This is a genomic window from Scytonema sp. PCC 10023, assembly GCF_963920835.1.
In the GTDB taxonomy this organism is placed as follows: Bacteria; Cyanobacteriota; Cyanobacteriia; order Cyanobacteriales; family Nostocaceae; genus Kalymmatonema.
The window spans coordinates 1-57671 of the sequence record NZ_CAWUDP010000021.1; the positions used below are offsets into that span (position 1 = coordinate 1).

The 57671-nt window shown below is 42.2% G+C and carries 53 protein-coding genes and 2 pseudogenes (1 of these 55 running past the window's edge); 20 read left to right on the forward strand and 35 right to left on the reverse strand.

Going from position 1 to position 57671, the window contains the following annotated elements:
- Positions 1–223: 223 nt before the first annotated feature.
- Both ACM0OZ_RS14670 and ACM0OZ_RS14675 read right to left on the reverse strand, forming a co-directional pair.
- A complete protein-coding gene (locus tag ACM0OZ_RS14670; protein ID WP_414583555.1) occupies positions 224–1048 on the reverse strand; it encodes a D-alanyl-D-alanine carboxypeptidase family protein in 825 nt (274 codons plus the stop codon).
- Positions 1049–1102: 54 nt separating this feature from the next.
- Positions 1103–2317 (reverse strand): RNA-guided endonuclease InsQ/TnpB family protein, encoded by a 1215-nt coding sequence (locus ACM0OZ_RS14675; protein WP_414583556.1) that lies wholly within the window; start codon positions 2315–2317, stop codon positions 1103–1105.
- Between the two features lie 144 nt (positions 2318–2461).
- On the opposite strand from ACM0OZ_RS14675, the gene ACM0OZ_RS14680 reads away from it, so the two are divergent.
- Positions 2462–3379 carry an AEC family transporter gene (locus ACM0OZ_RS14680; protein WP_414583557.1) on the forward strand — a complete coding sequence of 306 codons (918 nt, stop codon included), beginning with the start codon at positions 2462–2464 and terminating at the stop codon, positions 3377–3379.
- Between the two features lie 2 nt (positions 3380–3381).
- On the opposite strand, the gene ACM0OZ_RS14685 is transcribed toward ACM0OZ_RS14680, so the two are convergent.
- Positions 3382–3942 carry a Uma2 family endonuclease gene (locus tag ACM0OZ_RS14685; protein ID WP_414583558.1) on the reverse strand — a complete coding sequence of 187 codons (561 nt, stop codon included), beginning with the start codon at positions 3940–3942 and terminating at the stop codon, positions 3382–3384.
- A 63-nt stretch (positions 3943–4005) separates the two neighbouring features.
- Complete coding sequence (locus ACM0OZ_RS14690; RefSeq protein ID WP_414583559.1) at positions 4006–4524, reverse strand: phosphoribosyltransferase; 519 nt, start codon at positions 4522–4524, stop codon at positions 4006–4008.
- A gap of 68 nt (positions 4525–4592) precedes the next feature.
- Between ACM0OZ_RS14690 and ACM0OZ_RS14695 the strand changes: the two genes are divergently transcribed.
- A complete protein-coding gene (locus tag ACM0OZ_RS14695; protein ID WP_414583560.1) occupies positions 4593–6032 on the forward strand; it encodes an MFS transporter in 1440 nt (479 codons plus the stop codon).
- Between the two features lie 114 nt (positions 6033–6146).
- Here ACM0OZ_RS14695 and ACM0OZ_RS14700 read toward each other — a convergent pair whose 3' ends face one another.
- Positions 6147–6716 carry a fasciclin domain-containing protein gene (locus ACM0OZ_RS14700; protein WP_414583561.1) on the reverse strand — a complete coding sequence of 190 codons (570 nt, stop codon included), beginning with the start codon at positions 6714–6716 and terminating at the stop codon, positions 6147–6149.
- Between the two features lie 422 nt (positions 6717–7138).
- On the opposite strand from ACM0OZ_RS14700, the gene ACM0OZ_RS14705 reads away from it, so the two are divergent.
- Both ACM0OZ_RS14705 and ACM0OZ_RS14710 read left to right on the forward strand, forming a co-directional pair.
- Complete coding sequence (locus ACM0OZ_RS14705) at positions 7139–7819, forward strand: HEAT repeat domain-containing protein (protein ID WP_414583562.1); 681 nt, start codon at positions 7139–7141, stop codon at positions 7817–7819.
- Between the two features lie 129 nt (positions 7820–7948).
- The gene (locus ACM0OZ_RS14710) at positions 7949–8515 is read left to right on the forward strand and encodes a phycobiliprotein lyase (protein ID WP_414583563.1); all 567 of its coding nucleotides are present in this window, start codon (positions 7949–7951) and stop codon (positions 8513–8515) included.
- A 95-nt stretch (positions 8516–8610) separates the two neighbouring features.
- On the opposite strand, the gene ACM0OZ_RS14715 is transcribed toward ACM0OZ_RS14710, so the two are convergent.
- On the reverse strand, positions 8611–8766 hold the full coding sequence (locus tag ACM0OZ_RS14715) for a ribbon-helix-helix protein, CopG family (RefSeq protein ID WP_414583564.1): 156 nt from the start codon (positions 8764–8766) through the stop codon (positions 8611–8613).
- A gap of 1499 nt (positions 8767–10265) precedes the next feature.
- Here ACM0OZ_RS14715 and ACM0OZ_RS14720 point away from each other — a divergent pair.
- Entirely contained in the window at positions 10266–13247 is a 2982-nt protein-coding gene (locus tag ACM0OZ_RS14720) for a type I secretion system permease/ATPase (protein WP_414583565.1), read from the forward strand.
- 326 nt (positions 13248–13573) lie between these two features.
- Positions 13574–15118, forward strand: a complete 1545-nt coding sequence (locus ACM0OZ_RS14725; protein ID WP_414583566.1) for an HlyD family efflux transporter periplasmic adaptor subunit — start codon at positions 13574–13576, stop codon at positions 15116–15118.
- Positions 15119–15810: 692 nt separating this feature from the next.
- Here ACM0OZ_RS14725 and ACM0OZ_RS14730 read toward each other — a convergent pair.
- A complete protein-coding gene (locus ACM0OZ_RS14730; protein WP_414583567.1) occupies positions 15811–17304 on the reverse strand; it encodes a site-2 protease family protein in 1494 nt (497 codons plus the stop codon).
- Between the two features lie 194 nt (positions 17305–17498).
- On the opposite strand from ACM0OZ_RS14730, the gene ACM0OZ_RS14735 reads away from it, so the two are divergent.
- On the forward strand, positions 17499–18203 hold the full coding sequence (locus ACM0OZ_RS14735; protein ID WP_414583568.1) for an MBL fold metallo-hydrolase: 705 nt from the start codon (positions 17499–17501) through the stop codon (positions 18201–18203).
- A gap of 73 nt (positions 18204–18276) precedes the next feature.
- Here ACM0OZ_RS14735 and ctpA read toward each other — a convergent pair whose 3' ends face one another.
- Positions 18277–19521 carry a carboxyl-terminal processing protease CtpA gene (gene ctpA / locus ACM0OZ_RS14740; RefSeq protein ID WP_414583569.1) on the reverse strand — a complete coding sequence of 415 codons (1245 nt, stop codon included), beginning with the start codon at positions 19519–19521 and terminating at the stop codon, positions 18277–18279.
- A gap of 367 nt (positions 19522–19888) precedes the next feature.
- Between ctpA and petB the strand changes: the two genes are divergently transcribed.
- The 6 genes from petB (at position 19889) to ACM0OZ_RS14770 (ending at position 24487) form a co-directional block, all read left to right on the forward strand.
- Complete coding sequence (petB, locus tag ACM0OZ_RS14745; RefSeq protein WP_041034082.1) at positions 19889–20536, forward strand: cytochrome b6; 648 nt, start codon at positions 19889–19891, stop codon at positions 20534–20536.
- Positions 20537–20734: 198 nt separating this feature from the next.
- Positions 20735–21217: a cytochrome b6-f complex subunit IV gene (petD, locus tag ACM0OZ_RS14750; RefSeq protein WP_414583570.1), complete on the forward strand. Its 483-nt coding sequence runs from the start codon at positions 20735–20737 to the stop codon at positions 21215–21217.
- Between the two features lie 205 nt (positions 21218–21422).
- Complete coding sequence (locus ACM0OZ_RS14755) at positions 21423–21860, forward strand: ATP-binding protein (RefSeq protein ID WP_096565094.1); 438 nt, start codon at positions 21423–21425, stop codon at positions 21858–21860.
- Positions 21861–22633: 773 nt separating this feature from the next.
- Positions 22634–22780, forward strand: a complete 147-nt coding sequence (locus ACM0OZ_RS14760; RefSeq protein WP_414583571.1) for a hypothetical protein — start codon at positions 22634–22636, stop codon at positions 22778–22780.
- Positions 22781–22843: 63 nt separating this feature from the next.
- A complete protein-coding gene (locus tag ACM0OZ_RS14765) occupies positions 22844–24028 on the forward strand; it encodes a glycosyltransferase (protein WP_414583572.1) in 1185 nt (394 codons plus the stop codon).
- Positions 24029–24115: 87 nt separating this feature from the next.
- Positions 24116–24487, forward strand: a complete 372-nt coding sequence (locus tag ACM0OZ_RS14770) for a hypothetical protein (RefSeq protein WP_414583573.1) — start codon at positions 24116–24118, stop codon at positions 24485–24487.
- 245 nt (positions 24488–24732) lie between these two features.
- Here the strand turns inward: ACM0OZ_RS14770 and ACM0OZ_RS14775 are convergent, their stop codons facing one another.
- Complete coding sequence (locus tag ACM0OZ_RS14775) at positions 24733–25110, reverse strand: DUF1823 family protein (RefSeq protein WP_096565100.1); 378 nt, start codon at positions 25108–25110, stop codon at positions 24733–24735.
- 80 nt (positions 25111–25190) lie between these two features.
- Between ACM0OZ_RS14775 and ACM0OZ_RS14780 the strand changes: the two genes are divergently transcribed.
- On the forward strand, positions 25191–25493 hold the full coding sequence (locus ACM0OZ_RS14780; protein WP_332991537.1) for an acylphosphatase: 303 nt from the start codon (positions 25191–25193) through the stop codon (positions 25491–25493).
- Between the two features lie 13 nt (positions 25494–25506).
- Here the strand turns inward: ACM0OZ_RS14780 and ACM0OZ_RS14785 are convergent, their stop codons facing one another.
- The 7 genes from ACM0OZ_RS14785 to ACM0OZ_RS14815 form a co-directional block, all read right to left on the reverse strand.
- Entirely contained in the window at positions 25507–26325 is an 819-nt protein-coding gene (locus ACM0OZ_RS14785; RefSeq protein ID WP_414583575.1) for a GNAT family N-acetyltransferase, read from the reverse strand.
- Between the two features lie 110 nt (positions 26326–26435).
- Complete coding sequence (locus ACM0OZ_RS14790) at positions 26436–27422, reverse strand: zinc-dependent alcohol dehydrogenase family protein (RefSeq protein WP_414583651.1); 987 nt, start codon at positions 27420–27422, stop codon at positions 26436–26438.
- Positions 27423–27429: 7 nt separating this feature from the next.
- Entirely contained in the window at positions 27430–28725 is a 1296-nt protein-coding gene (locus ACM0OZ_RS14795) for a proton extrusion protein PcxA (protein WP_414583576.1), read from the reverse strand.
- Positions 28726–28854: 129 nt separating this feature from the next.
- Positions 28855–29529 (reverse strand): carbonic anhydrase, encoded by a 675-nt coding sequence (locus tag ACM0OZ_RS14800; protein ID WP_414583577.1) that lies wholly within the window; start codon positions 29527–29529, stop codon positions 28855–28857.
- Between the two features lie 432 nt (positions 29530–29961).
- Positions 29962–30933, reverse strand: a complete 972-nt coding sequence (locus ACM0OZ_RS14805) for a sodium-dependent bicarbonate transport family permease (RefSeq protein ID WP_414583578.1) — start codon at positions 30931–30933, stop codon at positions 29962–29964.
- Positions 30934–31310: 377 nt separating this feature from the next.
- On the reverse strand, positions 31311–31508 hold the full coding sequence (locus ACM0OZ_RS14810) for a type I restriction enzyme endonuclease domain-containing protein (protein ID WP_414583652.1): 198 nt from the start codon (positions 31506–31508) through the stop codon (positions 31311–31313).
- Positions 31509–31958: 450 nt separating this feature from the next.
- Complete coding sequence (locus ACM0OZ_RS14815; RefSeq protein WP_414583579.1) at positions 31959–32888, reverse strand: CBS domain-containing protein; 930 nt, start codon at positions 32886–32888, stop codon at positions 31959–31961.
- Between the two features lie 346 nt (positions 32889–33234).
- Between ACM0OZ_RS14815 and ACM0OZ_RS14820 the strand changes: the two genes are divergently transcribed.
- The 5 genes and pseudogenes from ACM0OZ_RS14820 (at position 33235) to ACM0OZ_RS14840 (ending at position 37860) form a co-directional block, all read left to right on the forward strand.
- Positions 33235–34224: an aspartate carbamoyltransferase catalytic subunit gene (locus ACM0OZ_RS14820; RefSeq protein ID WP_414583580.1), complete on the forward strand. Its 990-nt coding sequence runs from the start codon at positions 33235–33237 to the stop codon at positions 34222–34224.
- 146 nt (positions 34225–34370) lie between these two features.
- Positions 34371–34586 (forward strand): annotated as a pseudogene (locus ACM0OZ_RS14825) (ArsR/SmtB family transcription factor); the annotation flags it as partial.
- A gap of 114 nt (positions 34587–34700) precedes the next feature.
- Positions 34701–35189 (forward strand): annotated as a pseudogene (locus ACM0OZ_RS14830) (Clp protease N-terminal domain-containing protein); the annotation flags it as partial.
- Between the two features lie 440 nt (positions 35190–35629).
- Complete coding sequence (locus tag ACM0OZ_RS14835) at positions 35630–36031, forward strand: pentapeptide repeat-containing protein (protein ID WP_414583581.1); 402 nt, start codon at positions 35630–35632, stop codon at positions 36029–36031.
- A 458-nt stretch (positions 36032–36489) separates the two neighbouring features.
- Positions 36490–37860 carry an RNA-guided endonuclease InsQ/TnpB family protein gene (locus ACM0OZ_RS14840; RefSeq protein ID WP_414583582.1) on the forward strand — a complete coding sequence of 457 codons (1371 nt, stop codon included), beginning with the start codon at positions 36490–36492 and terminating at the stop codon, positions 37858–37860.
- Between the two features lie 12 nt (positions 37861–37872).
- On the opposite strand, the gene ACM0OZ_RS14845 is transcribed toward ACM0OZ_RS14840, so the two are convergent.
- Together ACM0OZ_RS14845 and ACM0OZ_RS14850 are read right to left on the reverse strand one after the other, a co-directional pair.
- Complete coding sequence (locus ACM0OZ_RS14845; protein WP_414583583.1) at positions 37873–39213, reverse strand: TldD/PmbA family protein; 1341 nt, start codon at positions 39211–39213, stop codon at positions 37873–37875.
- Positions 39214–39366: 153 nt separating this feature from the next.
- A complete protein-coding gene (locus ACM0OZ_RS14850; RefSeq protein WP_414583584.1) occupies positions 39367–40839 on the reverse strand; it encodes a TldD/PmbA family protein in 1473 nt (490 codons plus the stop codon).
- Between the two features lie 279 nt (positions 40840–41118).
- Here ACM0OZ_RS14850 and ACM0OZ_RS14855 point away from each other — a divergent pair, with 279 nt between their 5' ends.
- Positions 41119–41247 carry a DUF2281 domain-containing protein gene (locus ACM0OZ_RS14855; protein WP_414583653.1) on the forward strand — a complete coding sequence of 43 codons (129 nt, stop codon included), beginning with the start codon at positions 41119–41121 and terminating at the stop codon, positions 41245–41247.
- Positions 41248–41376: 129 nt separating this feature from the next.
- Here ACM0OZ_RS14855 and ACM0OZ_RS14860 read toward each other — a convergent pair whose 3' ends face one another.
- From ACM0OZ_RS14860 to ACM0OZ_RS14940, 17 genes are all read right to left on the reverse strand, one after another.
- The gene (locus ACM0OZ_RS14860) at positions 41377–41586 is read right to left on the reverse strand and encodes a hypothetical protein (RefSeq protein WP_414583585.1); all 210 of its coding nucleotides are present in this window, start codon (positions 41584–41586) and stop codon (positions 41377–41379) included.
- An 8-nt stretch (positions 41587–41594) separates the two neighbouring features.
- Positions 41595–42371 (reverse strand): glycosyltransferase family 2 protein, encoded by a 777-nt coding sequence (locus ACM0OZ_RS14865; protein ID WP_414583586.1) that lies wholly within the window; start codon positions 42369–42371, stop codon positions 41595–41597.
- A 45-nt stretch (positions 42372–42416) separates the two neighbouring features.
- Entirely contained in the window at positions 42417–43598 is a 1182-nt protein-coding gene (locus tag ACM0OZ_RS14870; protein ID WP_414583654.1) for a glycosyltransferase, read from the reverse strand.
- A gap of 32 nt (positions 43599–43630) precedes the next feature.
- Positions 43631–44992: an O-antigen ligase family protein gene (locus ACM0OZ_RS14875; protein ID WP_414583587.1), complete on the reverse strand. Its 1362-nt coding sequence runs from the start codon at positions 44990–44992 to the stop codon at positions 43631–43633.
- Between the two features lie 62 nt (positions 44993–45054).
- Positions 45055–46131 (reverse strand): glycosyltransferase family 4 protein, encoded by a 1077-nt coding sequence (locus ACM0OZ_RS14880; RefSeq protein WP_414583588.1) that lies wholly within the window; start codon positions 46129–46131, stop codon positions 45055–45057.
- Complete coding sequence (locus tag ACM0OZ_RS14885; protein WP_414583589.1) at positions 46128–46772, reverse strand: class I SAM-dependent methyltransferase; 645 nt, start codon at positions 46770–46772, stop codon at positions 46128–46130. Before ACM0OZ_RS14885 ends, ACM0OZ_RS14880 begins: the two co-directional genes overlap by 4 nt.
- Before the next feature lie 24 nt (positions 46773–46796).
- Positions 46797–47924, reverse strand: a complete 1128-nt coding sequence (locus ACM0OZ_RS14890; RefSeq protein WP_414583590.1) for a glycosyltransferase family 4 protein — start codon at positions 47922–47924, stop codon at positions 46797–46799.
- 120 nt (positions 47925–48044) lie between these two features.
- Positions 48045–49028 (reverse strand): hypothetical protein, encoded by a 984-nt coding sequence (locus ACM0OZ_RS14895; protein WP_414583591.1) that lies wholly within the window; start codon positions 49026–49028, stop codon positions 48045–48047.
- A gap of 20 nt (positions 49029–49048) precedes the next feature.
- Positions 49049–50008, reverse strand: a complete 960-nt coding sequence (locus ACM0OZ_RS14900) for a glycosyltransferase family 2 protein (RefSeq protein WP_414583592.1) — start codon at positions 50006–50008, stop codon at positions 49049–49051.
- A gap of 165 nt (positions 50009–50173) precedes the next feature.
- Positions 50174–51049 (reverse strand): glycosyltransferase family 2 protein, encoded by an 876-nt coding sequence (locus ACM0OZ_RS14905; RefSeq protein WP_414583593.1) that lies wholly within the window; start codon positions 51047–51049, stop codon positions 50174–50176.
- 249 nt (positions 51050–51298) lie between these two features.
- On the reverse strand, positions 51299–52555 hold the full coding sequence (locus tag ACM0OZ_RS14910; RefSeq protein WP_414583594.1) for a glycosyltransferase family 4 protein: 1257 nt from the start codon (positions 52553–52555) through the stop codon (positions 51299–51301).
- Positions 52556–53323 carry a class I SAM-dependent DNA methyltransferase gene (locus ACM0OZ_RS14915; protein WP_414583595.1) on the reverse strand — a complete coding sequence of 256 codons (768 nt, stop codon included), beginning with the start codon at positions 53321–53323 and terminating at the stop codon, positions 52556–52558. It lies immediately after the preceding gene.
- A 5-nt stretch (positions 53324–53328) separates the two neighbouring features.
- A complete protein-coding gene (locus tag ACM0OZ_RS14920; RefSeq protein WP_414583596.1) occupies positions 53329–54150 on the reverse strand; it encodes a methyltransferase, TIGR04325 family in 822 nt (273 codons plus the stop codon).
- A 130-nt stretch (positions 54151–54280) separates the two neighbouring features.
- Positions 54281–54715: a hypothetical protein gene (locus ACM0OZ_RS14925; protein ID WP_414583597.1), complete on the reverse strand. Its 435-nt coding sequence runs from the start codon at positions 54713–54715 to the stop codon at positions 54281–54283.
- Positions 54716–54846: 131 nt separating this feature from the next.
- On the reverse strand, positions 54847–56142 hold the full coding sequence (locus tag ACM0OZ_RS14930; RefSeq protein WP_414583598.1) for an ABC transporter ATP-binding protein: 1296 nt from the start codon (positions 56140–56142) through the stop codon (positions 54847–54849).
- An 83-nt stretch (positions 56143–56225) separates the two neighbouring features.
- Positions 56226–57296: a glycosyltransferase family 2 protein gene (locus tag ACM0OZ_RS14935; protein ID WP_414583599.1), complete on the reverse strand. Its 1071-nt coding sequence runs from the start codon at positions 57294–57296 to the stop codon at positions 56226–56228.
- Positions 57297–57511: 215 nt separating this feature from the next.
- Positions 57512–57671 carry the 3' end of a glycosyltransferase family 4 protein gene (locus ACM0OZ_RS14940; RefSeq protein WP_414583600.1) on the reverse strand. Its footprint extends 1091 nt past the window's final position, so only the last 160 of its 1251 coding nucleotides appear in the window; its start codon lies beyond the right edge, outside the window; the stop codon is at positions 57512–57514.

Below are 57671 nucleotides of genomic sequence, written 5' to 3' on the forward strand. Positions count from 1 at the left end.
TTTTGAACCCAAAAACTATGGTTGACACCGTTTAACTACGTTTCGGGACTACACTGAGTAAGTCCTAATATCTTTTAGATTTAAAGCTCAAGTCAACACGGAAAGCAAGAAATCGTACCAAGTTATGTTTTGATACTGCGGAATGTGGGGTCTAATCAAGAGGATCAGGAAAATGAGGGGGGTCTTTTCTCCCCTTTGTTCGCTTCTTTCCTTGGCACATGAACTACTGAGGGGTTGATTGGATTTGAGCGGGTTTCAAATTTTTAGCTTTGTAAAAAGTTTCTAAGCTATCGCGATCGCCTACAAAACGCCAGTGCCAAGGTTCATAACTCACACCTTGAACATTGTCTTTCGGAAAGGACATCTCAAAGCCGAAACGTGCTGCATTTGCCTGTAACCATTGATAAGCCTTAGTTTTTTCAAAGTTTGGATTCAGATCGGTTGCTCGTGCTGCTGCATCCCCAATATCCACAGCATAACCTGTATGATGTTCACTGTGACCGGGGGGAGCGCTAACAGCAGCCCGTTGCGCTGGTGTCTGATTCCGCTGGGCACCAACGCTAAAAAATAACTGTTCTTGGTCTTTTATAGAGCGAAAACCGGAAATAGGCACCAAAACGACTCCCGCACTCCGCGCTGCTGCTACCATTTCTAGAAACTTCTGCGCTGCGGCTTTTCGCATTTTGATGCGCCTATCATTAGAAATCGGTTGTAGTTCTGACTCAGGGGCTTCTGTGTAGGAAAAATGCCCCAAGACTATATTATCCTTCGAGGTGGCTGAATTACCCGCTTTTGATGGAGTTACAGGAGTTGAACTAAGAGGCGAAGGCTGAGAATCTTTTGCTTTTTTGGGTGCGACGACGAAAAACAAAAAACCACTGACGACGGCTATCAAGGCAACTCCCACAACTCCCCCAATCATCAAAACCAATGGGCGAATGCTTACTTTGGGGGCTGCATCAGGAGTATCGCGTAAAGCTTCTGGAATATCTTCACCAGAAGTAGATGGTGTATCTTGCGGTTTTTCAGAAAACCCAGCATTATCCAAGAGTCAGCTCCTGCGTTTGTTCAATATCCATAACAGATTTTGACACTCCCCAGCCTAAAGGCGTGAGGATTCTTCGTTCATAGATCCAACTTGCTCTGACAAGATTGCTCCAGCCAAAGTAGAGGTCGAATCTCCCGAAGCGTTCGGGTCATAGACCCAAGTTCCCACATGCCCTGTGGTACTCAAGGCTAACTTCAGAATATTAATGGCAGCATTCGAGTCTCTATCCAGCACAAAACCACACTGACAAGCGTGAGTTCTCATAGACAGAGACTTTTTCACATGAGTGCCGCACTTAGAGCATTCTTGGGAGGTATAGGCAGGGTTTACTGCAACCGTTATCTTGCCAAACTTAATCCCAAAATACTCCAACCACTTTCTGAATTGATACCAACCTGCATCATTAATCGACTTAGCGAGACAATGATTCCTAACTAAGTTCTTAATCCTCAAATCTTCGTAGGCAACCAAATCGTTAGATTGGATTACGCAACGTGCCGCTCGCTTGGCATGTTCTTCACGCTGCCTACTTATTTTGAGGTGTACTCGCCCTAACTTATTAATGGCGCGCTTCCGGTTGGCAGAGCCAATATTTTTACGAGATACGCGTCGTTGTCGAAACTTCAGCCGTTTCTCACCAATCCGATAAAACTTAGGATTCGGCTCAGTATGACCATTGGTATCGGTATAGAATTCTTTGAGTCCTACATCCAATCCAATGTTCTTGCCTGTTGGTTGCACATCTTGTACAACGCTTTCTGTTCTAATAAGAAATTGAACGTAGTATCCGTCAGCCCGATGCACTAACCTTACTCGTTTTATCTGCTCTAGTTGATAGAAGTTTAAATCCCACGTTCCCTTAAGTTTAAGCTTGCCAATTCCTTTTTTGTCCGTGAAAGTGATTTGTTTGCGAGTTTCAGATAAAGACCACCCAGAAGTTTTGTACTCGACTGAACGGCAATTTTTCTGAAAGCGTGGATAGCCCTTCTTTCCAGGAATGGATTTTTTGCAGTTATCGTAGAACCGAGCTATCGAACTATAAGCTCTTTCGATGGCTGCTTGGCAAGCGCTAGAGTTCAGGGCTTTAACAAAAGGAAATTCATCTCTCAATACTTTACTCAGGCGATATAGATCTTTCTGTCCTACACCTTGGTTATCCATCCAATGGCGAACGGCTTTGTTGCGGACAAATTGAGTCGTCCTAATTGCCGAATCAATGGCAGTGTATTGAGTTGTTTTTCCCTTAGCCTTGAACTCCAGGACAATCATTTGCGTGGAAAAACCCTACGTAAATATTTTAGCATACAAAAGCCGCTCATGCGCAGACGGGGCTTTAAACCCAAATTTTCGGAAAACTGGAGAAAAAGAAACGCTGCGAGGTAAAATTTTGCATCTACATACCTAGGTTTCATTTTGACAAACCTCCTAGAACTCTACGTCAAGTTAGTGTTCCCCGTCCTAGTCGGATACACTTTGGGACGCAAACTACCTGCTATAGTTCCTACCCGTGTAGGGCAGTTCTTATTCTGGGTAGGAGTACCGATAAGCATTGTAGCTTTTCTACGCAAAGCCGATTTGTCAGGACAAATTTGGATGGCAGCAGCGATCGCCCACTTAGCCATTTTACTAGGCGCAGTTTTCGCTTGGGTAGGAATAAAAGCGCAGGCTCATCTGACAAACACTGTACCCCACAAATCGACTCAAGGGAGTTTTATCTTAGCGGCAATGGTGGGCAACACAGGTTATATTGGTTATCCGGTTACCTTGTCAATAGTTGGTACACAATACTTTGCCTGGGCGCTGTTTTATGATTTACTCGGGACAACACTCGGGGCTTACGGACTAGGTGCTGCTCTAGCGGCTCGTTATGGCGGTGGTATTCATACTCATTTACAGGTTGTTAAGGCAATTATCATCAATCCTACTCTATGGAGTTTCGGGTTTGGGTTACTATTTCGACAGGTAAAAATCCCTGCACCCGTTGAATTTTGGCTAGAGCAAATTGCTTGGAGTGGGGTAGCCTTATCTCTGGTGTTGATTGGGATGCGACTAAGTAAACTTACTTCATGGCATAGCTTACCAAGGGCAAGCGTTAGCATAGGCATCAAAATGCTACTCGTCCCTCTGATTTTAGGCTGTGTTATACCACTTTTTGGTTTAACTGGGACAACAGCACGGGCGATCGTACTGCAAATGGCGATGCCTCCAGCTTTTGCCACATTGGTTCTTGCGGAAACCTTCAATCTTGATCGCGACCTTGCAGTGACTGCATTGGCTGTAGGATCGATGGTGTTACTGGTGACTCTGCCGATTTGGTTGTGGCTGTTTTGATTCTAAGGAATTCCTGCTAGTTGAAAAATTGACGCAGGTGTGAGTTGAAGCCCATCAAAAAGCGGATCGGCTAAACTTGCCTCTCCTCTTTTTGTCTGCGGTGGAGCATCAGGATAAAAAATGGTGATAGTTTTGGCTTTACTATCAATTACCCAAACCCTCATTACACCTGCATTCAGGTAATCTGTAGCTTTTTCGCTCATTTCTCCAAAAGTTTGCTCTGGAGAAATTATTTCGATGGCTAACTCTGGAGGAATTGGGCAAGCTTCATCGAAGAGGCGATCGCTCGGCAGGCGAGAATAGGAAATATAGAGTAGATCTGGTACTGGCACCCAATCTCGACCATTGCGCTTAAGAGTGACCGCCCACTCAATGCCTACTTCACCGCTGCTATTTTGGCACCACTGAGTCAAGAGGGTATAAAGTGCGCCTGTGAGTCTAGAATGGAATCTTTTAGGAGACATCTTTGGTCGAGCTTCTCCATCTACTAATTCATAGGTAATATCCTCTTCTGGCAGTGCAAGGAATTCTTGTAGCGTCAGTTCAATTTTGACTGGAACCATTTGCTTTATTTTCCCATTGCTATCTACAAGAGCGCTGAGTTGCGTTCCGAATGACAAATCCCGTCAACACAACTGACTCACGTTTGCCACAAGATCCTCAGGACTCATTAATTCGTAAGGTTCAAAAGGCTGATGTATCCAGGGATTGTCAGACAAGTAATCAACGTAGTAATCAGGTGCTATAACCGAACAAGCTTTGTACCAGATAACAGCAGTACGAATTTCCTCAATTGGAGAATCACTGTATTGTTTTAGCCAAGGGATACTTTCCTTGAGTGTAACCCCAGAGTCTACCAAGTCATCCACCAAAAGAATGCGCGAACCTAAATTTTCAGTGGTCATCGTCAAGTGACGAGAAAATGTTAATTTTCCTCTTTCTTGCTTACCAGAGCCACTGTATGATGAGGTTGCCAAAATTGCCAAAGGCTGCTTATAAATACGTGAGAGGATATCTCCCACTCGCAGCCCCCCTCTAGCAAGGCAAACAATCTGGTTGAATTTCCAGCCGGATTCATAAATTTGAGCAGCCAGTTGTTCAATTTTTTGGTGATAATCTGACCAAGAAACGTAAAGGTCTGGCATAGGGAACTTAATTTATTGCTAAGAATGTATGACAAATTCCTTTGATTTTAATATGAGCGCAAGATATTATGAGCGATTCTGCTTCTGAGAGTTATTCCCAACAGACTCCTGAAAGTGAAAAACTGGATTTGAGTACCAAGCTTGCTTTCGGTGCTGGGGATTTGGGTACTGCAATCTCTGCTATGATTGGGATTTCTTATTTGTCTCCCTTCCTTACGGATGTCGCTGGTTTAAATCCCAATTTAGCAGGACAAACCCAGCTCGTCGGGAAAGTTTGGGATGCGGTGAACGATCCGATGGTGGGGGTGTTGAGCGATCGCACCCAAAGCCAGCAGGGAAGGCGCTATCCCTGGATGATCTGGGGAGCAATTCCCTTTGGAGTGTTCTTTTTTTTGCAGTGGATTGTACCCCACTTCAGTAATAACGATCAGGCGAATCAGTGGGGCTTATTTTGGTATTACACTGCAATTTCAATTTTGTTTAATACTTTTTATACAATTGTCAATTTACCATACACTGCTCTGACAGCAGAACTCACCCAAGACTACGACGAACGCACCAGTCTTAACAGTTTTCGCTTTACCTTTTCTATTGGCGGTAGCATTCTTGCGCTGGTTATCGGTTTAGTCATCTCCCTCATGATTCCTAGTAACCGCAGCCAACAGTTTTTACTACTAGGAGCCATTTGTGCCATTATCTCTGTTTTGCCCGTGTATTGGTGTGTTTGGGGAACCAAAAAACGCGCCCAAGCTGTAGCAAAGTTACACCCAGAAACCGAGCAAACTGTTTCTATTCCCTTATTGCAGCAACTCAAAATTGCTTTTACCAATCGCCCTTTCTTATTTGTGGTGGGCATTTATTTGTGTTCTTGGTTAGCTGTGCAGCTAACGGCTGGTATTATTCCCTATTATGTCACCAGTTGGATGCGTCTTCCACAATGGCACATTAGCTTAGTGCTTTTGGCGGTGCAAGGAACTGCTATGTCTATGCTGTTTGTTTGGAGTGCTATCAGTCGGCGCTACGGTAAACAAGCCGTGTACTTCATGGGAATGAGTGTGTGGATGATCGCCCAGAGTGGACTGTTTTTCGTACAGCCAGGTCAAGTTGTGTTCATGTACGTTTTAGCAGTCTTAGCAGGTTTTGGAGTATCTACGGCTTATCTTGTTCCCTGGTCGATGTTACCTGATGTGATTGAACTTGATGAATTAAATACAGGTCAGCGACGAGAAGGCATTTTTTATAGTTTTATAGTGTTTGTGCAAAAAATCAGCTTGGGGATTGCAGTGAACTTGGTTTTACAACAATTGGGTAGCGCTGGTTATATTAAACCCACAAACGAAATCCCGATACCAATTCAACCAGATTCGGTGTTAGAAGTGATTCGCTTTTCTATTGGTCCCATACCAGCGATCGCTTTGATTTGTGGCTTAGTTTTAACGTATTTTTACCCACTTAGCCGTGAGGTGCATGCACAAATTTTACTGAAACTTAAGGAACGTCAGAAGTAAATGTATTGTCTCAGCCGCAACCCTTACAAGGGTTGGGAAGGAAGTTAAAAACCTCTCTCCTATGAGGAGAGAGGTGTATGTGTAGTTTATTGATTTGAAAATTGCTGTGAGATACTACAGTTTCAGATCAGCAGGAAGAATGACTTTATCAATCACATGAATTACGCCATTACTGCCTTTGATATCTGCTTTGGTGACTTTTGCCTTATCTACCGTAACACTACCTTTATTAACCTTAACGTTAACTGAGCTACCCTCAACTGTTTTGACTTGACCAGATTTGAGGGTTTTGGAATCAACTGCGCCAGGTACAACATGGTAAGTCAAAATCTTTTGCAAGGTTGCCTTGTTTTCTGGCTTAAGCAGTTTCTGCAAAGTTCCCTTAGGTAAAGCTGCAAATGCAGCATCTGTGGGTGCAAATACAGTAAATGGACCACTACCAGACAGGGTATCTACAAGGTCTGCTGCCTTCACAGCTGCTACTAAAGTCTTGAAAGAAGGATTGGCGCTGGCAACATCGATAATTGTACCTGTAGCAGTTGTTTGAGAAACCGATGTGGCAGGCTTGCTCGATGAAGCTGGCTGAGAACCAGCGAAGGTTGGAACGCTGACCAAAAGACTAGCTGTAGCGATCGCAATACCAACTGTTTTAGCAAATAACTGTTGAGATTGTTGAGCTTTCATGGGTGTTAGCTTGAGACTATGTAAATATACGACTCCTTTGATTAAGATTTGTTTCCGAAATTGACAAAAATTTTAACAAAATTTCCGTAACCCCAGAACTAGGAGGCTCTCTGGCACTTGTGTAGACAAACACTCAGAAGTTAACTTTTATTGATCGAACGGGATTGAAACTTGCAAAACTTGGTTGGCACATCTGGTGAAAAACAGAGACGCGCCATGGCGCGTCTCTACAAGGATGGTAGACAATGCACAATTAATTTCTGGAGATGTCTATTGCTGGTATAAGCTTAACGCCAGGTTTTATGGTTGTATCTTTGGATAAACTTGGTACGGATATGCGCACCACTCTATTTAGCTAATATGCCTGAGAATTTGTAATGATACTTAATATAAACATGAATGGAAAAAAGGCTTTAGACTAAATGGCAGCCCCAAGCTTACAAGAAATTTCCACTCGGTTAGAAAGTTCAAATTCGGGCGATCGCATGGTAGCCCTTGCTTCGTTGAGGAATGTTCCCGCAGAGGATGCAGTCCCTTTAATTAAAAAGGTATTGGATGACGAATCGCTGCAAATCAGATCAATGGCAATTTTTGCCTTGGGAATCAAGCAAACAGAAGAATGTTACCCAATTTTGGTGCGAATTCTGGAAACCGACCCAGATTATGGTATCCGTGCCGACGCTGCAGGTGCTTTAGGATACTTAGAAGATGTTCGAGCTCTTGAACCGCTGATGCGGATATTTTATGAAGATACAGACTGGCTAGTACGCTTTAGTGCAGCGGTAGCTCTTGGTAATCTTAAAGACCTGCGCGCCCGTGAAATCCTCATTCAAGCATTGGATAGCGAGGAAGTTGTCTTACACCAAGCAGCGATCGCCGCGCTAGGAGAAATCAAAGACATCGAGTCAGTAGATAAAATTCTGCGCTTTGCCCAATCAGAAGATTGGTTAGTGCGCCAGCGTCTTGCAGAAGCCTTAGGTCATCTCCCCAGCCCCAAGAGTATTTCGGCTTTAAAATACCTGGAAAAAGATAACCATAAACACGTTGCTGAGGCAGCGAGGATTTCCCTTAAACGGTTGGAAGAAGCAGGAAATCAAGCTTAAAGGTGTGTACAGAAAAAAGTGCGGGGAGTACGGTCGAAATCACTCCCTAATTCCTCATCCCTGGGACCTCGCTCCTGCTACCTTGGAATAAGTAAGAGAAAAGGATTTTGAAGCAAGGTAATTTCATTGATGAATATAGAAGAGTTTTTTCAACTGAGCGTTGGTAAATGGTTTTCCCATCGTACCAGTCACCATCTGGCTTTTAAGCAATCAGAAGACGGCAAATCAGACATCATGATAGAGACGCTGCCTGCTGATCATCCAGAAGTGGTCAAACTATGTCAACAGTACGAAATTGACCCGAAAGGCGCTTCCTGTGGTGCGAGAGTCACTTGGAATGGCACGATGGAATGGGATGAAGAAAAGCACACAGGTTCTACAGTGTTGGTTGCCGTTCCAGACGAAGATAATCCCAATGAAGGCAAGTTGCTGCGGGAAATGGGCTATGCCGAGAAAGCACCTGTCGCCGGACGCTACAAGATGGGCAGTGATGAGGCGTTAACTCTAATTACAGAGTATGAAACTATGTGGTCTGAGGAACGCTTGTGGTTTGCCAGTCCCAATTTACGGATGCGCGTGAGTGTGCTGAAACGTTTTGGTGGCTTTAGTATGGCTTCGTTCACTTCTGAGATTCGCATGGGTGGCAGTCAGCCTACAGCAAAAGCTTCTGAGGCAACTAACTCAGCATTAAGTTAGCTAGAGCCAAAAGAAGCCTCTCACTCACCCGTGAGGGGAGTGATGAGATGAATTTTGGGGCGGTGAGGAGTCCCACCCTTGAGCAATATTTGATTTTAATCAGATAAGTGATGGGGTGGGCGACGAATCGCCAAACTTCTGATGTATTCATGGATAATATCTGTTTTGGTTCTTCCTGTCTCCCTTGCATAGTTTTCTAGTGTTTCCATTTCTTTGTGATCTATGCGGACATTTAAATTCACTTTTGTCATTTGACTTGTAATGATATTTGCATTACAATAGTATCAGATGACAAAGCCGAAAATGCTGGTCATTCCTAAAACAGTACCTTGACAACTCAGAGTATGGGGTTCTACCCAGTAACTAGACTTCTCGTAAGTGCAATCCTGTGGGTAGGTAAAACTCTGACAGTACAAAGGCTTGAACATTTGTACTTGTTCAATTCTGCGGTGGGGCATCCCGTGGAATCAAAATAAAGCTCAGTTAATGTCCGACGGGATACCGGGAGTCGCTGAGAAGCCTACACGCTCACTGCTTGCAGTCAGTGTAGGAGTATGTCACTTTTGCTTATTGACACTCCCCACAGCTATGAAACGATCGCGATCGCGTAAGTTAACAAAAAGCTGGGGGATTCTTTAACGTTGTTCAATTTTGTCTACATTTGTCCAAGTGTTGTAGAGCGGCTGTGGTAGAATTGATAGAATACCGTGGGGCACACGGAAATTAACGCTTGAGGAAGCATCTGCAACGGTGTGACATGAGAAAGTAAGACGCAACTAGGCGCAAGCTAAAAGCGCGCTCTCAGCCCAAGAATCCCATCGCTTTTTCGCTGTGGAAATGTCAAGATAGTTAAAGTTTTAAATGAAATAGCCCCCGTTAGCGGGGGCTATTTCATTGGTAAAGTTTTAAAAAAAACTTTTCATTATAGTTTTTAAGTAAAAAATATAACAATTGTACAGTAATAGTACCGTGACTTGTGTAAAATTTTGCAAAAGTAAATACGTTTTTACGGTACAATCTCCTTAAAATCACACTTAAATTAATATAGTGCTGATTTTTCATTCCTGACAAAGTAAAATAAAGTGCAAGCAGGAGTGCTTACCAAAAAATAGCCAGGGTTGTTTCAATCTCCCATACACGAGCTAGGGGAGTAAGTAAGATAACAACAGAGAAAACTACCGAAAGCACTCTATTCAATATTGGTGCAAATATCTGCCATAACTAAACCAAATTAACTTTGATGTTCCACTGAGATGGGAGAGTGGTTTGTATTGCAGTGCCTGAAGAAATTTATCTTTGCACGATTGGATCAACCAATGTGCTAGTAACTCAAGAGAGAAACTGTTTGAAATGTGGCTCAAAAAGCAGGGATAAACAATTAACTTCTGTTGTACTTTCAGCCGATACCCCCTTCTGAATTCAGGTGCACAGATGGGAAACTTCAAGTTCCCATGAAAGAGCCAGCGAGCAAGCAGCGCTCTTGGTAGGGTTTCCCAACAAGCGGGAACTGGCGTAAACCCCTCACCGTGGACACGCAAGAGCGGCGTTAGCACAGCTAGCTGCTCCCGAATCAGCCATGGATACACTGAACGGGTTAGCGTAAGCTCCTCGCAAAGCGAGGGACGCGTAGCGTCTCCGGAGGAGATACCCGAAGGGTGAAAGGGATTAAAACTAGTGGGATGAAAGTCAAAAGTCTCAGACTTTTGGCTGATGACTCATGACTAAGGACAAATAGCTAATCCAAAACCGCATGACTTATACCGCTTCTATACAAGAGTTCATCTCTGAATTATTCCCCTTCAATCAACTGCCAACATCAGAACTGGCAAAATTAATTCCAAAGTTTGAGATGTTGCGTTACCGCATGGGTCAAAATCTTTTGGTGCGGAACCAAATGCCTGCTCAAATATCAATCATTTATGAAGGACAGGCTCGCTTGCTGAGTTATGACCCTAATACTCAGATGCCTGAAACACTGCAATTAGTTAAAAGCGGAGAAATTCTGGGTTGGACTAGTTTGCTAAGGGGGATTCCATGCGAAACAGTCATAGCTTCTACAGAAATCGTTTGTCTGACTCTAAACGCCACAGAGTTTTTAGCGTTGCTCAGAAATTCTCCTGCTGTTGGTATTTACTTTGAGAATCGCTGTAGTGCTGTCGAGGTTTTTGAGCTACTGAGTGCTGAATTAGGACCGCGAGCGGATAGTGAAGCTGTGCTAGTTTCATATGGTGTGACAGATATCAAAGAATTGACTCTAAAAGTATTAGACGAAGCAGTTGTCTGCACGTTCCTAGAGGAAACAATACCTTTGGAGCAGCTAGACCCTGAACTGGTGTGGTTTGTCAGTGGCGGGATGCTAAAAGATTTTCCTGTGGGAAGTCGTTTAGAACTAGAAAATGTCGTAACCTATCTAGACGTAGAGAATTTTGGTTTTGTTCGCTTGGTAGGTTTGCCTCGGGCAACCCTTTCTGCGTCTGCGTCTGCAATCAGAGATTCCTCAAGGATAAACCCCTTGCTGGGGCAAATACCTTATGCACCTGACCATCCTCGCCAGCCAGAAAAACCATCGAGCAGTCAATCACAGCCAAAGTATCCTCATGTTCATGGTAGAGGTCCTCTAAACGCGACTTTGGCTTGCTTCCAAATGCTGAGCCAGCATTTAAATATGCCCTTTCGCCGGGATGTGATTCATCAAGTCTTGACCAACCAGGTTGAGCGTACTCAAACCCTTTCACTACAGCTTTGCGGTGCGGTTGCTGAACTAATCGGGCTAAATACTCAATTTATCACTGTCTCAGCCAGAGCAATCACAAAACTGCAAGCTCCTGCGATGATTCGATGGCAAGATACTTTCGCAATTATTTATGAAATTAGCGAAAAGAAGTTGGTGCTAGGTGTACCAGAAGTTGGCATTATCCAGCAAGAGCCTGACTATTTTGTTGAGAATTGGGGCGAAGAAGGTCAGGTATTGCTGCTCAAGGTTGCCAAATATACCCCGAAACAACGGTTTAGCTTACGTTGGTTTATCCCTTCGCTGCTGCAATACCGCAAAGTTCTACTCGAAGTCCTAATTGCTTCCTTTTTTGTCCAAGTCTTTGGTCTGGCTAATCCGTTAGTCATCCAGATAATTATCGACAAAGTGATTATTCAAAACGGCTTTGAAACCCTGAATGTGTTGGGTGTTTTGCTATTCATGATGGCTGTTTTTGAAGGACTTTTAACTAGTGTCCGCACTTATTTATTTGTCGATACGACTAACCGAATTGATCTGACTTTAGGCTCAGAAATTATTGACCGTCTGTTCCGTTTACCCTTGCGCTATTTTGAACGGCGTCCTGTAGGGGAACTAGCGACTCGCGCTAATGAGCTGGAAAATATCCGCTCTTTTATGACAGGAACTGCTTTAACAGTGGTGTTGGACGCAGTTTTTGGTGCAATCTACATCGTGGTGATGGTGTTCTACAGTTGGATACTGACTCTTGTTGCTTTGGCGACTGTACCCGTGTTTGCTGTGATGACGATGTTTTTTTCCTCCATCGTGCGCCGACAACTGCGTACCAAAGCTGAGCGTTATTCCCAAACACAATCTTATTTAGTAGAAGCGCTGTCAGGGATTCAAACAGTCAAAGCGCAAAATATTGAGTTGCGATCGCGCTGGCAGTGGCAACAATACTACAGTAACTATGTGACTGCTGGTTTTCAAACTGTTGTTACTTCCACTGCTGCTAGTGTCACTAGCAATTTTCTTAACCAAGTTTCTTCCTTGTTTGTGTTATGGGTGGGAGCCTACCTAGTACTCAAAGGACAACTCACCTTAGGACAACTTATTGCCTTCCGTATTATTGCTGGCTACGTCACGGCTCCTTTACTACGATTAACCCAATTGTGGCAAAACTTTCAAGAAACAGCTCTCTCTTTGGAACGCCTCGCTGATATCTTGGATACTCCGTCGGAAACTGACGAAGAAGACCGCAAAAATATTCCAATACCCCCAATTAAAGGCGCTGTTAAGTATGAAAACGTCTCGTTTCGCTTTGCACCCAATGGTCCACTTCAGTTGAATAATATTAACCTTGATTTTCCAGCAGGAAAATTTGTCGGCATTGTGGGACAAAGTGGTTCTGGGAAAAGCACTTTGACCAAGCTTTTACCACGACTATATGACTTGGAGTCTGGCAGAATTCTCGTCGATGGCTACGACATCGCCAAAATAGAACTCTATTCCCTACGCCGTCAAATTGGCATGGTGCTTCAAGACTCACTTTTGTTTGACGGCACTATACAGGAAAATATTGCGCTGACAAATCCGGATGCGACAACTGAAGAAATTATGACAGCAGCCAAAGTTGCTGTCGCCCATGACTTTATTATGTCTCTGCCCAATGGTTATAACACCAGAGTCGGGGAGAGAGGTTCAGCTTTATCTGGAGGACAGCGCCAGCGTATTGCGATCGCTCGTACAGTTTTGCAAAACCCCCGCTTGCTGATTCTCGATGAAGCAACCAGTGCTTTAGATTACCAGTCTGAACGCCAAGCTTGTCAGAATTTGGCAGCTGCTTTTCAGGGTAGAACAGTGTTTTTTATTACCCACCGTTTAAGTACAGTGAAGAATGCTGATATCATTCTGCTATTAGATCAAGGGTTAGTTGTAGAACAGGGAACCCACGATGAACTAATGGCGCAACAAGGACGTTACTACTGCCTTTTTCAACAACAGGAATCACAACTTTAAAACAGTGAACAGTGAACAGTACCAGCCGCAGTGACCAGTGACCAGTACCAGCCGCAGTGACCAGTGAGAAGATTGACTTGGGACATCTTGATACTGCGGGTACTTGATAACTGATAACTGATAACTGATAACTGGTAACTGTTAAAGAGACGGGAAGCAGGAAAGCAGGGTAGCAGGGAAACAGGGGAGCAGGGAAGAAGAATAATTTTTGACTCTTAATTCTTGACTAATGTACAGACGCCTTGAATAAAAGCGTTTCTAATGTACAGACGCGCTCTCATGAAAGCGCCTTGACAACTCTTGACTCTTAACTGGTGACTATGGCTATGAGTGAACTAAACGGAACCAAATTTGAGCAAAAACCTTTACTCTCTCAAAGAGTATTAGAGAGTGAAATCAAAGTACCCGTATCTTCTAGTGAGAATAGCGAATCTACACCATCTGTTGTTTTAAGACAATCGCCTTTTTGGTCACGAACTATTCTTTGGGGACTGATAGGAATGACAAGTTTGGTCGTGATTTGGGCGAATGTAGCCAAAATTGAGGAAGCGATTCCAGCTCAAGGAAAGCTAGAACCGCAAGATACCGTCAAAGAATTACAGACACCTGTAAACGGAGTTGTTAAAGCTGTTTATGTCAAGGACGGACAAAAAGTACGTCGTGGTGATTTACTGTTGAGGCTAGATCCAACAGCAGCAAAATCTCAACTTGTTTCTCTACAGAAAGTTCGCAATACATTGAGGCAAGAAATTCAATTCTACCGCTCTCAACTTGTTGCGAAAAATGCTTTATCAAACCCACAGCTATCGATCTCACAAATCAATTTACCACCAGGGCTAGCTTCTCTGACAAAAAACCGAATGGCACTGGTAGCAGAAAATCGGTTGTATCGCGCTCAGTTGAGTGGAGTTAAAAATACGCAGTTAGCGCCAGAAGAAGAAGCACGTTTAGAATTTAGCAAAGCGGAATTAAATTCTCGACTTGCAGATGCTGCATTGGAAACAGAAAAATTACAAAGACAACTGAGTCAGACTCAAATTCAGTTATCCTCTGCTCAAGAAACTAAGGCAGTGAGTCAGACAATTCTCAACAACATAGAGACACTTGCTAAACAAGGAGGAATTTCTCGTCTGCAATACCTCAATCAAAAACAGCAAGTTAGCCAGCAGCAAGCTGAGGTGGAACAGTTAGTTCAGGAGCAAGCACGTTTAAAATTTGCGATCGCCCAATCAAAAGAAAAGATCCGAAATACGATAGTTGCTGCAAAAAAGGAAATCTCCACGAAAATTGCTGACAATGAAAAACAAATTGCTAACCTCGATAGCGAGTTGAACAAGGTAATCATAGAAGATGAGAAGCGGATTGCTGAAATTGATAGTCAGATCAGCCAAGCTCAGGTAACTTTACAATATCAAGAATTGCGTTCTCCCGCCGATGGCATTGTTTTCGATTTGCAAGCTAAGTCTCCAGGATTTGTTGCTAATTCTAGTCAACCAGTTGTCAAAATTGTACCGGAGGAAGCTCTTACAGCTAAAGTTTTTATCACTAATAAAGACATCGGTTTTGTCAAAAAGGGAATGAGAGTTAATGTTAGAATTGACTCTTATCCCTTTACTGAGTTTGGTGAGCTTAAAGGTGAGTTAGTTTGGATTGGCTCTGATGCTCTACCACCTGAACAAATTCGTCCTTACGACAGCTTCCCTGCCAAAATTCGCTTGGATCGACAATCTCTGCTTGTGAATAATCAGCAATTACCTCTGCAATCGGGAATGTCAGTCACTGTCAATATTAAAGTACGCGATCGCACTGTCATGAGTATTTTCAGTGATTTGTTTACAAAGCAAATTGATAGCTTGAAGACTGCAAGATAGTGATAAGAGCTATATTCTGCAAAAATGTGTAGCTACCGAGTATCTTGCAAAAGTTCCAGAGCTGTATTTAGAATCACAGATAGACAAGGCAGTGCGTTGCGGTGAACCAGCGCTGCAGGAGGGAAACCCTCCGCAGGCGACTGGTGAACCCGGAGGGGGGTTCCCCCCGTTGAAGCAACTGCCGTACAGATGCACACAGATAATGAATTTGTGTGCATTTGCGTTACAGCAATTTTCGCTCTGATTAGACCAAAAATCGTAAGGTTTTCCTTACTGCTTCTAAAAACCTGACCAAAGCTACCCACAAGTGGATAAATCTGGACAATGGGAACTCTGCGGTATAAGTTCCAAGAAATCATCCGAAGCGCATTGCTGCTTACTTTGGTTAAACCATCGTTTGACCCTTCGGGTTCGCCAGTTCCCTAGGTCGGGAGACCCTCCTGCAGGACTGGTCTCACCACGAACTCCCAGTTAGAGACAGTACTTGTACTGGATTTCCCTTGAGATTATTTAGTTTGATAAAACCAGTTTGTAGTACGTGTCTAATAGGTTTCACCCTAATTGAGCGTTGCTAACCCGCACTGGTTGAGCGTGACTCCATTGTAACTTAACACCCATGATACTTACCCAAAAAAGTCCATTAATGGGTAGAGATGGGTAGGAATTAGGTTACAGTTTCTAACCCTTTGAAGTTAAATCTGTAACCAGCCAACAAGTGCTTGCGGTAGTGGCAGCACAATCATCACTAACAAAGCTATTGCTAGCAACCCCCCGATGTCACGTTTATTATCAAGTTCGGTGACATCATTCAAAGCAGGTTCATCAACCAATGGCAGGAATAATAAGATAATCGCCCAGGGGAAAAATTCTGGTTGTATCAAAGAAAGTAGTAGCAGCAACAAGCGAGAAATTTGACCAATGACAACTGCTGTTCTTTGCCCAAATATCGCATGGATGATGTGACCTCCATCCAGTTGTCCTACCGGCATTAAATTCAGTGCCGTTACAATCAGCCCTAGAAACCCAGCTACTGCGACTGGATGCATATCAATAGCTGATTTTGCTGTTAGCTGGCTGCCCAAAGCTAACTTTGAAAGCAGCGCCAGCAAGATTGAATATTTGGGATTAAGCGCATCTGGATTTAAAATTCCTGTTTTTTCAGTTTGGGGAACGACCTCAGAATGAGCCAAACCCCATAACAGAAGTGGTAAGGTCACTATAAAGCCAGCGATTGGTCCGGCGATACTTACGTCAAATAAAGCTTTGCGGTTGGGAATTGGGCTACGCATTTGAATAAATGCACCGAAGGTTCCCAAAAAGAAAGGCATCGGGATAAAGTAAGGCAGCGTCGAGCGAATTTTGTAGTACTGTGCCGTTAAATAGTGACCAAGTTCGTGGATGCCCAAAATCGTTAACAGTGCTAAGGCATAGGGCAATCCTTTCAAAAGTTCGGCAGGATTGGATGTCAGTATCGTAGGATTTACACCAGCAACTTTCACACCCACGAAGGTACTTGTTACCAATGTTACTGCTAGCAGCATGAGCGCTAATCCTGGTCGCGTTATCTTCTCCTGATTGCGAGTATTACCTTTTATCGCTTGGGTATTAGGAACAAGCACAAAGAAAGGTTTATCACTCAAACCTTCTTGAAAGATAATTAAAAAGCGATCGCCAAATTGCTCTTCAATATTTGCCTTAATCCGCTCGTAAGCGTTTGTTGGTGTAGTTCTCAACTGACCTCGGCAGATTATTGCCTGGGGCCGATACTCAATGTTTTGAAGATAGTATACGGACCAAGGAAAACAATTTCGTAGCTGGGTTTCTTCCTGGGGTTCTATGGGACGCACTGGGACTGGTTCTGCGGTATTATGTATATCCAGATTACGTCTATCCAGTTGTAATTCTACTGCTTTTTGCGGTTCAGTATGAGTCTGCTTGAGTGAGCGGCGACCCCACTGAAACAACACCCAGTATAACAAAGGACAAATAATTAATGGCCAAATCATCAACGCTCTTGGCGGAGGTTGTTTTGCCCCGTATATCATCGTCCAAGTCGTCCATAACAGTGCTGGTATCATCAGTACCAGCCACAGCAGCCACACAGGTGTTCTGGTGATTTGAGCAACACTGCGCTGCACCATTAAATAAGTCACTAGTCCCAGTAGAAGAAGAAACCAGAAATTCATGTTATCTTGAGTTGTTTTGAGATGTTAAACCTTGCTTGTAGTCCAGAGCTTTGCAGCACTTCCTACAAGCATATGCCCCCAAAAGTTAATTTTTATTACAACGGTCAACGGTACTGGTCTTTGAAGTTGCCACTGGAAAAGTCCAAGACTGTGACCCGATTTTTACAACTCCTCATAAGAACGCGGTTTTTCTCATGTGTCCCTTGCCTCAAGAGTCTAGTTATACAGCCAAGCTACCACGGGCAGTTTTCTGTGACGAAGTCCCGAGCGAAGGAAACCTCCAATCAGACTGGGGGGGAAATCCAATTTTTGCATTTCCACCAAATAGGGACACATTAGGGGGGACTGCTTATTTTATTGTAGGAAACAAAGGCAATATCCTGATAGATTGTCCTGCTTGGGATCAAATTAATCAAGATTTTTTGCGATCGCATGGAGGCGTGCGTTACCTATTTCTCACTCATCGCGGCGCTATTGGCAAAACAGCAGAAATTCAGCAAGCCTTGAGTTGTGAGGTTCTGATTCAAGAGCAAGAAGCTTACTTATTACCCGGACTAGCCCTAACGACCTTTAGTATAGATTTTACCTTGAATTCAACAGCACAATTGATTTGGACACCTGGTCATTCTCCTGGCTCGTCTTGCCTTTACTACGATGACCAAGGAGGTGTGCTGTTTTCTGGGCGTCATATCCTCCCCAACCAGCAAGGTGAACCTGTACCCCTACGAACAACCAAAACCTTTCACTGGTTGCGACAAATCAACAGTGTCAAGTTACTACTAGAACGCTTCACACCAAAAACACTCCGGTACATTTGCCCCGGAGCAAATACAGGCTTTCTCCGGGGGAAGCGAGTTATAGATAATGCTTATGAGCGCCTCGCCTCTTTTAAAGAGTGAAGAAAGAAGAAACAAGACTGAAGAAAGAAAAATTTTATGCTTTGTTCTTCGTTCTTCGTTCTTCGTTCTTTTCTTACGCTGCTCCCGCCACTACAGAGTTTTTCGCCAAAAGTTCCAAGGCTGCTTGATATTGAACATCTGCTTGGGTACCAATTTGTTCACGGGTAATTGGTTCAGAGGGAATGACTTTATCTGGCTTTATACCTTGTTTATTGATATCGCGGTGGTTGGGGGTTTCATACTTAGCAATGGTGACAGCTAAGCCGGAACCATCCGACAATTCAAATAAGGATTGAATCAAGCCCTTACCAAAAGTGGTTTCTCCTATCAAAACGGCACGACCGTTATCCTGCAATGCACCAGCAAGAATCTCGCTAGCGCTAGCGGTTCCTTGATTGACCAAAACAACCAAGGGGTCACGAGTTATGGCTGAACCAAAAGCTTCAAAGCTCCCCTGAATGCCTTGGCGATTTACAGTGTAAACAATAGTACCAGACTCTAACCACAAGCGGGCAATTTCAATTCCTGCTTGTAACAATCCGCCTGGGTTATTTCGCAAATCGAGAATGTAGGCATCAGCCCCTTTTTTTTCTAGACTGGAAATAGCGTGTGCCAACTCCATTGAAGCGTTGGCATTAAATTGTGTGAGGCGAATGTAACCGATAGATGTTTTTTCAGGGGAAGAGCGTAATTCAGCGACAACTGGGTTAAGCGCAATGCGATCGCGCACCAGTTTAATTTCCAATTCCTCCTCTGTGTCTCGTTGAATGAACAGGGTGACAGCACTACCAATCGGTCCGCGCATCTTGGTTGCGGCTTCGTCTAGGGTAAGTTTTTCTGTAGAGATGCCCTCAATTTTCAAGATGCGATCGCGCGGTCGAATTCCAGCTTTTTCTGCCGGTGAACCCGCTATGGGAGCCACAACCTCCAATTTACCAGTTTCGGCGTTGAGGGCGATTTGCAGCCCCACTCCCGTTAATTCCCCAGAAGTATTGACCTGCAAACTGCGGTACTGTTCTGGATTTAAAAAACGGGTAAAAGGATCGTCAAGGCTCTTGAGCATATTTTGAATCGCAGAATAAGCCGCTTGATGGTCTTGAAATGGCTTTTCTAGAGCTTTTCGCCGCACCGATGCCCAGTTTTGATGATTAAATGTTTCATCTAGATAAGTCCGATTAACAATTCTCCACACTTCTGCTACCAGCTTTTGTTCGTCGCTCAAAGCTAAAGCAGGTTGGCAAAAGCTGCCAAAAAACACCCAAAATGCTAATAACAGTGACAGTCCCGCCCGAAAAACCTTTTTGTGCATGAACCCCATTTTCACTTCCACGTTCAACCCAAATTGCCATTTGCCCAGCTAGCTAGCTTTTTGATGAAATCTATCTCTCGACTATGTTACTTTTTTTATAGAAGTGGTGCATTGCTCTCATCAAGTTGTTCAGTCAACAGATCAAAGCGCATTCCACTTCTAAAGAGATAAAATCTACCTTGTGTCCACATCTCGTGTGTTTGGATGCTAGGAGAGCGCAATAAATACCCTCTTTTCAGAGTGTAAAGTTTTATTTAAACTATGAACACTCTGATTGCTCAAAAGCAAACGAGCAAATTCTTTTTTGCTAAAATCCCAAAACTGCTGATTGGGAACTTTATCAACCGCGAATCGATTTCTAGGAACTTGAGATTGTATGGCTAACGTTTACGACTGGTTTGAGGAGCGCTTGGAGATTCAAGCGCTAGCTGAAGATGTCACCAGCAAGTACGTCCCCCCCCACGTCAACATCTTCTACTGTTTGGGTGGAATTACTTTAACGTGCTTTCTCATCCAGTTTGCCACTGGATTTGCCATGACATTCTACTACAGACCAACGGTTGCCGAAGCGTATACCTCGGTGCAACACATCATGAATGAAGTGAACTTCGGGTGGCTGATTCGCTCGATTCACCGCTGGTCTGCCAGCATGATGGTACTGATGATGATTTTGCACACCTTCCGGGTTTACCTGACAGGTGGTTTCAAAAAGCCCCGCGAACTGACTTGGGTCACAGGTGTCATCTTAGCGGTGATTACCGTTTCCTTTGGCGTGACTGGCTACTCGCTGCCTTGGGATCAAGTTGGCTACTGGGCTGTGAAAATCGTCAGCGGTGTACCAGAAGCTATTCCCGTGGTCGGTACGCTGATAGCTGATTTGTTGCGCGGCGGTTCGAGTGTCGGTCAAGCAACGCTGACTCGCTACTACAGCGCACACACCTTTGTCCTGCCTTGGCTGATTGCCGTCTTCATGCTGTTGCACTTCTTGATGATTCGCAAGCAAGGCATTTCTGGTCCATTGTAATTACAAGTCGTGAGGGAGCGGGGATGAGCTGATAGTTTCAATGCGCGAGTCGTTTGTTTTAAACTTATGAAGAATCAAACAGAAACATAAGAAACAAAAAAACAAACCCTCGCATCTTAAGCTAAAAGCTAATGCTCGCGCTTCTGATGGCTTTAACAAAAGCTTTAAATCAACTTAAGCAGGAGAGCACACTAAAAAATGGCGACACTGAAAAAACCTGATCTGAGCGATCCAAATTTAAGAGCCAAACTGGCGAAAGGCATGGGTCACAACTATTACGGCGAACCAGCTTGGCCGAATGACCTGCTGTACGTGTTCCCTGTTGTGATTATGGGGTCTTTCGCTTGTATCGTGGCTCTATCTGTGTTAGACCCCGCCTTAACCGGGGAACCAGCTAATCCCTTCGCTACGCCGCTGGAAATTTTACCGGAGTGGTACCTCTATCCGGTATTTCAGATTTTGCGTTCAGTTCCTAACAAACTCTTAGGAGTGGTATTAATGGGTTCCGTACCCCTAGGACTGATTCTTGTTCCGTTTATTGAGAACGTGAATAAATTCCAAAACCCCTTCCGCCGCCCAGTAGCGACTACAGTGTTCTTAATTGGCACCTTGGTGACTCTGTGGCTAGGAATTGGTGCTACTTTCCCAATAGATAAGTCCTTCACTTTTGGGCTTTTCTAAATTAGTCCCCACAAAGCGCTTTGACGCCTGTGAGTTTCTCGGCAAGTGCAGATGTGCTTTTCTGGAGAAATCAACAGGCGTCAATTTTAATCATCCAGGTTGCATGTTGGATTTTAATTTTGTATACAGATGTCATTTCAGAATCTTAAGTCTGTAATATACAAAAAGTACAAACTTTCACTTACTTACATTCAAGTCAAGGTCAATGCTAAGCATAGTGCAGCAAGACCATCTGACGGTGAAGAGCGAACTAAAGCTTCTAAACCAGGTGCAACAATGGTTTGAACAATTTTGTCTGCAACACTTGCCTCAACTTGGTTGGTCAGAAAGCCAACTCTATCGCCTCAATTTAGCATTAGCAGAAGGCTTTACCAATGCTGTGCGTCATGCTCATCATGCCTTACCACCGGAAACAACCATAGAAATTGATGTTTCTTTGTGGATTGATCGCTTAGAGGTTAGAATCTGGGATTATGGAAAACCGTTTAATCCCGATGCGATCACAGAGCCAGAACCAGGTACTCTCCAAGTTGGGGGCTATGGATGGTTTCTCCTGCGGCGCTTGGCTGACCATGTTGTCTACGAACGTGGTGCAGATGGAAGAAATTGCCTGCTCATCGTCAAGTATGGTTTACAGGGGTAGCAGTCAGATAAAAGAAAAACAAGCAAGGGCAAATGCAGGGTGTTTAAAGCTTTGGGAAAGCGGGGAGTGTTGGAGGAAAATGCTCCCTGACTTTGCCTGTAAAGTCATGTATTGACTAAATAAATATAAATACGGGTGTTTCTCTGAAAGCTAGCGTACTTTGTCGAAAAATTATTTAATTGTAGGGAAATTTCTTGTAAAATTCAGAAGGTTTGTTTGTATAAAAAAGACATCTCATAGCCTCATACGGAGCAGTTAAGGAGATGTTTGTGACAATAAAATAGCCGTATAAACGCGCCATGAGGCGTCTCTACCTACATAGAGCTCATGCATAAAAACAATCTTATCTGAACCGTATTGTTTTATGTACAACCAATATAGCAATCCTATTTAATTTATGAAAATCACGTATGCTTAGATTCCCAGCTTCTTAAAGAAGCCGGGAATCTTGTTGTTCACATAGCCTACAGCACCCCGTAGGGCATATGATTTAGGATTGCTATATAACAGTCAACACCCCTGCCGTCCATGCTAGGGGCGATCATCGCCTCAAGTCAAACGGATTAGTTGACCCGACTCAGTACCGCCGTGTACTACGTTATTGGCAAGTGTTTAAGTTCCTACCTACGGATGCGCAGCCAGTCTGTAGCTCTAGAAATCAAGGATTAAACAGGTTTAGAGGGTTAAGCCAGTGTCTTTGATATAGTACCGACCAATAACTTTGTCCAGGCTAACTTAACCGCGAAAGCGAGGCTCTTGGGAGCAAAACCGTTATGCGTACAGGTGAGTCCAGTCCTGAAGGCGGGTTTCCCGCCGTAGGGAACTGGCTCTCCCGTTGGGGTGAACGAGTTGAAATGGTAATTGTCCCATTGAAAGTACAACACAAAAGTACACCGATTCAAGTAACCCCAAGGCGGTAATGGTTCACAAAGAATGTGTATTGCCGTCCTAGAAGGACGAGGTTTCAGACCCAGGAGTTTTTGATGAAAATACCAATCATTCAAGTGGGAAAAAACATAGATTTTAGTCAAGTTTTAAAAACAAAAGTTCATCATGTTTTCGTGTTTATACAAGTTTTTGAACGAGAAGGCGGAATTCAATCATATGTAAAGGATATTTTTCGAGCCTATTTAGCATCTAACGAACTTTTCTATGCAGAAGTATTTTTACTCAGGGATAGTCCTAGCTGCTTTAATCCTTTTGAGTCAGAAAGTTTAAAATTTCATTACTTCAAATCCCAGTCTCCCCAAGTGGAACGAGTCAGAATGGGTATGGCGTTACTCTTCCATCTGTTGCGCCAGCGACCACAGCACGTCTTTTGCGGTCATGTGAACCTTGCGCCATTGGTTGGTCTGTTGTGTCAACCTTTGGGAATTCCTTACACAGTCATGACTCATGGGAAAGAGGTTTGGCAACCGTTACCAACTTCCATAAAATCCAGCCTGCAAAAAGCCGCCCAAATTTGGACAGTCAGCCGTTACACTCGTCAAGTCGCCTGTGCTGCTAATGAACTTGACCCGAACAAAATAAAACTATTACCTTGTGCTGTGAATGGTAATGACTTTACTCCAGGAACAAAATCGACTGCGTTGTTAGAGCGGTATGGTTTGACAGGGGCAAAGGTACTGATGACCGTAGCGCGACTGTGGTCAGGTGATATTTATAAAGGTGTCGATGTTACAATTCGGGCATTACCACAAATAGCTGATGTTTTCCCTGAGGTAAAATACTTGGTCATTGGTCGTGGGGATGACCAACCTCGATTAGCCAAGCTGGCTGAAGATTTGGGCGTAGGCGATCGCGTTATATTTGCTGGCTTTGTTCCTACAGAACAATTGGTAGAACATTACCGTCTTGCTGATGCCTACGTCATGCCTTCCCAAGAAGGTTTTGGTATTGTGTACCTAGAGGCAATGGCTTGTGGTGTGCCTGTGCTGTCTGGTGATGCAGATGGATCAGCCGATCCGTTGCAGGATGGTAAACTGGGATGGCGAGTCCCACACCGTGATTCAAATGCTGTGGCGGCTGCTTGTGTAGAAATACTCAAAGGAGATGACCGACGTTGTGATGGACAATGGCTGCGAGAACAGGCGATCGCCCTATTTGGTATCGATGCTTTCCAGAAGCGGTTGAAAGAACAGCTTTTGTCCTTAGTCAACAATCCATAGTCAAAATTCGATTGAGTATTAACAATTGATTATTGACTTGTTGGTAAAATCGCTATCCTAGAGGGAGAGCAGGACGACATTTAAAAAATGAGCCTTAAAACGTTTCAGTTTAATTTGTCTAATTTACGCCCTTGGCTCACCTTGCTAGCAATTATATGGTTGCTTGGGTCATTAGGCTTGGGTTGGTTGGTTAACTCCTTGGTGATTATTGTTGGGCTATTGTTGTTGACACCTATTCTCGTGTATTTTGGGTTTCGCTGGTGGCTGCAATACAACTTGGCGAGTGACCAGTGTCCCGTTTGTCGATATGAATTTACAGGTTTAAATAACACTCAATTGCAATGTCCTAACTGTGGCGAGCAGTTATTGGTACAACAGGGACATTTTCAGCGCTTTACACCAGAAGGGACAATAGATGTGACAGCAGTCGAAGTGTCTAGCAAAGTACTTGATGATTAGTCATCACTCATGAGTCAAAAACTTGACTTTGTAAACTGAATTCTCAAGCTTTAGGGTGCGTTAACGCTCCCTTATCATTTTTATCAGTCATTAAGCTTCTTGCAAAAGTCAAGAGTTATGAAAATGAAACCATAGATACATACAAATAAATTATCTGTCCCTACCCTCCGGGAAGCCGCCCTGCGGGCGTCTACGCTTCGCTCGAGGGCAAGGTTAATCTGTGTGCATCTGTGGTTCTAATTCTCTTACTCAAATTTACTGCTATTGAGTTGCATATAACTTAACAACCAGTTTGCAGCTGTTGCCCTCCGCGTTTGCCGAGGTCCAAACTCACCAATTTTGTAACCTTTGAAACCCAGTTTTTCTTTCAAGAGTTGTTTGTTCTCTGGAGGAATCGAACGAGTCAACTTAACTGTTGCAGGGCGAGAGTCGATAAAATCCGGTGGTTCTGAGTACTCATCCCGCCATTCTGGTGCGACTTCCTGAGTATCCCACTGTTCGGTTGAGGAGTTGTAGCGATACCCCAAGCAGTGCCATACCAATTGGTTGACTGTAGCATCATCAATTTCCTCATTGAGAATTGCCCAAATAGTTTCTGTCTTGAGTGGTGGCAAGTTTGACATAAACAAATTAGTTGGAATTAAGAATTCTCTGGTGCATAATAAACAGGGTAGGCTGGAAATAGTAAAGACTTGACCAGTTAATGCAGAATACCACACCGCACTCCAAGCAAGTCCGCGCTCATGTCATCATTTCTGGGAGAGTTCAAGGGGTAGGCTATCGCTACGCCACTGTGGATACAGCGACCCAACTGGGATTAACAGGTTGGGTGCGCAACCTCCCTGATGATCGAGTGGAAGCAGTATTTGAAGGTAAGCAAGGGGTTGTAGAACAGATGATTCGCTGGTGTTACCAAGGACCTCCCGCCGCAATGGTTAAAGATGTATTCGTAGAATACGAGGAACCGGAAGGATTACAGGGATTTCAAGTCAGGCGTTTTGAGTAGGTAAGGATTTATGCTAACTTGGTTTACCCGTCCAAAGGTAAAGACCCATCTTGCAGTACTCCTGAAATCCGATCTGGGTGTACACGTTCACTCCCATTTGTGAAGCTTGCAGTGTTCCCACACAGTATTTTAGGGTACGGGCTTTCCGTAGGGCAGCCAGCACCAGTGCTGTTGCAAACCCCTGTCGTCGTGCTTCCGGGAGTGTGGCGACATAGTAGATACCAGCCACCCCTGCATCAAAATATAAAGCTGACGTTGCCACTGGCAAACCTTTCCACCAGCCAAGAAAACGTATATACTGCTGCTTGGTATCAATTCCCAGGCTGAGTTCTAACTCAAATAGATCGTCAAATATTTCATCGGGAATCTCAAAACCGACCATTGCTATCCGCACCCAATGCTTGAGGCTTTCGATATCGTTAACCAAGGTGATCTCCAGATTTGCTGGCAAAGACTCCTCTTGTGGTAAAGCCGATAAATCAATTGCCATAACAGGCAATTCACCCTTAGAAATCAATCCATGGGCTTCCAAGTGAGTTCCCAGGTCGGGCGGTTGGGTACCAGGTCCAGTCCACCAAAACATCGGTATCTGCCGTGCGGTGTAGTAATTGACAGTTTCCGTAATGATTGTATCCATTGACTCAGAGTTGAGTTGAGCACGGAAAACTCCGTTGAAAAACGGAAAGGAAATGCCAGTGGTAAACCGGATCAGGTCAGGTCCTTCATAGAGTTCTCGATGTGGCGCACGACCAAAGTTCATCCAGAATGCGAACATATTGGTTTCGAGTGCTGTCACTAAGTTGGGTGTCGATACGTGCAAAACCTGATTCATCTCTAGCGCAACTCAATTGAATGAAGTAATTATTTATCTGTGTCCATCTGTGTCCATCTGTGGTTCATTATTTCTTTGGTGTACCTTACTCCGGGTTCTTACCGCTATATTTACTCAATTACCAACACGGCTGACCCTTCAATTTTGCCACAACGAATTGCCTCCAAAGCCTCATTTGCTTGACTTAGTGGAAAGAGATTTACCTCTGTACGAATAGGAACTTTCGGTGCTAATGCGAGAAACTCTTCTCCATCTTGACGCGTGAGATTTGCAACAGACCGCAACACCCTTTCTTCCCAAAGAATTTCATAGGGAAAAGATGGAATATCGCTCATGTGGATACCAGCACAAACTACAATACCGCCTTTAGCAACCGCACGCAAAGCAGCTGGCACGAGTTTCCCTATGGGAGCAAAAATAATTGCTGCATCCAAGGGTTCTGGGGGTAATGCATCTGAGTCACCAGCCCAAGTTGCCCCCAATTGACGGGCAAACTCTTGTCCTTGAGTATCACCAGAACGGGTAAAAGCAAAAATTTGACGCTCTTGATAACGAGCGAGTTGAATTAAAATATGTGCCGCTGAACCAAAACCATAAAAACCTATTTTTTCAGCATCGCCAGTCATTCTGTAAGCACGATAGCCAATTAATCCCCCACATAACAGTGGTGCTGCTTGTAAGTCAGGATAGTCGCTAGAAATGGAAAAGCAAAAACTTTCGTCAGCAACAGTGTACTCTGCATAGCCGCCATCAAGGTTGTAGCCTGTGAACTGGGCATAGTCACAAAGGTTTTCACGCCCAGAAAGACAGTAGCGACAGTGAGCGCAACTATGACCTAGCCAAGGAACACCGACGCGATCGCCTACCTGAAATTTTTCCACACGTTCCCCAATCGCCTCCACCGTACCCACAATTTGATGCCCAGGTATCAGAGGGAGTTTTGGCTGCGTCAATTCCCCATCCACAATGTGCAAATCTGTACGACAAACAGCACAAGCATGAATGTGAATTAATACTTGTTGTGGATTAGGTTTTGGCACTGGCAAGTCAGCTAACCGCAGGGGTTGACGCGGTGTCTCCAAAATCATCGCACGCATAAGCCATCTAATCATTCATTTCTTTCAATGTAGCCAAAGCTGAAGGAGACAACCGACTGAGATAGCGGAATATCCAGTATTTAGAAATCGTATCTAAAATCACAGGGAAAGTGGCAATAAAAAGAGATATCACACTTTGATTTGCTGCAAGCCCCAAATGTTCTGCGAATCCTTCAAGAATCACCTCCCAACCATGTGGTGAGTGGAATCCGACAAATATATCTGTGAAGAGAATAATTATGAAAGCCTTGGCACTGTCGCTGAGACCATAGATAACATCATCTATAAAAGATTTTACAATCGCAATTTCTCTTTTGCTTGTAACAATGACTAATGCAAAAGCTATAAGTGACATCACATCAGCAAAAACATTGCTAATAGCTTCATTACTTTTCTCTTGAAATTCCTCAGCGATTTGACGAACTTTATTTTTCACTTTTTCTTCTATTACTTCAGCAGAAATTGGCGGGGCTTGGCGAATTAAGCTCTCAAATTTTAGTTTTTTTTCAAAAGTTTTTAATTCGCTAAGAGCTTCTTCCTCCATTTCATTATTAAGGAAAAGTTGAGTTAAATTTTCACCTCTAATCCGCTCTACTATTGGATTAATTAAAAAATCCTTAGATAAATGCTGAGTTAAAAGAGGTACAATAACTAGCATTGCCAAAAATCTTATAGCAGTTCTTGTTCTCTTTCTAGAAATTTGAAAATTTCTTACAAAATTTTCTTCTGCTTGTGGAGAAAAATCCCCCTTAATTTTATTAAGTGTTCTGCCAATGGATCTCGGAAATGCACCTGTTTTTTGAAAAACAGGGTCAACTTTCATATTGTTGATACGAGAAGAATCTGAGTGGTTATTAACTGCATTATCATTTATTTGTAATGGTTGAGAAACTGGTATTATCTCGACGTCACTATTTTTTTCTTGTGGAATATATTGTGTAATATACTTAGAGCTTACCTCATCGATAAACTTTAATTTTTCCAAAAAAACGGGATTTGATATATTTAGAAGAGAATAGCTGAATCTAAATTCTGCCAAGTTTACTTTGATAATAGTTAAATTTTTTTGAAGGGATACCTGCCAATAAGCCATTACACTTTCACTATAATTGGCTGACTCAGGAGATATTATTTTACCACTAAACTGTTCTATTTCAATATTTTTAATTATCTGAGCCGCCTGGTAAGCTTTTGAGAGCGCTCTTTCTGGCGTCTTGAATAACCATTGCTGAGTACGTTGTAAGTATTCTTTAATTTTTTGGCGGAGAAACCCTGTATTTTTATTGAAGAATGAAGCTTTCATGGTAAATATTGCTCAACTATGTATTTTGCTGTTGTTTTGGTATTGAAAAATTGATAATGGCTAATAAGTAATAATCTTTCTTTATTACTCATTAGCCATTGTTAATTCATAACTTATTAAATAGATAGCTTATTCTGAGTGTACACCTATAAGAGAATTTGGTACAGGCAATGGACGATTTTGTAAAAGTTTAAATTGTCTGGTGCTAGCATCATATGTAAAGACTTCTCCACTCTCAATTTCGTAAATCCAGGCATGAAGAGTGAGTTGACCGCTGTGAAGTCTAGAGCGAATCACTGGGTAAGTTTCCAGGTTTTCTATCTGTGTCAGGACGTTCTGTTCAATTGCAATCTTTAATAGTTTATCACTAGGATAATCCTTGTAGTTGTCTAGGACAAGACGACGGGTAGGTTCGCCATAGTGCCTTAACCAATCGTATACCAAGGGCATCTGGTGAGCAAGATTACCTATTTGCAAGAGTCCTTTCATAGCTCCGCAGTGGGAATGACCGCAGACAACAACATCCTTAATATCCAAAGCTTGAACAGCATATTCTATACCAGCACCTTCACCACCATTGGGCGTTCCATAGGGTGGGATAATATTACCAATGTTACGAATAACAAATAACTCTCCTGGCTGGGTTTGGGTTATTAAATTAGGGTCAATGCGAGAGTCAGAGCAAGTGATAAGTAAAACATCAGGAGTTTGACCGTGAGATAAATGCTCGAAGAACTCTCGATGTGTAATGAAATAGTTGTCATGAAACTCATGAAAACCTGCAATTAGGCGTTTTATTGGCACAATTCGATTCCTCTCTTAAAACTAAATCTTTCTTTTTAAACTTCATATTGTTTAGCGAATTTTCCGAAAAAAAATCTCTTTTTTTTTGTAAATAGTAGAGACTCTCTTGAAAAAGATAGTCTCTTATCAGCTGATTTAATGAGCAATCCACTTAGTATCAGAAATAATACATATGCCTCCAATTTTTTTGAGGATAGGTCTAATTGCTTCCACTAATTGATGTTCTTGTTGTTACGTAGAAACACTCATCGCATAACCATTTGTATGTGTAGGTGTTTCTAAATCATCAATGACTTTGCCTCTATCACCTTTGCCTGTAACATCTTTGATGATGGTATAGCCAGACACACCTACTTTTTTAAAATGTCTCAAACTAGCTGTAGTTCTAGAGAATTGGTAATGATTTCTAACTTCTTGACTGCTTCCACTCTGCTACACTCCCATAATTTTAATAATGTTCATATACAATGGAATTCCTATAATAATATTGAAGGGGAATGTGAGTGCCAGAGCCATAGAAACATACAAACTGGGATTTGCTTCCGGAACTGTCATCCTCATAGCTGCAGGAACTGCGATGTAAGAAGCACTCGCACAAAGAACGGCAAACAAAAGGGCATTACCTTGTGGTATACCGATGAGTTTGGCAATAATTATTCCCAAAATTGCATTGGCAACAGGCATAAATACAGAGAAAGCAATTAAAAAAGAACCAGCTTTCCTTAAATCTTTGATTTTTCTAGCGGCTACCATTCCCATATCTAGTAGAAAGAATGCTAGAACTCCGTAGAATATCTCTTGAGTGAATGGTTGTAGCTTTTCCCATCCTTTATGCCCTGTCAGTAGGCCGATCATCACACTACCAACTAAGAGAAACACAGAACCATTGAGAAAAGCTTCTCGCAAAACTTCATTCCAAGAAAATTCACCATTCTCTTTCTTATGACCGAATACTCTTACTAAAACAATCCCCACAATAATTGCTGGAGATTCCATCAACGCCAAAGCCGCTACCATGTATCCATCAGAGCTAACGTTAAGTATTTTGAGAAAAGACTGAGCAGTAATAAAAGTGACAGCGCTGATAGATCCGTAAGTTGCAGCAATAGCCGCAGCATTATATGCATCAAGTTTTATTTTTAGAACAAAAAATGAGTACACAGGGACGACACAAGCCATGAATATAGCTGCTATCAGTGTTAGTGCTACTTGTGGATTAATTCCGCTCTCCTCAAGTTCATATCCTCCCTTAAACCCGATAGCAAGCAGCAAGTAAAGAGAAAACAGTTTTGGCAAAGGCTGGGGAATTTCCAAATCCGATTTGAGAAAAATTGCCAGCATTCCCAAAAAGAAAAACAACACTGGCGGATTCAATATGTTCGATAAGATAAGGCTTGAATTCATGTCTACTAACCCTGATATTTGCCAAGAAAATCGGCAATGATAATCGATATCAGAAAATTTACTGAAGTAATTGTTACTAATTGTGAACTCTCTCAGTAAATATATTTGAAGGTTGTGGAGATAGTATGAAAATTGTGTGTCGATGTTGTGACATGACTTTGATCAAGGCAACGTACTAATCTACGATCCGTTATGGAGCAAGCTCAAATCAATTTTATAAATTGTTAAAAATTGTCATAAGATTTTGACAATTTTGAGTCCATACGTATGAATTATCGCTTATAGGCAAACTTGGTGACCCTGGGAAGCTAAAACCGCAATCTGTAAATAAATAAAACGGTTGAACAATTTTAGCCTGTAAAAGCCCTCTCTCCCCCTCAGGTAGCCCAATTTTTACACAGTGACTCTGCTTGTTCCAGCACTGTCACTGTCGCCTTTTCCTGCTTTTCTGGCGAATAACCGTATTTCCGCAATAAGCGCTTGACTAAGCGTCGCAGGTTCGCTTTCACACTTTCTTTTTGCGTCCAGTCTATGGTAAGGTTGCGGCGGACTGTTTCCACGAGTTCACAGGCGATCGCCTCTGGCTAATAGCTGCGTTATCGCCCTTAGTATTTCGTTATCTTAAACCATAACCGAAGTATCACTTACATTAAGAGTATAGTCAAACACTAGCTTATTCTCACTTGCTCTTAAAAAATCATGTAAGAATAAATACTAAAAACTTAAGGTGAAAGCGGTAGTTTGCAATGCTTTGAGAGATTGCCTTGTTCCCAGTCAGAGGCTAGCAATACCATTGGGAAGCTCTTTTTCCCTTACTTGTGGCAGAGTCGCTTATATCGCATTTCCAAGGAGAACCTGGAAACGAGCTTTTAATGGCTTCTAGCCCGTCGTATAAACTGGGGGGATCAGATGCCCACCTCACTCTCATTGGATAATTTATTTGTTGGAATACCCTTATGAATTGTTATGACAGGTTTGCAGTTGCGATCGCCATCCAACTACAAACACAATGACTCATCTTGTGGCTACCTAAGTGTGTTCTGCAAAGTTTGGATAACACTGTACATTTGAACTGGATCGAGGACTCGCAGCAAGCTGCTTTGAGTCACAATGCCTAATCCTGTTCCTCCATCCCAAGACACCACTAATCTTCGCGGATGTTGCTGTTGCATCTGGGCAAGAGCAGTCCATAGAGAATCCTCAGGACTTAGCACAAATAGTGATTGACTCATTATTGTCTGCGCTAGAACTTCAGATAAATTTACTTGCATTGCCTGAAATTGCACAATGTCTTGTTCAGTGACAATTCCCACAGGAATATGAACAAATTGTCTCAAATCTGACTGTAGTTGTTCCTCAGTAATCACGACGCAGCTAATCCGAAACTCTGCCATTACTTGAGCTAAACTCAATACCGAAGCAGTCATTGGGGCACGAATCACTTGGGTTGTCATGACATCTGCCACACGCATGAATTTCAGGAGATGAATCGGGCGTAAAATGCTACGAATACTCTCGTGAGAAACGACACCAATAACTTCGTTTTTTTCTCCTACTATAGGTAGATGACGAATGCGATACCGCCGGAATAAGAACAAAGCAGCAAAAACATCTTTAAAAGCAGCTTGCTGTAGGGTAATCACTGGTTGCGTCATGACTTCAGCTATTGTCACCTTTCCAAAGTCGATGCCATCTGCCGTTAGCCGTACAATATCCCGTTCTGTAAAAATTCCCAGTAACTCTGTTTTGTCCATTACTAAGACACAGCTAGAGTCTGTCTGTTGTACGGTCATTGCATCTAATGGTGCAACACTTGATAATGAGCAACTTTGAATTCGCTTTTGATTCATTACAGCAATGACATCTACCAGCAATGTCTTTGGTGCAACAGTCAGTGGATTATAGTCTATTGCCGCCTCTATTGCTGGTTCACCCAGCAGGTCATCAAGTTGCATGGCTGATTTGTCTAGGGAACACTGTTTTATAATGTACCAAGACTGATACAATCCCTTACCTGTTCCAATCTCTTGTCAACTTTGTTACTTTTCGTTACATTTGGTTGTGATTTAAAATTTAGGAGCAATTGAGGCAGGTATCTATTTTGATAGATCACAGGTGGTATGATTCCTGTTGCATATGTAAATAAAAAAGTGTAGAGATGCGTTTCAATCAGCGTCACTGAAACAATAAGAGTGATAAAAACTAAACTCGCAAGCAATCTCCAATATATGCTACAAGTGTGCATCGAAGCTCCTGTTACAGTACGCTGCGTGTCTCTAAGCCGAAAATCATTGTTCTTTTATGCCTAATACCACCTGGACTCGTCACCATATTCTTTCCCTCGCTGACTTCACCACAGTTGAGTACGATACTGTTTTGCAAACTGCTGCTAGTTTTCAAGAAGTCCTATCACGGCGAACGAAGAAAGTACCAACCTTACAGGGACAGGTAGTGGCGAATTTATTTTTTGAACCATCCACCCGCACTCGTAGCAGTTTTGAACTCGCTGCTAAGCGGCTTTCGGCAGATACGCTGAACTTCGCTTCCGGAACGTCTTCGATGACAAAAGGAGAGACTATTCTCGACACGGCGAAGACTTACTTGGCAATGGGAACTGATATCATGGTAATCCGCCATCGAGAAGCTGGAGTCCCAAATGCGATCGCCCAAGAAATGGATCGGCTTGGTGTACACGTCAGTGTCCTCAATGCTGGTGATGGTCAACACGAGCATCCTTCCCAAGCCCTGCTAGACTTATTTACTATCTGTACTCTCCTTGATCCCGACAATCCCCGTGTCGAACTTTTAAAAGACAAAAAGATTGCGATCGTTGGGGATATTCTACATTCGCGGGTAGCGCGATCAAATATTTGGAGTTTTACAGCCTGTGGGGCTGATGTGCATTTAGCCGCACCACCCACCCTCTTACCTAAATTATTTGCAGATTACGGCGAAGATAGACCAGGCAAAGTGTTTCTCCATTGGGAGTTAGAACCAGCTTTGCAAGAAGCTGATTTTGTCATGACTTTGCGCTTGCAAAAGGAACGAATGACTGCTCATTTATTGCCTTCTTTGCGAGAATACCATCAGATGTTTGGTATTACACGCTCAAAGTTGCAACTGTGCAAGCCAAACGTCAAAGTTTTGCACCCTGGTCCTGTTAACCGTGGTGTCGAAATTAGCTCGGAATTGATGGATGACCCAGAATTTAGCCTTATTCAAGCTCAAGTGACCAGTGGTGTTGCTGTTCGTATGGCGCTGCTGTATTTGATAGGAAGTGGTAAGTCCTAGTAGGAGAATATAGAGACGTAGTATGCTACGTCTCTATATTCTCTCTAGATTTTAATAATCAAAATACAAAATATTAGTGTTGACATCTCAAATATTTCGACTATTCTAGAAATATGGTTAAGAAAGATACGGCTCGCTATGCAGATATGTTTGCTGCACTCGGGGCGGAGCCACGGCTTGAAATCATGCGGCTGCTGTTTGCAGCGTATCCACAAGGGATGACTGTGGGTGAGATTCAGGAAAAGCTTAAAATCCCGAACTCAACCCTATCTCACCATTTGGAAAAGCTGCGGAACGAGGGGTTAGTCAATAACCGTAAGGATAAGCAATTTCTGTGGTACTCAGCGAACGCTGAGACGATGGAGGATTTGCTTGCTTTTTTAATGACAGGGAGAACCAGGGGCGAAAGTAGCGCAGAACCGATTGGCGATACATCGCCAAAAGAAGAGTTTATGTTTGAAAAATTTTTTGCGTCAATCCTTGAAAAGCTATTTGGGTTTGCATCTGAAAAATTCCAACTTAGGGGTTTTGAAAAATTCACCCAAAAAGCTATTACAGCTATCCTTTTGGCTCAACGAGAATCTCGCCGCTTGGGGCATAAGTTTGTGGGAACCGAGCAAATTTTGCTAGGACTCATTAGTGAAGACAGTGGTATTGCATCACAGTTGCTTACTAATGTGGGGGTGAACTTAGAAAATGCTCAGATTGAGGTAGAAAAAATTATTGGCAGAGGTAGGGGTAATACATCTATTTTTTTCCCCTTCACGCCTAGAGCTAAACAGGTGTTGGAACTATCGGTAGAACAGTCGCGACAACTTGGTGTCAACTATGTTGGCACAGAGCATCTGCTGTTAGGTATTCTTAAGGAAGGTGCAAGGGGTGCAGGAGAGGGCGTAGCAATTAGAGTTCTGCAAAATTTAGGGGTAGATTTGGTTTCTTTTGAACAACGACTGCGGAGAGCTTTGGCTTAGACAGATGGGGTGTTTCTGGAGTAGTTGCCTAGAAGCACCTAATATTTTATTTGTGTGAAAGTGCCTGCGCAAAGCGCATAAATCGCGCCAGATTCCCGACTTCTTAAAGAAGTCGGGAATCTTGTGTTCATGAACGATTTAGGGTTGCTATAGTGTTTTTTTATGACTTCAATAAACTGAGATCTCGCACCTGTTGCAACAGTGAGGAGGCAAAACCTCCAAACCCTCGTTACCAGGTTGAACCTGGTAACGAGATATTAGAGCCTCTGGCTCTTGTTGGGTGCAAGATCTGAATAAAATGAGGTGACTTTTCTGGAATTTGAGACAAAGGCTTTGTAGAAGTTAAGTAACTAAGTCCAAAGAAACATAGCATACATTTATTTTTGCCGACTTATTTAGTAACTAGCTTCTAAGAGTGTGGGAGAGAAATCAATATGAAACTGACATTTTTGTTAACTGCTGTAACTTTATTAAGCACAATATCTCTAGCCACTCCCGTTCCTGTTAAAGCAGAAAACCCTGCTCAAGTCCGGCAATTGTTAGAAACTGGAGAATGTTTTGGGTGTGATTTAAGAGGAGCTAACCTCAAAGGCGCTCACCTCATTGGTGCTGATTTGAGGAATGCGAATTTAACAGGAGCTAACCTGAAAAATGCCAATTTAGAAGGTGCTGATTTAACTGGTGCCAATTTGCAATCTGCTAATTTAACAGAAGCATTTCTCAATAGTGCTACCTTAAATAAAGCTAACCTCACCAATGCTAATTTGAATAATACTAATTTATATAGTGCTGAAATTGAAGATGGTGTTTTGGTAGGTACTAATTTATTGAAATGATACTAAAAGGCTTCATACTGGCATAAATAAGCAAAAATTCTTGTTCCCAAGCAGTAGCCCGGGAACAAAAACAAGAAGTCTATTGCCTGAATTTACCAAAACCTTGGCGGGAGCGTGAAAGCCCCTGAAAAGCAGGTACGTAGTGCCGTACTTCGTGATCGACGCCAGGGGATGAAACGCGGCTCGGCGCTCATTTATTCAGCCATCCACTTCTCTATGAGCGTGGGAAGTGTCTGTCTTAACCGTTCTTGCCAATTTGGGATAGATTTCAATTTGACCGCTAATTCTTTATCTAATCGAAAACACACAGGGCTACTGGTTAACGGTTTGTCTCTATTAGTTGTATACCTATCTTTGTGACCTTTACGGAATGGCATAGACGCTCAATGTATATAGATGTATACTTGTATGTATAACACAGCAGGGGGGAGGTGATACGACTGTACGCAACACAACAAATGCTTATCAAATTAGATCAACACAGCATGAATGTGTTGGAGTTTCTAGCAGAACAATCTAACAAGCTTCGGAATTGTGCAACCTATCTGCTAAGACAAGCATATTTCACGTTTGGAGAAGTATTAGATGACTCGTTTGGGCTTCATGGAGAATTAAAAAGCAATCCACATTATCAGATTTTCTACTCACAAGCGGCGCAGCAAGTTTGCACAGAAGTTGCTGAATCATTCACTAGCTACAAAGAATTGTTGCCATTGTGGTATTCAGGACAATTAAAAGATAAACCTAGCCTGCCCAAATACCGCAAGAAAAACGGTTTGGCTGGTTGGACTTATCCGAAACAAGCACTTAGTTTTGATATTGAAGCTGGTTTAATCCGTTTGCCGCTTAGCAATGCATTCAAAGCGTTGTTTGGCTTTGATAGTTTATTTGTAACTATGCCTCATAATATTAAATTTGAGGCAGTTAAAGAACTAAGAATATTGCCACTAAACAACTGCTTTTATGCTGAGTTTGTTTGCAGGCAAGTAGAAAATACACCTCTTGAATTGGATAAGTCTAGAGCACTAGGAATCGATCCTGGAATAAATAATTGGCTCACTTGTGTACCAAATACGGGCGACAATAGCTTTATTATTGATGGGTTCAAGCTAAAATCTTTGACACAGTGGTACAACAAACAAGTCGCAACTATCAAAGAAGGAAAACCACAAGGTTTTTGGAACGACAGGCTTTCCCACATCACAGAAAAACGTAACCGTCAAGTTAAAGATGCGCTCAACAAAGCTGCAAAGCTGATTGTTAACTATTGTCTGACTCAAAATGTTGGTACTATTGTTTTTGGTTGGAACCAAAGCAATAAAGATGGTATTGAGACAGGGAAAGTCAACAATCAAAAGATAGTTCAAACACCGACAGCACGTTTGAAAAAACGAATCGAGGAAATGTGCAAACAGCACAAAATTCAATTTGTTGAGACAGAAGAGTCATATACTTCCAAAGCTTCTTTTTTGGATGGAGATAGTTTGCCAAAATACGGTGAGCCAGCGCTGCAGGAGGGTTTCCCTCCGCAGGCGACTGGCGAACCTCGAAGAGGTGAAAAACCCGATAACTGGAAGCCATCAGGAACAAGACCGAAGCGTGGACAATATAAAACCAAGTGTGGTGATTTCATTAATGCCGATTGTAACGGTGCAGCGAATATTCTTCGCAAAGTAGAGACACAGCTAAGCTTGTGCTTGGTTAAGGTCTGTAGGGCAGTGCTGACCCTGCCTACCAGGATAAAACTCTGGGAAACCAAAACTAAAAAGCGGAACAGGACGGCTTTAGCCGTCCTGTTCCGCAACAGTTTAGAATCCCCTCGCCTTTAGGCAGGGGAGAGGTCAATCACCAGTAATCGATAATTCATCAACCCAGATTTTGGGACATACGCCTCCCGGTGTCAACTCTGGTTCTTTTTCCACAAAAATAATTGACTTAAGCAGTTCGAGAAAATCTCCTGCAACAGTGGCTGATTCAATGCTTGTCTTCACACCTTTGTTGACAAGCCAACCATCAAATGGTAAAGAAAAAGAACCTTGTAAAGCTTTCACGCCTGCATGCAGAGCTTGTAAATCATCGATAAAAATGACACTTTCTGCCGTTTCCAAGCTCAATTCCTGTTCGCCAGGTGCGGCGGCAAAAACGTGATAGAAATTAGGGCTGACAGAGACTTTTGCACCAATATTGGCGTTACCTGTCGGCTTGGCATTCATCCTTTTAGCAGTTCCTGCACTGTGGAGAAAACCTGTTAAAACCCCATTTTCAATTAACGAAACTTTGCGGGTGGGAGTTCCTTCACCATCAAAAGTTTCTGCACCAACGTTTGCTGGATGCAGTGCATCATCGTACACTGAAAGCAAAGGAGAAGCAATTTGCTTGCCTAAGTCATCAGGGGTAGATAAGCTTTGCTTGTCTAGAATACTTTGAGCATTAAACAAGTTGGAAAAAGCACCCAATAAACTTAAGAAAGCATCTGGTGAGAAAACAACTCGATATTTACCAGACTTGATTTTTTCATAATTCAAGTGGCTGATAGTTTTCTCTGCCGTTTCTTTGATGCAACCATTAATGTCTAGAGTCTCTAAACTCCGGTTGATTCTAAAAGCACCACCACTGCGGGGTTTTCTCCCGTCTTCCTCAGTTTTGCTGTAAAGATAGATTGATGATATGGAGTGGGATTCTGTTCTCATCGCGCCATCGCTATTGAGATAAAATTTATCAATATCTCTTTGCGCCAAACTGTTATATGGCACTCCTTTAATAGCCGGATGAGCTGTGAGGACTTCTTTTTCAGCAGCTAACAGGCTTTCTATAAGTTGAGAAACAGGTGCTTGAGGTGCTTTTTCGTGTGATGAATTATTCAGGGGAACAGTAGACTCTGGACTAAAATCAGGGACATTTTCTTTCACCCCAAAAAAACTAGCTTCGTAAGCCGTTTTTAAAGCTAATTCAAGTCCTTTGGGATCTACATCTGTTGTGCTGGTAACACCCATTGTATTGTCTTCATTCCAAACACGAACGGTGACACCAGAAAGATTAGAAGCTTTCACTTGCTTAGGCTCACCTTGATCCACTTGCACACTTGTTGCATCTGCTGTTGAGCCATAGATATCGAATTTCTTGATGCCAAGTTTATCAGCACTTTCCTTGGCGTAATTTGCAATCTCAGTGATGTTCGCCATAGTTAATTTAAAATTCACCTATTTTCTCCCTCCCAGGTAGAACCTGGGAGTGTATTGCAGGAGGCAGAGCCTCCTGGTATCGTGTGGCAGAGCCACATGGAAGCCATCCCCAGGTGGAACCTGGGAACGGGTTAGTCTAAACCTGGGAACGAGTTAGCGTCCGCCTACGGTAATCGAATCAACTTTGATGTGGGGCTGTCCTACAGTTGTGTAGATACTGCCACTGACAGAACCACAGAAGCCGGCTGCAAGGGACAAATCTTGAGAACACATGGAAATTTTGTTCATAATTTCCTTAGCTTCACCAATGAGGATAGCTCCCTTCAGTGGCTTGGTGATTTTGCCATTTTCAATCAAATAAGCTTCATCTACACCAAAGTTAAATTGACCTGTAGCACCAACGCTACCGCCACCCATCTTTTTGCAGTAGATACCTTTATCTACAGAGGCAAATAAATCGTCGGTCGTGTACTCACCAGTAGCAATGTAGGTATTACGCATCCGGCTAGCAGCAGCAAAGGTAAAATTCTGACGGCGTCCACTGCCGGTTCTGGGGTGTCCGGTACGCACTGAACCTGTTCTATCTGCTAGGAAGTTCTTTAAAACGCCTTTTTCAATCAATAGCGTTCTTTGAGCTGGCATACCTTCGTCATCCATATCAATTGAACCGAAGGCGTTTTCGGTTCGCCCTTCATCCCAAGCTGTTAAAGCTTCGTGAGCAATTTTTTCACCTTTTTTGTCAGCGAAGGGAGTGGTGTTGCGTTCAATTTGAGTGGTTTCCAGCAGGTGTCCGCATGCTTCGTGGAAGATAACCCCACCAAAGTGATTCGCCATGATGATGGGGTAAGTCCCTGATTCTACATAATCAGCATAAAGCATTTTTCCTGCTGATTCTGCAATGTGCTCTGCTGCTTCTCTATAATCCCAAGCTTTCAGGAAATTGGGATCGCTGGTATTGCCAGCACGTTCAGCCATGGAGGCGCGATGAGCACCGTCAGCGCACAGGAGGATAAGTCCTACCGACTGGGTGAGGCGAATATCACGAGCAAAAGTGCCATCACTGGCGGCAACTAAGACTTCTTGCCAATCACGGAAATAGGTGGCGCGGCGTGATTGTACGTGGCTTGCTTTTTGCTGTAGTTGGGCAGTACCATCAAGAAGAACTTCTCCCATTTCCCGGATGGATGTACACAGAGGTAGCCAGCCATCTTTGCTTCTTTTGGTAGCGTAGTCTCGCAGCAGTTCCAGGTTGATTTCTGGGATGAAGGCATTGGGAGCAGGAAGTTGTAATCCCAGGATAGAAAGACCTTTTTCCAAAGCTGCTTTCAAACCAGAAAAGGAAAGGTCATTGGTGCTAACGTAGCAATCTGCTTTGCCACGAAATACTCTGACTCCTGCACCTGTGGAAAGACGCGGTGCAATGCTGGTGATGGCGTCTTCTTCTGCAAGGCAGCTAATATAGTTGACACGCTCCAAGAAAAATTCAATAAAATCAGCACCAGCAGCACGTCCCAGTCCTAAGAGGGTAGACAAGGGAGCTTCCCAAGATTCATCGAATCGCTCTGGTGTGGAGGAGTATTGTAAAGTGGGGAGTTGTTTGGAGAGCAGTAGAGTATTTGTAAGCATCAGTAGCCTCAGAAAGCTGGCATTATCGGAGTGTTATGGCGGTTCTCAATTGACTGAGTATAATCAGTTAACACCCATAAAAGTCATCATATTAGGGGCGTGAGTGATTCTGTATGAAGCCCTATGAGGGATTGAAACCAGTCTAACAAATCCGTGTAAGCCACAGTCGGTAATCCAGCTTTTCATGCAGGTAGGGATATCCGGCTTGAGGCAAAGCTCAGAAGAATTCAAAAGAGATTGCAGGTTGTTGTGAGCATTATACAAACCGTTACTGAAAAAATGCAGACGCTTCCGCCAGAGAAACGGCAAGAGGTTCTAGATTTTATTGAGTTTCTACAAAGTAAAATACCGCTACAAAATTCAAACAAAGAAAACAGAGAGCCTATTTCGTTTCTGATCACTGCTTAGGAGTCTGTCGGCTGTGTTGATGGAGGTCCCGGAGATTTGGCGACTAACAAAACATATCTTGTGGAACGGGCGTCTCACCCGTCCTAAATTCAGGGCGGGCATCTTTTGCCCGCCCCACAAAAACTGTATTCAATACAACTGAGAACCGCCATAACGGGCAAATTGAGCTGTGAACTGTTCCCGGTCTATACCGCCGCCTAAAGTTAGTATTGCTTGGGGATGAGGTGCTTGGTAGTGGGCGATCGCCAGTCGAACTGGAATCATACCCAACAGGATGACGAGAAAACCTGCTAGAGCAATAATCCAATATCTTTTGAGTTGGTGATCTAACTGTTTCACCTTAAATTCTAGATATCTTGCTGCTGTAGTTTTTCATATTCAATTAAGCGAATAGACAAAAGAATTTCTGCTAAGACACGCTCAAATGCATAGTACCAGCCATGCCAACCATCGAAGATACCACCTTTGAGGATAAGGCAGTAGAACAGGATGATGAAGGGAGCTAATATTTTTTGCTTGCGAATGCGATCGCCCAAGCTCAGTTCACTCTCAGGAATCTGTGTAAGCTTCTTGACTTCAATCACCATGTAGCGGTCTTGCGCCCAAAGCCAGCGATTTAGAGGTTTACGGTCATCATGGTAGATGTAGGAAGAAAGCTGCTTAGAAGTTCCTTCCACAGTAACTCGATGAGCGTGACCATCATCTTTGTAGACTGCTTTTTCTCGTTTATAAAGAACTTTACGTGGTGGGAGTAAGGTACCGTGTAGAGGTTTGCCAAAGACGCAGTATTTAAATCTAACGATATAGCTATCAACTTCCGAGTTTTTTGGTAAGGCTTTGATTTCAACATTGAAGTCTTCAGAAAGAATATAGTCTGCGTCTAGCGAAAGTACCCATGTAGATTCAATTTTCGATAACCCGTAATTACATTGATTTGCAAATGAGTCAAATTTTCTGTGAAAGACCTCTACTTGAGGATAGGCCTGCAAAATCTCCAGTGTTTCATCATTACTCAAGCTGTCAATGACAACAATCTTCTTTGCCCAAGAGAGACGTTGGAGGGCGCGTTGAATGTTGGGTGCTTCGTTGTATGTGAGCAATAATGGTGTAATTTTTTCTATCATTGGTATAGGAATGATATGGCACTGGTTGCCAATAAATAAAGATTTCTAAAGAAAACCTTGCTTAAGAATTTTCATGTATATCTCAATCAAATTTTGAGCAATGCAATTCCATGTATACTTTTTTTGAACTAGTTGGCGGGCGCGATCGCCCATATCCTTACCCTCTTGAGGATGACCCAAATAGCGATCAAGAGCAGATACAATTGCAGGGACATTAACGTCTGTAACATAACCAAGTTGATCTTGTTGAACAACAGAAGCTAAAGCAACACCAGGCGTAACGAGGACAGGGAGACCAGCAGCTAAAGCCTCTAAGACTGCGACTCCAAAGTTTTCGGAGTGGGATGTGAGCGCAAATAAATCTGACCCTTGGATGAATAAGTTTTTCGTCTCTCCTGTAACAAATCCAGCAATATGAGTGCGATCACGAATGCCATTTGAGATGAGAAGAGATTCTATTTCTCGTTCGTATTCTAGAGAACCGCTACCTGCTAAAACCAAGGTGAAGCGGTAATAAGTGAGTTTCCCTAAAGCTGGAATGAGATAATCCAGTCCTTTTTTCGTATGCAGACGAGACAAAAATAAAATGACGAGTTCATCTGTAGGAACGTTAAGATGTTGCCTGAGACGATGGCGAGCGTCAGGCATATATGGAGGAATGAAGAGTCCATGAGGTAGGACAAAGCTAGGAGTGTTTAAACCTAAGGAGGCAATTTCTTGCTGTTCTTGTTGAGAAGTGCAGTGGAGCGCTTTAGAGCAATTAAGGTTAGCGCGTTCTATCAAGTTGAGATAAATATTTTTTTTAAGAGTACTTTGTTGCAAAGACCATTGACAAAGCAGACCATCTGGTGTTGTTATGTAAGGTACACCTCTAAGTCGCGCAATTGCCATCGCTACGGTAGATGGATAGGAAAAAAGGGCGCGAATATGCAACAAGTCATACATAGAAATGTGCTGCCATAGCCATGCTGTGAGTTGACTAGAAAATGCAAATTCTCGTATAGATACAGCAGATGGCGAAAATCGAGGAAAAAAATACACTGGAACTTGTTGGTATTGAGTGCGTTGATCTAGAGGTACATCCAGTATTTTTGAACCATTATCGTTAGTCGTTGCGATTTCAGCATCTACACCACATTCTCGTAAAGCCTTGACCATTTCTAGAGTGGAGCGACTTGGACCGCCTCGCACCTCGGCTATTGAGGCAATAACATGAAGAACTTTCACCATTTAGCTCCAAATAAATTATTTCTGTTTATTTAGACAACTTGATTTTCTAGTGTTTGTTGCCAGTATAAGTAGGCGTTCTCTGTGTTATCAACTTCAATCAAATACTTTCCTAGTGCAAGGTACATGAGGAGGGCAAGCAGAGAAAAGGTGAGATTTCCTAACAAAAATGCTTCTGCAAGGCTTCCTACAAGAAGGGACGCCAGACCAGCAATAACTGTGCTACTCTGCAGAAAGTAAATAGGTTTTCTGTGAGTAAGCTTGTTAAGCTGAAGCATCATCTTCAAACACTCTAATCCAAACATGACTAATGGTAGAAATCCTAACAATCCAAGACTTGCTCCAGCCGTTAACCAAGAACTTTCGCCATAACCTAAACGCTCCCCATACAAGGGAACACCGAAAAGTGGGTAATTGATAAACTGATTCCATAAACCTAACCAGACACCTTCACGCGTATTAGTACCTGAAAGGAATTTGTCAGTCGCTGCGGTGTAAGAAGTCCCCCAACCTGGCATGTCTTGACTAAAAAACGGCAAAATAACAGCCAACACAATACCAACGAAAATGCCTAAACGTAGCAGACTACCTGCTCTATGGCGGTAGAAAAACAAAATTGACACTATTCCCATTATTATGCCAGTGCGAGACGCGGTTAGGAATAGAGCAATCATTACGAGGATTAGACCAACCATCCAGCAGGTTTTTACCCAATCTCCTTGCTTGCGGCTTTCAATGAGGAACATGAAGCAGGGAATATTAGCTGCTAAGAGAACGGCAGCGTGGATAGGGTTACCACTCGTTCCCAGAAGCCATCCATGTACAAATGTAATTGCATACACATCGAAGAGTGCTTGGTAGGCATTGACAATAACAAAAATGACGCCAACCATAGCAAGTGACCATACACCTAGATAAAAATTTTGTTCATCCTGTAGCCAACGAGAAGGTCCTAGCCTGACCATCAGTACAACTGCTCCAAAAGTCAACACAGCCAGGAAGGCAAAGCCAATATTGCCATAAACTAGCGTCTTGAAAAAAATCACAATCTGAACCAAAATCAGGTATTTGAGTGGCTGTGGGGTCAGCCGACGACGCCATCCATTCTGTGTTAGGAATCCTAGCAGGAGAAGGCAACATAGCAGAATAATTGCCAACGGTCGCCCTACATTGCGTAGTTGCTCCAAGGGAAAGACCAAAGGAGGAGCCTGTTTTATCCACTTATTTTGGTACTTTGCAATAGAAGCTGCAAAACAGCACAGTGTAAATAACACCCAAGCTAAACGACGTGAACGTTTAGCTTGATACACCACTAGCAGAGCAATGGTAATGCTCACGCAGCCATAGGGGCTGGCGATGAGATCCAAAAGTTGGCTAATAAAACTTGAACCCATAAGTTATTTTTCCCTACAAGTCCGTAGAAGTATGCACAACAGGACTATTGCTTGTGTTTCACTTAACTCGTTTTGTCTAATATTAGGTTGTGGATCAGTTCCCTCCAACGGCTTGCCCAGATATCCGCAGCATAAGGAGCAGCCAATTGTTGCGATCGCTTTCCCCAAGTAGATAAATCTTCGTAGCGTTGATGTAGAATCAGCAATGCTTTTGCTAAAGCTTCAAGGTTATCTTTAGGAATCATTAAGCCATTGTACCCAGGACGAATCACCTCAACAGCCGAGCCACAAGCATCTGTACAAACAATTGGTAAACCAGCAGCAGCAGCCTCAACCAACGCTAAAGGCCAAGGATCTAATCGACTTGGCAGCAGAAATGCCCCAGCAGACTGCCAAATTTTTTGCATTTGTGTTGGTTGTAAAAAGCCGCAATTGTCAATTCCTGGCTGTCCTTGCAGTTGTGATGATAGGGGTCCTTGACCACAACAAACTAATTTCCAAGAATCTGATACCTGGCAGCGATAAAGTTGGTAAGCTTCTGCTAGCAAATCAACAGCCTTTGCCGAAACATATCGACCGACAAACAGAAAAGAACGAGGCCAACAAGTATGTAACCGTTTTTCCCAGAGCGGGAACCAAGCATTGTAATCAATACCGTATAGCCCACGCACAATTTTTGCAGGTAAAACACCCAAGTGAGTTGCATATTGCCAACTGCGTTCTCCGCTGACAACAACGCGATCCATACGTTGCAAAAATGAATGCAGCATCCACGGAGCTAGGTGTTGTTTCCATGTACCCCACCAAGGGGTATCCATGCCCATAATTAAGGCTGTATGAGAGAGTTCAGATGCAAAAGCTAAATGACGATAGGGTTGGTGAAACCAGCCACTGAGAATGACCACATCTGGAGATTCTGCCAACACCAATGACTTAACTAGGTTAGCCTCCTGTCTTTCTTGAAGATTTAAGAGCCGACAGGGAATATCCTGCATCAGTTGGTCAGAAAATGCCGTCTGAGTGCGAGCTTGAAAGGCAATAACAAACACATCAATTTCTGGTAAGAGATGCAAGGCTCGCCAGCACGCAGCCATGTAACCAGAGATATCAGACCAACAGAAAACAACTTTTGTACTCACGGCAACTTCCGGCATTCAATGCCAAGTTCGTTATGCCACCGTTTTGGATCTTCTACTTCAGAAAATGCAGAAATACCAGAATCTCCTATGTATGCTCGGTGGATATCTTTAAAGCCAACATTTTCTAGCTCAAGTGACAGTGATTTGTAGTCCCACATCCAAAGGTGTTGACCTCCGCTGACCCATTCTTTCAAAAAGGCAACTAAGTTACGCTGGCGATTTTCTTTGCCCAACCAAGTTATTCGCATGAATTCTAACGCAGCCTTAGAAGAGGTGGAATGAATGTAATTTTTTACCATAAACTCAAGATCGGGCAAAACAAAACGAAATATTCCTCCGGGTTGCAAATATTGGTAGCAGTGTTTGAGAGCTTGACGAAGCTCGTTTAAAGTCAGGTGTTCAAGTACATGTGAACAATACAAAAATTCAACACTTTCTTCTGGAATTGGCAGTCCTTTAACAATATCTCCATACCTAACATTTTGTGGAAATCTTCCATAAGAACCTGATGGTATTAGCTTGCCAATAATAGGTAGTTTTTGTAAGAGAAGCGCAGGGCTAGAATCAAAGTTAAGCCATTGGTTGGGTGCACAAAGTCCACAGCCAAATTGGGTATATTGTGTCTTTGCTTTCGAGGACATAGTACGTTGTCATTTTTAATTGAGTTATGCAAACTGTTTAAATGCATTCATTAATCGATCTACACATTGCGACCAGGTATACTGAGTTGCATGCTTAAGCCCTTTCTGAGCATAGTCTTTGCGAAGACGAGAATTGTTATCTAAGTTAATAAGAATATCCACAATGACATCAGTTGCTTCTGGGTCAACTACAATACCTGCATCCCCCACCACTTCCGGTAGAGAGCCTTTATTAGAAACAACAGCCGGGACGCCAGCAGCCATTGCTTCCAGCGCAGGCATACCGAATCCTTCGTAGGGCGAGAGAAACAACAGGGATGATGCGCCACGCAGCAGGCGGGGTAAGTCTTCATCTGAAACCATGCCAAGCAGGGTCACGTTCGAGTGAGTTTGAGCTATCTCAGTATAAGGAGCTTCAGGCTTACCCGCCACTACAATATGTAGGTTACTTTGATGCTGACAAAGAGCCTCTGCAACGGCTAAAACAAAATCCCCTCCTTTTTTTTGACGCAAACCACCAATGACGAGAGTATATGGTGCTTCGACTGGGCGTTCCAATTCTGCTCCATTGACTGAAGCAATATCAAAAAAGGATTGTTCAACACCATTTCCGATAACTATAATATTTCGTGGATCAGCGCCCAACAGGTCTACCATTCGCTGCTTGGAAAATTCCGACACAGTAAAAACAACTCGACATTCAGACAAAGCACGACGAACCCAGCGCTCCCACTTGTAGCGAAACCATCGATGTTGCCACGTGTGTGACCAAGGTAAGTCTGGTTCAAATGCTTGAATGTCGTGAATAGTAACAGCTACCGGGCATTTTGACGCCGGAATGTAGGTTTCCATAGGAGCGTAGAGCCAGTTCGTTTCATAAGGTAGATATTTATCCATGCGCGGATAACCAAAGAGTTTCCACGTACGCTCAATAGCGTTTTCTTGCATGGGAAAAGTATGCATGGGTAGTTTGCGTAGTAGACATCGTGGGTCAAGCTTACCGTCGCTTCCCAGCCATTGTTGTGAAAATAGCAACTGTAACTCTACTTCCCTTCTTTGTGCAAGTCCAAGCAAAATGTGGTTCATATGTCGCCCTATTCCTGTGCAGGGGAGGTAGGTACGAATGGGATGAATAAAAGAAACAATATTCACTATCAGTTGAACTCTGAATACACAAATTTACTCAACTCTTATCTTGCAGTTCCTCGTTCACAGGCTCAAGCCTGTAAGCTAATGGTGCTGAACACTAAAATTCAGACTCTTGAAAGAATTTCATGTTTGAAATTTTAAAACAAACTTGTAAAGGGTATGATAACGTTGATTTATTAATTTATTGCGTTTGATTTTTGTATAAAACCATAAAATGGGTTTGAGCAGCAAATCTTGTAGCGCTATTTTTCCCTTAATAATCAAAGATTCAGATTTTAAACGATACTTTAAAAAAATGCTGCGGCGAGACATTATAGAGCTTTCCTTGATTCCTGCCCAATGAATGAAAACCATTTCCTTTTTGTGATCAGGCATACCATAACACCAAGTTTTATAAATTTTGTTCTCAAAATAAATAGAACCAGGCATTGGAGACCAGGTTAAACGACTTAAGTGAGGCATTAAATCATGAATAGAAGCATATTTGATATCACTACTGTGAACCAGATAATTTAGAAAGAATTGATCCGTATTTCGTGCATTGAGTTGAAAGCGATTTTTTTGCAGGAACAAACCAACTTCCTCCAAATATTCAATACTAAATAAATTTTTCTTAGAGATCCATCTTCCAGAATTAAAACCTTGTACCTTGTTTTCAATTACCAATTTTTCTCTTAAAAAACCAGGGTTATAGACTTGATCAAGACCGCCTTCAAAATGAAAAAAATCACAATTGAGAGTATCAAGAGCAGTAATCAAAGGTTCAAGGTTATTCAAGACTACGATTCTGCTATCAAGATAAATGAATTGGTCTAAAGGTCCCCAAAAGCTAACAAAACGCCTAAACCAGTATGGATTTGTTGGTGTGCTACTAATTTCAAGTTGTGATCCAATTATCTCTAGCCTTTTGAAAAGAGGGTTTTCAAAAATCTTAAAAGAAAAACTCTTTTCTAGGGATTTAAGTTTTATATAATTGTTATCAAAAGGGATTAAATATAAAGATAAAGACGGATTAAATTCACGAAAGCTTTCTAGAAAAGCTATAGCCCAGTTATAAACTGTGTCGTTTGCCAGAAAGTATGCTCCTATGAGTTTTTCCTTTTTCATAAGTTAACAGCAATGATTTTTTAGTGATTGAGCAATCTGTTAAAACTCCCCTGGATACCTCCTACACCTACCATACACAAGTATAAATTGTACAAATATGCTGATTTATTCCTTTGAGATTTAGCCAGAAGGATAGCAAATGCATACCTTGAAGCTAAATACGAAAAACCTATTAGTGATCTGAGGTAATTAAACACAGTTATTTTTTCCTTCATGTACACTCTAGAATTTCCAAATCCCAAACCTGCTACCTTAAAAAAGTCAGAGTTTAGTTTATTGGGAGATACCCAATGATGGACTAGAGCTTTGGGAACATAAATTGCCTTGAATCCTGCTTGTTTAGCACGAGTGAGATATTCAACTTCATCTCCACGATTAATTTTATTATTTTTGTTTTGGATACCTGTGTGCATAGATCCAAGCTGCTCATAAACAGAGCGACGAAAGGCAAGGTTTGCAGCTAGAGGACCTGGAAGATCCACTGGAACAACTTCATCACCTAAATCGTAAGCAGAAAGAAGTTGCTCTAATTTAGAATTTAACCAATCTGGAGGAGCTACTACTTCCCACGAAAGCAGAATACGCCCGCCAACAATATCGATACAAAAATTTTCAAAAGCTTCAATGAGTCCGATGAGCCATTCCTTATCAAATTGAACATCATCATCAACTATCGCGAGAATTTCACCTTGTGCTTCTTGCAAAGAGCGATTTCTTGCAATATTAGCTCCGGCTCTCGTTTCATTAAAATATTTCAAGGTATGAGGAAATGTTTTCTGATAATCAGCCAACAAACAAAAAGTATCATCCGTACATGCATTAGCAGTTACTATAACTTCTAATGCTAGATAAGAAGGTACTTCAATCTGAGAAATGCTGTCTAAAGTTTTCTGAAGTAACGATTTTCTATTATAAGTAGGAATAACAATAGAAACTGATTTGTTCCGAGTTTTAGTTGCTAAAGATTCTTGAATTAACATATTTTTCTAAATCTTGCTTGTGTCTACTTAGGTTAAGTTTATATCTTGTATCAACTTTAAAGCTTTAAGACCAAATTTTAGTTGGAACCTTGTTGTAAAACATGAATGTCAAAAATGATCATACTTGAGCAAAATTAAGTTAATTGTGAAATTTAAAATAGAAAATTAACAAGTACCGCGCCATCTTCGCAGAGCTATCAGCCATTCTTTAGGTAGAAGATTACGTATTTTGCAGGTAAGATTTTTCCAAATAAAAAATCTCCAGTATTCTTGCAAAAAATATATATTCCTTTTTAGGGGATGTGGAAAGTGCTTACTGATACGCCACCGTTCTTTTGTATAGGTTAGAATGTCTCTGCTTTCCCCATCTGAAACATCAAATTTTGAGATCATGATAGGGAGTTCTTTAAAACTACAACCATCTACGTATAATCTGACGAGAAAATCATGATCTGCACACCACGTCAATGATGTATCAAATGGAAACTGGACTTGTAATTTTCTCTTAACAAAAATACTTTGATGACAAGTAGGTATGTGGTGCCAAATATCTGAAAGTTTTTGAGGAACCCTCTGAAAAACGCGTGTTTGATATCTATCAACTACAATTGAGGTAAATCCGCCATAAACAACATCAACTGAGCTATCAAGGTGAGTTGCCACTTGAGCCAATGTAGCTTCTGAATAAAATTGATCGCCAGAATTTATAAAAATGATCCAATCCCCGGTAGCTACCAATGCTCCTTTATTCATGGCATCATAAATTCCAGCATCTTTTTCACTAACCCAATAAGATATCATTTCATCTTTCTGGTGCAGAAAATTAACAGTGTCATCGTGTGATCCCCCGTCAATGATAATGTATTCTATGTTTGTATATGTCTGAGATATAACACTAGAAAATGTTTCACGTAACCCACAAAGTCGATTGTAAGTGACTGTAATAACGGAAATAGTTGGAAAATATTCATCAAAAGATGGTTGCTTTTCGAGTAGGCGTCTTCCACCAGAAATTTTTTTATCTATGTTGATTGGTTCCAAATCTTATAGCCACCCTCAAATAAGCTTCAATATTGAAACCACCTAGATTTCTGCAAAACCTGACGGTAGAGTTTTTTGTATAGCTGAACCTGAACTTTAAGTGAGTATTCAGTAAGCGCGATCGCTCCCTTGGGGCGGCTCCTTAGGAGCATCCCTCGACAGTCTAGCTTCATGCGAATCGCGCAATCTCTCATTTTCTAATAACACCTCAATCCCAGTAGAAAAATCATTTGTTAAACATCCTTGCCACTATTTGCAACTGCGAAGCTTCATATCAAATACAGGGCTACTCCAGGATCGACGAATAGACTCTAATTCATCGAGTACTGAGAATACCCCTTTCACATAATCCTGCCCAGTCCATTTCATTGCTCGTTCAAAACCACGTTCTATCAGTTTTTGGCGCAGAGGTATATCATCCCAGAGCAACTTAATGGCTGAAGCAATGTGTTCAGGATCTTTAGGATCTACTAGTAAAGCAGCATCTCCCAGTTGTTCTTCAGCACCTGTAACTTTGGAAGCAATCACAGGACAGCCAAGGGCAAAAGCTTCTAGAGGTGGTAGATTATCTGGACCAAAGAATGTAACAAAGGTGAGTGCAAATGCATTACGGTAGAGAGATATTAAATCTTCTTGAGGCACAAATCCCAAAAAGTATGCTTGTTCGGATAGCTCGAGTTCGGCTGTCAACTCCTTAATATATTGCTGAGTTCCCTTGTTAGAGCCAGAGAATACAACCGGAAAGGTAAGATTATACTTGTCTCTTAACCATTTAACAGCCAGTAGTAGATTGGCATGGTTCTTATGTGCCCAGAATTGAGCAGGGTAGAATAAATATTTATCAGGAATATTATATTTCTCAAAAATGACTTGCTCAAAGCACTCCGAAGTATTTAAGGTAAACTGTGGTGTAGGAAAAGGTATAACTTTAATTCGCTCAGGTGGTATTTGGTAAAATCGCTCAACTTCAGCTCTACCTGCATATGTTCCGACCAAAATAAAAGCAGATCGCTGCAATAAGGTTGAATATGACTTTTCTCGTAAGTTCCATTGTCCTTTTGAACTTACCTCTGGAAAATAGGGTTGAAGCCGATGTTGTAAATCCCAAACAGTAGTAATGTATGGAACCTCCATCGTTAGACAATGTGGTCCCAAAGACCATACAGCCTCGATATTGCTGTTTTCAATAAGCTTCGTGATAAGTTTTTCATTCCCTGATTGGACATTAAACTCGCTTGTGGGGTGTTGTAGCTTGTTAATAATAGCCTCGGCAGTCCTGGAAAGGATAGAGTGTAGTTTCTCTTTAAAGCTTCTATAAAGAGATATAAATTCAATATGCCGAAGTGATGGTAGCTGTGGGGGAGGTTCTTTTTGCCAACTAAACAAGATAAAGGTGTGACCACTCGCAGCTCCAACCTTGACTAGAGATTGGAACACTTCAGCTTCAAATGTATAACCACCACCAATTTCAGCTAGATGATGGCTTAAAAGTATACCTACTCTCATTTAGCCTTTCACCATAAAGTAAATACCCCAGGTATCAAATCCTGGATTCCGATCACTCATCCACTCGCGACATACAGTAAGCTTGTACTGCTTTTGTGCCAAGAGTAAGTCTATTTCCGGCTTAAACAGGTAACGCATTCGATGAGTTTCTTGAAGCTCCTCAACTGCACCAGTGTTTTTATATTTGATAAAGACTTGATAATTAACATCTACTAAATTGTCATTCGGATGCATAACTGGCTCAGCAATCCTAGTGACGCTAATTTCGTCATCCTCCAAGCGCTTGATAGGAACCATGGGGCGATCGCTCAAAACCGCAGGTCCATACCAGCAGTCGAAAATGAATACACCACCAGGCTTGAGATGAGTTTTAACCGTCGCAAATGCAGCCTGTAAATCCTCATTGGTAGTCTGATAGCTAATCACGTGAAAAAGCGAGATGACAGCATCATATTGCTTGTCCAGCCGAATAGTCCGGATATCTCCTTGGGAAAACTCTAATCTCGATGCTAGTTCTGTAGGGAATTGGGAAAGGCGATTGCTTGCTTTTTGCAACATTTCCTGGCTAAAATCCAACCCGTGAATTTGGTATCCCTCCTTTGCTAATAGAACTGCGTGGTTCCCTGTACCGCAACCCAATTCCAGGATATTTTCTGCATCTGGTGCATAGGTTTGAATCAACCGATGAATAAATTGCGCTTCTCCCACGTAGTCCTTATTGCGGTAGAGCAAATCGTAATAGCGGGCGTAATTGCGAAATACATTCATACTCATTAAGACCTTAACTTGAAATAAATACCGTGATAACAAGAGACTGAGTTTTTTGGGTAAAAGGGAATGAAGCAGCGATCTATTCTATCTTCCCAAATATCAATCAATTCATAGCCAATATTGTTAAAGCTCTCTATAAATTCTGTTTTATTGAATACATATTGAGGATAAAAAACCTTGCCACCGTTTTGTAAAGTCACAAATTGTTTGCCACTATATACAGGTAAGCGATTAATGAGAATGTGTGTAGGTTTTTTCGGCAGTTGTTCTATTTCTTTAAAAAAATTATCTATATATTGAACAGAACCAGAAGCTATTAAGATATCTGTATGACTACCATTTGTAAAAGATGTCGTAAATAATAAGTCTTTCTCTTGACGTTTTTTGGCTAGTTCCTCACCAGCCTTAACTATTTCTGGCAAATCACAAACAATCCATTTCACTTTATCAAAATTTACGTATTTTTTATAGGTATAAAAGTGAATGCCTATATTTCCACCCAAGTCAAAAATAGTATTTACAGGATGATCTGTGAAGATGGAGTGTAGCCAGAATAAGACTGAATAATCATAACAAGCAACTGTACGTTTGCTGTATTCCCAATCTCCTAACTCTGCCATCTCCTTATATTCTTGAGCTAGTTCATCATTGTCATAACCAATAGGTTTAGTTTTCGGTGCTGATTGAATAGCTTGTTCAAAGGTATTAAAAACTCCTCGAAAACAACCATAGCAGTCTCCTGCAAATCGAGTCTCGTATCCTAATTTCTGAAAATACCCATATGTTTTCTTTGCAAAGGGAATTGCCTTAATCATTTTCCTCATTTGAATACCTCCGCGATGACTTGTGCTACCCGGCAGATTTGATCATCAGTCAGGTATCAATGCACTCAAGCAAGTATTTTTTCTCGTTGCCGTCAAGCAATGGCTGATTAACTAGTATTGGGTTCATTAATTACCTAAGAACTATCTTGGCTTGCGCTGCACTAATGCCAGTAAACCGGGTTTTGTCCAGTTCACCCACATAGGGACCTTGTTTGACCTCAATCATTTCAGTTTCTTCTATGATCTCGAAACCATGACCACCAGTGACTAAAAGGATGACATCACCAGACTCTAAAATGCTACTTTCTAGGTATTGTTGCTCGTTGTTGTAAAAGTCTACGCGCAGCTTGCCCTTTTTAATCACTAGTACTTCCTGAGTGTATTCCACTTCACGGGGTACAGGATTGTGGACATGGGGTAGTATGACTTTACCCACTTGATGGCGCATATATGCCAACTGCTGAGATAGTTGACCTGGTGTTAAAAAGTGAATACCTGGCTCGTTAAAATTACGGGAGATAATTAGAGCTAAAAGCTGATTATGATAGGTAATCTGTTCAATCATTTTGATGATGGTTTTGTTGGAATAATCTCACTTAGCTAGATAGTATTTTGAGCAAAGGTGCATACTCGAATGACACTAAGTTAAAAAGCAAATGAGCAGAGAGCAGAGGGCAAGGAGCAGGGGGCTTTTTCTTAATTTTTCGCTGACAATTCATTTATCATCCAGTTCGACTGAATAAAGAATTTTCCCCACTTGGGATCTAGTTGCAAATCGCCATAAGGACCCGGGACTGCCTCTACTTGTAACGTACAACAGCGCTGGACAAAATCAATATTCTGTGTAAGATCTGAGTCTGTTATCCATGGACTAAGGAAGTACCGACCTGGATATAACCCAACATTGTCAACATAACCCTGCACAGTGATGTTGTCTTTAACTCGACCAACTTGCAAGCCATCATGATTTGAGCGAATATCAAGAATAGGGTCCCCTAACGCATTATGAACAATGACCCCAAAAGAAGGGTTAACAATTGGCTCATAAAATTGGGCGTGAAGTGTAAAACAAATGCTACCGCCAACCGGAATACTCATGGTTGGTTTTCCGTTACCGTTAGCAATCTCGAATTGAATAAGTTTGGCTTCCCCAGTCGTAATTCTGTCGTTCCATTCTCTTAAATCGATACTACTTCTTTGTTGGGTATCCCAGAGATATTTTCCTACGATTTCTGTAGGCTGTCCTGTAGCCGCGATACTTCCCGATTTTAATAGTATGGCTGTGCTACATAAGTATTGTATACTAGCCATATTATGACTTACAAATAAAACTGTTCTCCCTCCTTTTCCCACTTCCTCGATCTTCCCCAAACACTTTTCTTGGAACTGAGGATCTCCTACCGCCAGCACTTCATCCACAATTAAAATCTCCGGCTCCAAATGGGCAGCAACTGCAAACGCCAAACGTACATACATCCCTGACGAATACCGCTTCACTGGTGTATCTAAAAACTTTTGTACTTCCGCAAAATCAACTATTTCATCGAACCTGCGTTTAATTTCTGCCTTGCTCATCCCTAAAATTGCACCGTTAAGATAGATATTTTCTCTACCTGTTAACTCTGGATGAAACCCTGTCCCCACTTCTAACAAAGTTGCAACTCGACCCTTGATGTGGATTTGTCCTGTGGTTGGTTCTGTAATCCGACTCAGAATCTTCAGTAGTGTTGATTTACCCGCACCATTACAACCAATAATGCCAACACTGTCGCCTTGCTTAATCTCAAACGATACATCCTTCAATGCCCAAAACTCTTCACGAGATTTATTAGCTTCGTCTTTTGACTTTTGAGTTAAAGGATTGAGTGTTGTTAGCAAAGACTTTGCACCATTAGCAATTACATCCCGCAGTGCAGTGTAGCGCTCTTGCTGCTGATGACCAAGAATGTATTTTTTACCTAAATTTTCAACTCGGATGACAGTGTCAGACATTTGCTATTCACTTAAATCACATCTGCTTTTTGTGTAGTCACTAATATTTGGACACACCACAGCGGCGACACCAACTTTGAGCGTCAACTCTGATAATTTTCTTGTCTAAGAAACAATTCTTTAATGATTTCTGTGGGAAGCATGAGTTTAATAATGAATTTCCAAGTTCTAGGCAAGCAAATAATGGTAGGGCAAAAAAAGGCTGCTTTCATCAACCACTTAATTGCTTCCAGCTTATTTCCATTTGAATTTTCAAATCTTCCATGTTTTAACATAGCGGAAGCATAAAAAAATCTCAAACTTAACTTGTTTTTTAATCTAGTCAATAGATTGTGATCTTGTTGATATTTTTTAATCACCTTCCTGGCTTCTGCCATAGCAACGACATTATCCTTACAAGTCTTAGCATCATCATGATGTCTCATTTCTGAGAAACATTTTGGTAAGTAGTGAAGCGGATATATCATTCTTATACGCAGCCAAAAATCTAAGTCCATTGTGTATGATAATGAAAGATCTAAGCCATGTAATTGATGGAAAATATCTTGGCTAAAAAAGACAGAAGGTTGCGGTAAATATTTTTCATGATGATATTGAAGTAAATCTTGAAATGAATATCTTTCTCCCTTGACGTAATATCTCCAACTTTCTACGCCTTCTTCGTTAGCATTCATCAAATATCCATCTCCAGTAAGGAAATGACAATTGGGATTGTCACGCCAAAATCGCCCTACTTCCTGGAGAGTGTTTGGACAAAAAATATCATCAGAGTTAAGCCAAGCGTAAATCTTTCCTGTCGCTTTATGAAAACCTTTGTTTATAGCATCTGACTGTCCCCTATCTTTCTCGCTGACATAGTAGGCAAGCCATGGTGCATACTTTTCGATAATTTCGAGTGAATTATCTGTTGAGCCGGCATCAATAATGATGTATTCCAAATTCGGATAACCTTGAAGCAGCACTGAACGGATGGTTTGCTCAAGGAAGTGACCATAGTTGTAATTCGGCGTCACAATGCTGATGCGAGGATACTCAAAATCACCAGGTATTCGCTGCGACAAGGGAGGAGTTTGCTCTGTCCAGGGCCAACCAGTTTTACCTGGTGGGGGTGAGGGTAAGTCAGTTAAGGTGAGTGTTCTAGTGATGAGTGGCATAATAGGTGAACTTGTTAAATGTTGAGTACTTTTTATGTACGTTTTTCAGTTGTTGAAGTCAGAACTTGAAGAACGTTGATGAAGAGGAAGGCTAAAGAAACAATTCTCCAAGTAATTTGTCAAGATAAGTTTGATGAGTCCTTAGTAAGCACTTTAGTGCTTTGGAAAGGGCTGAAGCCCTCACTACAAGCCTTCAAAGTTGGTGTAATCAATTACTAGGCAGACACTTTCTGCTCCCTCTTGGTTTGTCTATTCAACACCTGATGATAGAGTGAGATATATCGCTGTGCCTGGAGTTCTATAGGGTATTCAGCAAGAGCGATCGCCCGACAATTTTGACTCATGCGATCACGCAAATTATCATCCTCCAACAAC

What these genes read in the sequence shown, in the direction of transcription:
- ACM0OZ_RS14805 (WP_414583578.1), bottom strand. Translation starts at nt 30,933, where the DNA reads ATGAATTCAAGCCTTATCTTATCGAACATATTGAATCCGCCAGTGTTG.
- ACM0OZ_RS14845 (WP_414583583.1), bottom strand. Translation starts at nt 39,213, where the DNA reads ATGGCGAACATCACTGAGATTGCAAATTACGCCAAGGAAAGTGCTGAT.
- ACM0OZ_RS14725 (WP_414583566.1), top strand. Translation starts at nt 13,574, where the DNA reads ATGAGTGAACTAAACGGAACCAAATTTGAGCAAAAACCTTTACTCTCT.
- ACM0OZ_RS14815 (WP_414583579.1), bottom strand. Translation starts at nt 32,888, where the DNA reads ATGCAACTTGATGACCTGCTGGGTGAACCAGCAATAGAGGCGGCAATA.
- ACM0OZ_RS14735 (WP_414583568.1), top strand. Translation starts at nt 17,499, where the DNA reads ATGTGTCCCTTGCCTCAAGAGTCTAGTTATACAGCCAAGCTACCACGG.
- ACM0OZ_RS14850 (WP_414583584.1), bottom strand. Translation starts at nt 40,839, where the DNA reads ATGCTTACAAATACTCTACTGCTCTCCAAACAACTCCCCACTTTACAA.
- ACM0OZ_RS14835 (WP_414583581.1), top strand. Translation starts at nt 35,630, where the DNA reads ATGAAACTGACATTTTTGTTAACTGCTGTAACTTTATTAAGCACAATA.
- ctpA (WP_414583569.1), bottom strand. Translation starts at nt 19,521, where the DNA reads ATGGGGTTCATGCACAAAAAGGTTTTTCGGGCGGGACTGTCACTGTTA.
- ACM0OZ_RS14775 (WP_096565100.1), bottom strand. Translation starts at nt 25,110, where the DNA reads ATGTCAAACTTGCCACCACTCAAGACAGAAACTATTTGGGCAATTCTC.
- ACM0OZ_RS14855 (WP_414583653.1), top strand. Translation starts at nt 41,119, where the DNA reads ATGCAGACGCTTCCGCCAGAGAAACGGCAAGAGGTTCTAGATTTTATT.
- ACM0OZ_RS14705 (WP_414583562.1), top strand. Translation starts at nt 7,139, where the DNA reads ATGGCAGCCCCAAGCTTACAAGAAATTTCCACTCGGTTAGAAAGTTCA.
- ACM0OZ_RS14780 (WP_332991537.1), top strand. Translation starts at nt 25,191, where the DNA reads ATGCAGAATACCACACCGCACTCCAAGCAAGTCCGCGCTCATGTCATC.
- ACM0OZ_RS14865 (WP_414583586.1), bottom strand. Translation starts at nt 42,371, where the DNA reads ATGATAGAAAAAATTACACCATTATTGCTCACATACAACGAAGCACCC.
- ACM0OZ_RS14675 (WP_414583556.1), bottom strand. Translation starts at nt 2,317, where the DNA reads ATGATTGTCCTGGAGTTCAAGGCTAAGGGAAAAACAACTCAATACACT.
- ACM0OZ_RS14785 (WP_414583575.1), bottom strand. Translation starts at nt 26,325, where the DNA reads ATGAATCAGGTTTTGCACGTATCGACACCCAACTTAGTGACAGCACTC.
- ACM0OZ_RS14885 (WP_414583589.1), bottom strand. Translation starts at nt 46,772, where the DNA reads ATGTCCTCGAAAGCAAAGACACAATATACCCAATTTGGCTGTGGACTT.
- ACM0OZ_RS14730 (WP_414583567.1), bottom strand. Translation starts at nt 17,304, where the DNA reads ATGAATTTCTGGTTTCTTCTTCTACTGGGACTAGTGACTTATTTAATG.
- ACM0OZ_RS14700 (WP_414583561.1), bottom strand. Translation starts at nt 6,716, where the DNA reads ATGAAAGCTCAACAATCTCAACAGTTATTTGCTAAAACAGTTGGTATT.
- petD (WP_414583570.1), top strand. Translation starts at nt 20,735, where the DNA reads ATGGCGACACTGAAAAAACCTGATCTGAGCGATCCAAATTTAAGAGCC.
- ACM0OZ_RS14820 (WP_414583580.1), top strand. Translation starts at nt 33,235, where the DNA reads ATGCCTAATACCACCTGGACTCGTCACCATATTCTTTCCCTCGCTGAC.
- petB (WP_041034082.1), top strand. Translation starts at nt 19,889, where the DNA reads ATGGCTAACGTTTACGACTGGTTTGAGGAGCGCTTGGAGATTCAAGCG.
- ACM0OZ_RS14715 (WP_414583564.1), bottom strand. Translation starts at nt 8,766, where the DNA reads ATGACAAAAGTGAATTTAAATGTCCGCATAGATCACAAAGAAATGGAA.
- ACM0OZ_RS14900 (WP_414583592.1), bottom strand. Translation starts at nt 50,008, where the DNA reads ATGTTAATTCAAGAATCTTTAGCAACTAAAACTCGGAACAAATCAGTT.
- ACM0OZ_RS14720 (WP_414583565.1), top strand. Translation starts at nt 10,266, where the DNA reads ATGACTTATACCGCTTCTATACAAGAGTTCATCTCTGAATTATTCCCC.
- ACM0OZ_RS14765 (WP_414583572.1), top strand. Translation starts at nt 22,844, where the DNA reads ATGAAAATACCAATCATTCAAGTGGGAAAAAACATAGATTTTAGTCAA.
- ACM0OZ_RS14690 (WP_414583559.1), bottom strand. Translation starts at nt 4,524, where the DNA reads ATGCCAGACCTTTACGTTTCTTGGTCAGATTATCACCAAAAAATTGAA.
- ACM0OZ_RS14930 (WP_414583598.1), bottom strand. Translation starts at nt 56,142, where the DNA reads ATGTCTGACACTGTCATCCGAGTTGAAAATTTAGGTAAAAAATACATT.
- ACM0OZ_RS14795 (WP_414583576.1), bottom strand. Translation starts at nt 28,725, where the DNA reads ATGAAAGCTTCATTCTTCAATAAAAATACAGGGTTTCTCCGCCAAAAA.
- ACM0OZ_RS14840 (WP_414583582.1), top strand. Translation starts at nt 36,490, where the DNA reads ATGCTTATCAAATTAGATCAACACAGCATGAATGTGTTGGAGTTTCTA.
- ACM0OZ_RS14760 (WP_414583571.1), top strand. Translation starts at nt 22,634, where the DNA reads ATGCGTACAGGTGAGTCCAGTCCTGAAGGCGGGTTTCCCGCCGTAGGG.
- ACM0OZ_RS14755 (WP_096565094.1), top strand. Translation starts at nt 21,423, where the DNA reads ATGCTAAGCATAGTGCAGCAAGACCATCTGACGGTGAAGAGCGAACTA.
- ACM0OZ_RS14910 (WP_414583594.1), bottom strand. Translation starts at nt 52,555, where the DNA reads ATGAGAGTAGGTATACTTTTAAGCCATCATCTAGCTGAAATTGGTGGT.
- ACM0OZ_RS14695 (WP_414583560.1), top strand. Translation starts at nt 4,593, where the DNA reads ATGAGCGATTCTGCTTCTGAGAGTTATTCCCAACAGACTCCTGAAAGT.
- ACM0OZ_RS14915 (WP_414583595.1), bottom strand. Translation starts at nt 53,323, where the DNA reads ATGAATGTATTTCGCAATTACGCCCGCTATTACGATTTGCTCTACCGC.
- ACM0OZ_RS14920 (WP_414583596.1), bottom strand. Translation starts at nt 54,150, where the DNA reads ATGAGGAAAATGATTAAGGCAATTCCCTTTGCAAAGAAAACATATGGG.
- ACM0OZ_RS14770 (WP_414583573.1), top strand. Translation starts at nt 24,116, where the DNA reads ATGAGCCTTAAAACGTTTCAGTTTAATTTGTCTAATTTACGCCCTTGG.
- ACM0OZ_RS14935 (WP_414583599.1), bottom strand. Translation starts at nt 57,296, where the DNA reads ATGCCACTCATCACTAGAACACTCACCTTAACTGACTTACCCTCACCC.
- ACM0OZ_RS14790 (WP_414583651.1), bottom strand. Translation starts at nt 27,422, where the DNA reads ATGCGTGCGATGATTTTGGAGACACCGCGTCAACCCCTGCGGTTAGCT.
- ACM0OZ_RS14685 (WP_414583558.1), bottom strand. Translation starts at nt 3,942, where the DNA reads ATGGTTCCAGTCAAAATTGAACTGACGCTACAAGAATTCCTTGCACTG.
- ACM0OZ_RS14895 (WP_414583591.1), bottom strand. Translation starts at nt 49,028, where the DNA reads ATGAAAAAGGAAAAACTCATAGGAGCATACTTTCTGGCAAACGACACA.
- ACM0OZ_RS14925 (WP_414583597.1), bottom strand. Translation starts at nt 54,715, where the DNA reads ATGATTGAACAGATTACCTATCATAATCAGCTTTTAGCTCTAATTATC.
- ACM0OZ_RS14710 (WP_414583563.1), top strand. Translation starts at nt 7,949, where the DNA reads ATGAATATAGAAGAGTTTTTTCAACTGAGCGTTGGTAAATGGTTTTCC.
- ACM0OZ_RS14875 (WP_414583587.1), bottom strand. Translation starts at nt 44,992, where the DNA reads ATGGGTTCAAGTTTTATTAGCCAACTTTTGGATCTCATCGCCAGCCCC.